The organism is Streptosporangium amethystogenes (assembly GCF_000721075.1).
GTDB lineage: Bacteria > Actinomycetota > Actinomycetes > Streptosporangiales > Streptosporangiaceae > Streptosporangium > Streptosporangium amethystogenes.
This window is the reverse complement of sequence record NZ_JOEQ01000001.1, coordinates 283,197-339,286: the sequence shown is the minus strand read 5'-3', so window position 1 is coordinate 339,286 and position 56,090 is coordinate 283,197. Positions and strand designations below refer to the sequence as shown.

The following is a 56,090-nucleotide window of genomic DNA, read 5'->3' as shown; positions in this document are numbered from 1 at the left end:
TGGTAGTGGTCGCAGGCGATGTCGCCGGTCTGCCCGAGGTGCACCCGGCCGGGGGTCCTGGCGAAGGTGTCCCAGATGGAGGGGGCGCGGCCGTCCTCCGCGGCGGCGCCCTCGATCTGGTAGGCCGCGGTGGCGACCCCCCAGCGGAAACCGGGGGGGAACAGGGCCAGGCCGGTGCCGGTCCGGTCGTCGGTCTGGGTCATCCCTTGAGTGCTCCTTGCGTGGTCACGCGGATGGGTCGCCTGCCGGGCGGCGTCGGGTCGACGATCGGTGGCAGGGGCGCCGTTCCACCCTCCCGCGCTCTGTGGGCGCCCGGGGGGCTCAACTTTGAGGCTTAATTCATAACGAAATTTAAGGGGAAAAACTCCGTCCGCGTCAAGGTGGAGTTACCGAGTCGTGCCGGAACGGCCTACGAGAGCCGGTTCCCGGGAGCCGGCTCTCGTCGTGGACCGTGTGGGACCGTCAGGTGCCGGGGTAGCCGCCCCCGCCGTGGGCGGCGTCGAGGGCGTCGTAGTCGGGGGTGAAGCCCTTCTTGGGGATGGCCGTCACGAAGTCCACGTGCCGTGGCTTCTTGTACGAGGCGAGGCCGTCCCGCGCATGCTCGACGATCTCCTCGGTGGAGGCCGTGGCCCCGTCCCGGAGGACCACGACGGCCTTCACCGCCTGCCGCCACCGCTCGTCGGGGACGCCGATGACCGCGGCGTCGGCGACGGCGGGATGGGTCTTCAGCACCCGCTCGACCTCGGCCGGGTAGATGTTCTCGTTGCCGGACTTGATCATGCGGAGCCGGGGGCCGATGAAGGTGATCGTGCCGTCGGCCTCGCGGCGGCCGAGGTCGCCGGTGTGGTGCCAGCCCCCGCGGGTCTTCGCCTCGTTAAGCTCAGGTCTGTTGAAATATCCGGAAAAAAGGGACTTACCGCGGGCGCAGATCTCGCCCACCTCTCCCGTGGGCACCTCGTCGCCGTCAGGGGCGAGGATGCGCACCTGGACCAGCGGTGACGGCCGTCCGGCGAACCCCGCGGCACCCTGGGCGAGACCCAGGAAGGTCAGCATCCCGGCCACCTCCGTCTGCCCGTAGCCGCCCATCTTCGACCGGCACCAGGGGGAGTCGTCCACGCTCGTCATGGCATCCCACTCGGCCGAGTGGGAGACGAAGCGGAGCGACGTCAGGTCGTACTTGCCGCCCTCGTTGGCCTTCACCACCGCGTCGATCATCTGCCCGAACAGGAACGCCTGGGTGACCTTCTCCGCGTCGACGAGGCGGCAGACCTCCTCGGGGTCGAAAGCCGGCGTGAACACGTTCGTCCCGCCGATCTGCAGCGTGGCCAGGCAGAACATCATCGTGCCCACGTGGAACAGCGGGCCGCTGTTCAGGAAGGTGAAGCCCGGTTCCATCTGCCGCACCACCAGCAGCGAGGTGCTGTGCGCGACCAGGGCGGCGCTGCTGAGCAGCGCCGCGTTGGGGCGGCCGTCGAAGGCGGCGGTGTAGAGCGCGAGCACCGGCGCCGTGTCGTCGGCGTCGCCGGCGAACCCGCCGGGTACGGAGCCGGCGGATCCGCCCGCCAGGAACGCCTCGTAGCCCGCCCCCGCGAGGATCCAGTCCTCGCCGCTCAGCGGGGCGGCGACCTCGGACTCCTCCCAGACGACGACCTTCGGGGCGAGGTCGGAAAGGACGAAGGAGAGCTCTTCGGCCGACTGCCGCCAGTTGGCCGGGCAGAGGATCGCGCCGAGCCTGGACGAGGCGAGCAGCAGTTCGAGCACCGCGTGGTCGTTCCTGCCCAGCCAGAGCACCCGCTCCCCGGCCGTCACGCCCCGCGCGGCCAGCGCGCCCGCCAGGCGGGTGACCCGCGCGTCGAGTTCGGGATAGGTGAGCCGCAGCTCGCCGTCCACCACCGCGGTCACCCCGGGGCGGCTGCGGGCGTGTTCGGCGAGGACGTCGGACAGGGTCAACTGGTGGATCATCGCGCCTCCTGGTGGGGGTGGCGTACGGCCCGCTACCTCCCGTCTCGGCCGGTGCGAGCCGTACGGGGACGGATCATTCGAAAGCCGGCATGACCTCGGCGGCGAAGAACCGCATGACCTTCTTCATCTTCTCCAGCGGCATCGGCCTGGTGCTGCCGAAGTCGCAGAGCAGGTTGGCGAATCCGGCGTCCCGCAGCAGCCGGATCTGGCCGATCACCCGCTCGGGGTCGCCGATGACCTCCAGCTGCTCCCAGCGGAAGTCGTTGGAGACCGAACCGCCCTTGAGGTAGCGGTCCTGGTAGTACTCGAAGCCCTGTGCGGCCTTACCGGTCCTGGAGTCGATCGGGGCGCTCTTCTCGTTGAAGATCCGGCTCCGGTCGAACCCCGCCTCGAAACCGGCCTGGTCCTCGCGGGCCTGCTCCGCCGTGGCGGCGACGTAGACGCTGCGCGCGACCACCAGCTCGTGCCCGGTCACATCGTGCCCGGCCAGTTCCGCGGTCGTCCGCCAGGTCTCCGCCGCCTTGACCACCTTGCGGAACGGCGCCGCCGGGTCGGCCAGGATGGGCAGGCCGCGCTCGGCGTACATGGTCACGGTCTCCGGGGACACGGCGGCCACATGGATCGGCGGGAACGGGGTCTGGAGCGGCCGGGGGACGAGTTCGACCTCGGTGCCGGTCCGGTAGAACTTGCCCTCGTGCCGGAAGGTGGGGCTGCCCCAGAGGCCGAGGATGACCTCCAGCGACTCGTTGAACCGGTCGCGGGCCTCGGCCAGGTCGATGCCGAAGCCCTCGAACTCGAAGCTCTGGTAGCCGCGCCCGATGCCCAGCTCCAGCCGCCCGCCGGAGAGTACGTCCACCATGGCCGCCTCCTCGGCGACGTGGATCGGGTTGTGCAGCGGCAGCACCACGATGCCGGTGCCCAGCCGGAGTCGCTCGGTGCGCGCGGCCATGGCGGCCAGCATGGTGAACAGGTTCGGGACCACTCCGTAGTCGCGGAAGTGGTGCTCGGCCAGCCGCACGCCGTGGAAACCCAGTTCCTCGGCCAGCTCGACCAGTTCGAGATGGTAGTCGTAGACATCCTTGAAGCTCTGGCCGTCGAACCGGTGGAAGAGATGGAAGGTCGAGAACTTCATCGGCTTGTCCCCTGGCGGTCGTCTCCGTCTGTCCCGTTCCGCGGTCTCGGTCGCGGCAGGCCGCATTAAACCAAGCGCTCGCTTGGGAAGCGTACCAGTTCTCCGCCTCCGGGGAAGTGCCGCGCCCGTCAGGAAACGGCGGTCACGGGGTCGGGTAGTTTTCCGGGGTGACTGTCCTTCTGCCCGGTGTGGCGCTCACCGACCACGTGTTCACCGTTCCCCTCGACCACGCCGACCCCGGCGGCGAGACGATCGAGGTCTTCGCCCGGGAGGCGGTGGACCCGGCCAGACAGCGGGAGGACCTGCCCTGGCTGCTCTTCCTGCAGGGCGGTCCCGGCGGCAAGTCGCCGCGTCCGACCGCCGCGGAGGGGTGGCTGGGGCAGGCGCTGAAAACCCATCGCGTCCTCCTGCTCGACCAGCGGGGGACCGGCCGCAGCACCCCCGTCACCGCGAAGACGGTGCGCGGCACGGACGCCGAGCTCGCCGCCCGTCTCGGGCACTTCCGGGCCGACTCGATCGTGGCCGACGCCGAGCTGATCCGGCGTGAGCTCGCCGGTGACCGGCCGTGGGAGACCCTCGGCCAGAGCTACGGCGGCTTCATCACGCTGACCTACCTCTCGCTGGCCCCCGAGGGCCTGGCGACCTGCTACGTGACCGGCGGCCTGGCCGGGCTCGACGCCACCGCCGACGACGTCTACTCCCGCACCTACCCGCGGGTCCTGGACAAGGTGCGCCGCTACTTCGCCCGTTACCCGCAGGACTCGGGCCGCCTGGACGCGATAGCCGCACACCTGCGCCTGCGCGAGGTCTCACTCCCCGACGGTGACGTGCTGACCGTGCGCCGTCTGCAGACCCTCGGCATGTGCCTGGGGATGAGCGACGGCGCCGAATACCTGCACTGGTTGCTGGAGGAGGCCTGGACCGGCGACAGGCTCTCCGACCTCTTCCGGTACGAGGTCATGATGGCCACCGGCTTCGTCGGCAACCCGCTCTACGCGGTCCTGCACGAGTCGATCTACGCTCAGGGCGCCGCCACGGACTGGGCCGCGCACCGGCTGCTGCCCGAGGAGTTCCGCGAGGACGCGGGACCGACGCTCCCCACCGGGGAGATGATCTACCCCTGGATGTTCGACGAGATCGCCGCGCTCCGCCCCTTCAGGGGCGCCGCCGAGATCCTCGCCACCGTCTCCGGCTGGCCCGCCCTCTACGACCCGGCCCGGCTGGCCGCCAACCGGGTCCCGGTGGTCGCCGCCGTCTACTACGACGACATGTATGTCGACGAGGGGCTGTCCCTGCGCACCGCGCGCGCAGTGGGCAACGTGCGGACCTGGGTGACCAACGAGTGGGAGCACGACGGCGTCCGGGTCTCCGGCGGGAAGGTCCTCGCCCGCCTGATGGACATCGCGGGCGGCGCCCACGGCTCCTGAACGCCTCGGGGAGGGCCGGAGCCTGTCCTGAGCCGTGCCGTCCAAGGGGGTCCGGACGGCACGGGCTCAGGCGGGAGCGGACGACTCGGTGACCGGGAGACGTACCTGGAAGCGGGTGTCGCCGGGCTTCGACTCCACGCGCAGGTCGCCGCCGTGGCGGCCGGCGACGATGCGGAAGGAGATGTCCAGACCGAGCCCGGTGCCCTCACCCACCGACTTCGTGGTGAAGAACGGCTCGAAGATCCGCTCGCGCAGGGCCTCGGGGACGCCGGGGCCGGTGTCGCAGATCTCGATCAGCGCGATCGTGTCGTGTTCGAGGCGAGTGCGGACGGTCAGGACGCCGCTGCCGGTCATCGCGTCCAGCGCGTTGTGGATCAGATTGGTCCACACCTGGTTGAGTTCCCCCGCGTAGGCGGGGATGGGCGGCAGCCCGGGGTCGTAGTCGGTGGCGATGGTGATCCCCGGCGAGATCTTGCCGCGGAACATGGTGAGGGTGCTGTCGAGCAGCTCCCGCACGTCCACCGTCTGGTACGGCGCCCGGTCCATCTGGGAGTACTGCTTGGCGGAGGCGATCAGCGAGGAGATCCGCTCGGTCGCGTCCGTCACCTCGTTCAGCATCTGGGAGATCTCGGTGGCCTCCGACAGCCAGTGCATCGCCGCGTCCAGGTGCCGGTCGCCGATCGCCTCGCGGACGGCGTCGAGCCTGCCGACCTCGAACCCGGCCGCCACCAGCGCCGGCGCGATCTCCCAGGCGTCCGAGACCCCGGCCTCCTCCAGGGCCTCGGACAGCTCGTCCTCGGCGTCGGAGGTCTCCAGCGGCGAGCGGGGCGGCGCCTTCGAGGTGCTGTCGGCGCACGCCTCCTGCAGGTCGACCAACTCGCGCAGCCGCTCGGGCTCGATGCCCTCCTCCGCCAGCGCGGCCAGCCGCCTGCGCGAACTCCGTACCTTCACCCGCAGGTCGTCCACGGCCCGTACCGCCGCCGCGGCCGGGTTGTTGAGCTCGTGGGTGAGGCCGGCGGTGATCGTGCCGAGCGCGGTCAGCCGCTGCCGCCGGTCGATGAGCTCCCGCTGTGCCAACCCGCCCAGGCGGGCTCCGTCCAGCAGGTGCACCGCCATCGGGAACCACTCGGCCATGATCATGCCGTACTTCCTGGCCGGGAGCATGAACATGCGGGTCGGTTTGGTGGCGCGCAGCGAGTGGGCGTAGGTGGCCGGGGCACGATCGCCCAGATAGGCCAGGACCGCGCCGCCGTAGACGCCGGGCTGCGAGGTCGGGGTCATCGTGACCGGTCCGGCGGGGGTCTCGGTGCTCATCACCACCTCACCGTCGATGAGCACGGCGAAGCAGTCGGCCGGATCACCCTGCTTGATGATCGGCTCGCCCGCCCCGTACTCCTCCTCGGCCCCGTGTTCGGCGAGCCAGCGGAGCTTGTCCTCGTCGAGCCTCTCGAAGAGGAACAGTCCGCGGAGCACGTCCGTGTCGATCATGTGACCTCCTTGCCGAGCACTGAGGGGGAACTGGTCAGGTCTTCTCCAGGTAGCGGTGGACGAGGGCCACGGCCATCGCGCCCTCGCCGACCGCGGAGGCGACCCGCTTGATCGAGTCGGCCCGGACGTCGCCGGCGGCGAACACCCCGGGAACGTTCGTCTCCAGGTGGTACGGCTCGCGCCGGAGCGGCCAGTTGCGCGGCCTGTTCTCGTCGGCGGTCAGGTCGGGGCCGGTCAGGACGAAGCCCTTGGCGTCGCGCTCGACGGTCTCGCCGAGCCAGTCGGTGAACGGCTCGGCGCCGATGAAGACGAACAGCCACTCGGCCCCGACCGTGCGCTCGCCGTCCGGGCCCTTCAGCGTGATCCGCTCCAGGTGCCCCTCGCCCTCGGCGCCGACCACCTCGGTCTCGGTGAGCACCTCGATGTTCGGGATCTGCGAGATCTGCTCGATCAGGTAGTGCGACATGGTCCGCTCCAGTCCGTCGCCCCTGACGACCAGATGGACCTTGCTGGCGTACCCCGACAGGTAGACCGCGCCCTGCCCGGCGGAGTTGGCGGCGCCGACGATGTAGACCTCGCGGTCGGCGCACTCGGGCGCCTCGGTCACGGCCGCGCCGTAGTAGCAGCCGGAGCCGATGAAGTCGTCGAGGCCGGGGGCGTTGAGCCGCCGGTAGGAGACGCCGGTGGCCAGGATGACGGTGTGCGCCGCGATCGTGCCGCCGTCGGCGAAGCCGACCACCCGGGCCTGACCCTTGACCTCAAGGCTGGTGACCGTGCGGGCGGTGAGCAGCTCGGCGCCGAATTTCAGGGCCTGACGCCTGGCCCGGTCGGCGAGCTGGGCGCCGGAGACGCCGTCGGGAAAGCCCAGGTAGTTCTCGATCCTGGAGCTCTGGCCCGCCTGCCCGCCCGAGGCGTGCTGCTCGACCATCACCGTACGCAGTCCCTCGGAGGCGCCGTAGACCGCGGCGCCCAGCCCGCCGGGGCCGCCCCCGATCACGATCAGGTCGTAGAAGTCGGTGGCCGGGGCGGTGGACAGCCCGACGGCCTGGGCCAGCTCGGCCAGGTTCGGCGCGGTGAGTTTCGCACCGTCGCCGGTGACGACCAGCGGCACCCTGGCCGGACCCGCGCCGGTCTTCTCCCCGGCCGCCGCGAGCAGCTCGGCGCCCTCGGGGGAGTCGTCCAGCATCCAGCGATAGGGCACCTGGTTGCGCGACAGGAAGTCCCTGACCTCGTACGAGGGAGCCGACCAGCGCGCGCCCACCACCCGCAGCTCGTCGGACTCGCGCCGGTCGGTGCGCTGCCAGGCGTCGAGCTGGGCGTCCAGCACCGGGTAGAACTTCTCCTCCGGCGGGTCCCACGGTTTGAGCAGGTAGTGGTCGAGGTCGACCACGTTGATCGCCTGGATCGCGGCCTCGGTGTCGGCGTAGGCGGTCAGCAGCACGCGGCGGGCGTACGGATACAGGTCCATGGCCTGTTCCAGGAACTCCACGCCGTTCATCTGGGGCATCCGGTAGTCGGCGAGAATCGCCGCGACGTCGTCGCCGCGGAGCCGAAGTTCGCGGACGCTCTCGATGCCCTGGGTGGCGGTGTCGGCCCGGATGATCCGGTAGGAATGGCCATAGCGGCGCCGCAGGTCGCGCGCGACGGAGCGTGATACACCTGGATCGTCGTCGACCGTCATGATGACCGGTTTATCCATGCGCTGTCTTCCCCCAAGATAGAGGCCCTGGATATGGGGATAATCCCCCCAAAGGATGTCACATTCGTGTTAAAGCGACCGTCCATCGGGAGCGCCGGGCATCCCGGCGGCGTGTAGCAGGGCGGTCGCGCAGCCGTGGCCGGTGAGGAAACGCCTGAGTTCGGGGTCGCCGGCACAGAGTTCGCGCATGTTCTGGTGGCCGATCCGGTCGGCGATGATCTGCAGGGCGATGTCCTGCCTGACATACTGGACGGCCATCGCGACGACGGCCGGGTCCTCGGTGTAGACGCCCCACGCGGTGCCGCCGGAGAAGCCGCCGACCAGGGTCTCCCGCCGGTCGCCCGTGACGACCAGCAGCCGGTGGTCCGGGCCTGCCTGCCCCTCCTGCTCCTCGGTGGTCGCGCACGGGGAGGGGAAGCGGTGCTCGTAGAAGTCGCCGACCGGTTTCCGCGCCGATCCGAAGTGCACCACCGCGGTCTCGATCCCGCGCGCGACGGCCCGCCCGACCAGCGGGGAGAGCCGCTCCATCTCCTCGGGCCAGATCGACAGGAACAGGTCGGTGTGCGCCTCGGCCACCACGTCCTCGGCCCGCGCGAGCAGTGCCTCAGCGTCCTTGAGGCTGTGGATCAGGTGGGCCCTGGGGGACGCCACGATCACGGGAAGCGAGACCTCCAGTGACTCGATCGAGTCGTCGAACTCCCGGCGCATACGTTCCAGCAGGGAGCGCGGTGGCAACGGCAGGTAGTCGACGGTGTCGTCGGCGCCGCGCAGCTCGTAGGCCGCGCTCTTGGCCACCAGCTTGCCCAGGGTCGCGTAGACCATGCTGCGTGGCACGCCTGAGCGCTTGGCGACCTCATAGCCGTTGAGGGGCTGGCCGGCACCGACCAAGGTGATGTACGCCTTGGCCTCGTAGCCCGACATCCCCAAACGCTGTAATTGCTCCACTACGTCCTGCATCGCAGTTATGGTACGGCGCAAGCTACCCCTTTAGCGCTGTCCTAAAGCAGCTGTTTCGTGGGATTTTCGTCACGCACCCAGGTCGGTGACTGTCATGTCCGGCGAGAGAACCGCTGAGATCGCTTCCCCGCCCATGGTTCCGGTGTCTGAAACGGTCGGACCAGGCCGTCGCCCGCCAAGGCCGAGGGAAGCGAGAGGCCGCACACCCTGGGGAACGGGGAAGTCGCGAAACCGGACGGCGGAACGGCCTGGCGGGTCTGTATCGAACGGGCCGATACCAAACATTTTACTTTTATTTGAACTGCGGTATTTCGGTCCGGTCGGCACTTCCGGCCGCCTGGCCCGTACGCCGGGCACCGCGCGGCGGTTCCTCGGGAAAGCGGAAGGCCGCGGACGCCCCCGGCAGGACGTTCGCGGCCTTCGCGTTCTTCGGTCGGGATCAGACCTGTTCGGCCTTCTCCAGAGCGGAGCAGCAGGTGTTCACGATGAGGCGGGTCACCAGGTAGGGGTCGACGTTGGCGTTCGGGCGCCGGTCCTCGATGTAGCCCTTCTTCTCCACCTCGACCTGCCAGGGGATGCGGACCGAGGCGCCGCGGTCGGAGACGCCGTAGGTGAACTCGTTCCAGGGGGCGGTCTCGTGGAGGCCGGTGAGACGGTCCTCGATGCCGGCGCCGTAGTACTTGACGTGCTCCGGGGCGTTCGCCGCGAGGGCCTCGCAGGCGGTGATGATCGGGTCGTAGCCCTCGCGCATCGCCTTGGTGGAGAAGTTGGTGTGCGCGCCCGCGCCGTTCCAGTCACCCTTCACCGGCTTGGCGTCCAGGGTGGCGGCGATGTCGAAGTCCTCGGCGGTGCGGTAGAGCAGCCAGCGGGCGATCCACATGTGGTCGGAGGCCTCCAGGGGGCCGGCCGGGCCGATCTGGAACTCCCACTGTCCCGGCATGACCTCGGCGTTGATGCCGGAGATGGCCAGGCCCGCCTCGATGCAGTAGTCGAGGTGCTTCTCGACGACCTCGCGGCCGAAGACCTCGTCGGCGCCGACGCCACAGTAGTAGCCACCCTGCGGGGCGGGGAAGCCGCCGAGCGGGAAGCCGAGCGGACGGCCCTCCTTGAAGAAGGTGTACTCCTGCTCGATGCCGAACCACGACTCCTGGGCGGCGTACCTCTCGGCGACCTCGACGAGGGCCGCGCGGGTGTTGCTGACGTGCGGGGTCATGTCGGGGTTGAGCACCTCGCACAGCACCAGCACGTTGCTGCCGCCGCGGATCGGGTCCGGGCAGGTGAACACCGGCTTGAGCACGCGGTCGGAGGAGGAACCGTCGGCCTGGTTGGTGCTGGACCCGTCGAAGCCCCAGAACGGGAGTTCGGCACCGTCCGCCATGACCCTGGTCTTTGAGCGGAGCTTGGCGGTCGGCTCGGTACCGTCGATCCAGATGTATTCGGCCTTGAAGGTCATCGGCGGAGTCCTTGAGGGTGGAGGTGTTTGCTGCCACCAAAGATTTGCAAGTCGCGATTTCGCAACTGTTGCCCGTATGTGAACAGAGTGTTACCCAGCCTCATCCGGGCAGGCAGCGACCGCGCCGAAAACCGCACATGCCAGTCTCCGCTCCTGTGAGCTGCCCTTTCGCCGGGCGATCGGTGCGATGCGGCCGTCTCTCCTGGAGGAAGTGGCGTGCCGCGGAACGGCGGGCGGAGGCCGGGGGGAACACCTGTCATCCAGCTAACCGAGCAAGCGCTTGCCTAAGACGGAGGGTCGCGTTACCGTGACGGGCGATGGCCGAGATCCGCCCGCGTCCACGACGTTCCGGCGGCCCACGGACGTCGTCCGCCGGGACGGATCGCGCCCCGTCCCGGCGGGCGACCCGATCTGTCAGGAGTCGGATGCGAGGTAGGGCGGCCGTCGCGGGCCTCGGGATGACGGCCCTGACGCGGGCCTCGGGCAGGACCGAGCTGGAACTCGCCGTCGAGGCGTCCCGCGCCGCGCTGGCCGACGCCGGTATGGCGGCCGGGCAGGTCGACGCGGTCCTCAGCTACCACATGAACGACTCGGTCCCCGTGGTCGGTGTCGCGAGGGCGCTGGGGATCGAAAGGCTGGGCTGGCACAACGACATCTCCGGTGGCGGCACCCAGGCGGCGTCCATCCTCGGCGACGCGGCGATGCTCATCGCCTGCGGTGTCGCGAGCAGCGTGCTGGTCTACCGGGCGCTGAACGGCCGCTCGGGCAGGCGCATGAACACCGTCTCCACCGGCCCGCAGGAGCGCTTCACGATCCCGTACGGCATGGCGGGACCGATCCCGATGTTCGCCCTGGCGGCGCAGCGCTACCTGCACGAGACCGGTCTGGGAGAGGAGCACCTGCACGCGGTCGTCGCCCAGTCACGCGACAACGCCGCGGCCAACCCGCGCGCCCTGCGGCGTGATCCGCTCTCCCTGGAGGAGTACCTGGCCAGGCCGTATGTCTGCGCACCGCTGCGGACCGTCGACTGCTGCCAGGAGACGGACGGCGCCTGCGCGCTGGTGATCCGCGACGCGCGGCTCGCCCCGGAGGCTCCCCGGATCCACGCCGTGGTCAGGGGAGGGGGGCCGGGCTGCTCGTCCATGGACCGTTCGCCCGACGTCACCGCGGTCTTCTCCGCCCATGTCGCGGCTCCCCTGTGGGAGGCGTCGGGCATGCGGCCCCGGGACGTGGACGTCGCCCTGCTCTACGACGCCTATTCCTGGCTGGTGCCCCGGCAACTGGAGGACTTCGGCCTGGCCCGCCGGGCCGAACTGGGCGAGTTCCTCCTCGCCCGCCGCCACGCCCGGGTCAATCCGCACGGCGGCCTGCTGTCGGAGGGGTACGTGCACGGGCTGAACAACGTGGCCCAGGCGGTCAGGGAACTCAGAGCGGATCGCGAGACCGCGCTGGTGACCGGATTCGGCGGCAGCTACGGCAGCGCGGCCCTGCTGGTCCGTCCCGGCTGAGGCGCGGCGGGCGCGGGGCCGGACGGGCTCAGCTGGACTCGTCCCAGTCGTCCTCCCGAGACCCGGCGAGCTCGGCCTCCATCTCCTCCAGATCCCGCATGAACCCCTGGAACCCCCTCGGGCCCAGGCGGCGCCAGACGAGCAGCTGCAGGGAGCGCGTCTCCTCGTCCAGCGTCTGCTCCTCGCGGCGTGGCGCCCGCATCTCCTGGGCCTGCCGGTCCGCGGCCCGGAGCTCCTCGACCGTGAAGTGGACTCCGTGCTCGCGTTCGAGCAGCCGGATGTGCGGGTCGTTGCGCAGTCTCTGGTCCCGGGCGCGCCGGGCGCGCCGGGCGGCCAGCTCGTCGTGGACGTGCGCACCGGAAACCTGGTGTGGCGTGTCGGCCGGACGTCGAGTCATCGTGGGGTTCGCCTCCGTCGGGCGGCTCCTTTTCTGGAACCTCTGTCATGAACGACGCTCGAAAGGCGGCGGAGGTTGTCGGAACCTCTCCACGGGCTCCGCAGCCACCTGCGTCACGCCCTCCACTATGCCCCCGATGGTCTTGACGTGGCCCCGAGTTGAGAATAATTTTCACCCAGATGATTATTGATGAAAGGAATGCTTGTGGCCGCAGGTGCGCTCGGACGCATCCAGACCGAGACGCCCGCGCTGCCGGAGGCGCTGCGCCGGGTGGGTGAGGCGATTCTGGCCGACCCCGCGGAGGCGGCACGATCCACGATCATCACGCTGGCCGAGCGGAGCGGCAGTTCGCCCGCCACGGTCACCCGTTTCTGCAGGGTGTTCGGTTTCGCGGGATACGCCGGGCTACGGGTCGCGCTGGCCACCGAGACCGGCCGCGCGGCGCAGGCCAACTGGGACATGGGGGTGGGCCACGAGATCGGCCCCACCGACCCGCTCGACGCGGCGATCGGCGTGATGGCCGCCGCCGACTCGCGGCTCATCCAGGAGACCGCGGCCCAGCTCGACGCGGGCACCGTCGCCAAGGTCGCCGAGGCCATCGTCGAGGCCCGCCGCGTCCTCATCTTCGGGGTCTCCACCAGCGGGGCGGTGGCCGGGATGATGGGCGGGCGGTTGCGCCGCATCCGGGTCCCCTGCTGGAGCCACGCCGACGCGCACGAGGCGCTCGCCGACGCGGCGCTGCTCGGCGAGGGCGACGTCGCCATCGGCATCTCCCACCAGGGCCGCACCCGCGAGGTGCTGGAGTCCCTCGGCGAGGCCGGGGACCGGGGCGCGCTGACCGTCGCGGTCACCTCCTTCGCCCGTTCCCCGCTGGCGGAGTTGTCGGAGCTGGTGCTGACCACCGCCAGCCGCGAGACCACCTTCCGGCTGGGTGGCCTGGCCGCCGTGCACTCCCAGCTCTTCGTCCTCGACACCGTCTACGTCGCGGTCGCGCAGCGCACCTACGAGCAGACCAACGAGGCGTTCGAGCTGACGATCCGGGCTCTGGAGAGCCACCGCGTGGAGAGGAACTGAGTGTGGACATCGATATCGGAGCCGCCGATTACGTCCATGAGGTGAAGGCCCTGGTGGACGAGGTCTCCCGGACCCAGCAGACCGCGGTACGGGACGCGGCCGCGTTGATGGTCACCTCCCTGCTCGACGGCGGAGTGATCCAGGTCTTCGGCTCCGGGCACTCCGAGGCGATCGCCATGGAGATCGCCGGGCGCGCGGGCGGCCTGGTGCCCAGCAACCGTCTGGCCCTGCGTGACGTCGTCCTGTACGGGGACGCCCCGGTCGGCACCCTCCTCGGCGCCCCCGGTGAGCTGGAGCGAGACCCGTCGGTCGCCCGGCGGATCTACGACCTGGCACCCGTCCGGCCGCAGGACGTGTTCGTGCTGATCTCCAGCTCCGGGGTGAACGGCTCGGTGGTCGAGCTGGCCTCGATCGTCAAGGAGCGGGGGCACGGCCTGATCGCCCTGACCTCCGTGCGGCACAGCACCGCGATGACCTCGCGCCATCCCTCGGGCCGCAAGCTGCTCGACCTCGCCGACGTGGTGCTCGATAACCGCGCCCCGTACGGCGACGCGGTACTCCCGCTCCCGGACGGCGGCACGTTCGGGGCGGTCTCCACGATCACCTCGGCGCTGCTGGCCCAGATGGTCGTCGCCGAGGTGGTGCGCACGCTGATCGAGGCGGGTCACACTCCGCCGATCTACCGCTCCGCCAACGTGACCGGCGGAGACGAGCACAACCGTGTTCTTGAGAACCGCTACGCCGGAAGGATCCGGCGAGGTGCCTGACCACTGCCTGCCACTTCCAGGCCACCCCCAGGAGGAAGCATGACCCAGCTATCCAGGCGCGAGCTCCTGCGCAGCGCGGCCCTGGCCGGTCTCGCCCTGCCCGCCCTGTCCGCGTGCGCCACCCCGGCGGGCAACGGTGGCGCCGCGTCCTCGGCACCGGCCGCCGGGGCCACCAGCGCGGCCAACCCGCTCGGCTTCGCCGAGGACAAACCCCTGGAGATCTGGATCTTCGACGGCGGTTTCGGCGACGGCTACGCCAAGGACGTCCACGAGAGGCTGCTCCAGGCCAAGCACCCCAAGCTGGAGATCAAGCACAACGCGACCAAGGAGATCGCCAAGACCCTCCAGCCGCGTTTCGCCGGCGGCAACCCGCCGGAGTTCATCAACAACTCCGGCGCCAACGCGATGGACTTCGGCGCACTGGTCCAGGACGGTCAGCTCGCCGACCTCACACCGCTGTACGACGCGCCCAGCTGGGACGACCCCGCGGTCAAGGTGCGCGACACGATCGACCCGAACGCGATCGAGCTGGGCAGCTACGACGGCAAGCCCTACGTCCTCAACTACGCCAACACCGTCTGGGGCATCTGGTACTCGCAGAAGCTCTTCGAGGCCGAGGGCTGGCAGGTCCCCAAGACCTGGACCGACTTCCTGGCCCTGTGCGAGACCATCAAGAAGGCGGGCAAGATCGCGCCCTTCACCTACGCCGGCAAGCACCCCTTCTACATCTACGAGACCATCCTCACGCTCGCCGCGAAGATCGGCGGCAAGGACGTGCTGAAGAACATCGACAACCTCCAGGACGGCGCCTGGAAGGCCGAGCCGGTCAAGCAGGCCGCGGCGGCCTTCGCCGAGCTCGGGTCGAAGTACCTGCTCCAGGGCACCGCGGGACTCGACCACGTGCAGACCCAGACGGCGCACAACAAGGGCCAGGTCGCCATGTTGCCCTGCGGCTCCTGGCTGGAGAACGAGCAGAAGGACTCCACCCCGGCCGACTTCGGCTACGCGATGTTCCCGCTGCCCGACTTCGGCTCCTCGGACGCCCTGCCGTACGGCACCCTGCACGCCCAGCCCGGCGAGGAGTACGTCGTCTCGGCGAAGTCGGCCAACCCCAACGCGGGTCTGGAGTACATGCGCGCCATGCTCTCCAAGGAGGGCGCGGGCACGTTCATGGAGCTGGTCTCCACGCTCACCGTCGTCAAGGGCGCGGGGGAGGGCAACACGCTCAAGCCCGGTCTCAAGAGCGCCGCGGCGGCGCTGAACGCGGCCGGCGACAACGCCGTCTGGTTCCTGTTCCGCAAGTGGTACGTCGAGCTGCACGACGAGGTGGCCGCCGCGACCGGGCAGCTCATGGCCGGCAAGCTGACCGTCGACGCGTGGGCGGACCGGGCGCAGCGGAAGGCTGACGCGATCAAGAAGGACACCTCGGTCAAGAAGTTCAGCCGCTGACGTCCGCCCCCGTCCGACAGCGGGGGACGCCAGTACCGACCACCCCCCAGGCAGGAGATCGCGTTGAGGTCCACGGTTCACCGGCCCGCCCGGCGACGGGCCGATCACCGGACGGCGAGTCGCTCATGAACCACGGCCGGACACGGTTCGTCGCGGGATTCCTGGTGATCCCGGTGGCCCTCTACGTGATCTACGTGATCGCGCCCTACGCGCAGGCCTTCTACATCGCGTTCACCGACTGGCGCGGGGTGAACGCGAGCCCGCGACTGGTGGGCCTGGAGAACTTCCAGCGCCTCGCAGCCGACAACGTGTTCTGGAAGGCCATCGGTCACAACCTCATCCTGCTGGTCCTGATGCCGATCCTGACCCTGGGGATCGCGCTCTTCTTCGCCTTCCTGCTCAACGCGGGCGGGCGGGGCGGCACCGGGGGCATCTGGGGGTCGAAGTTCTACCGGGTGGTGTTCTTCTTCCCCCAGGTGCTGGCCGTCGCCGTGGTCGCCGCACTGTTCCAGCAGGTCTTCAGGCCCGACCGAAGCGGGATGCTCAACGGGCCGCTCATCGCCCTGGGGTTCGAGCCGATCGGCTTCCTCTCCAGCACCGGGGTCGCGTTCTGGTCGATCCTCGCCGTGCTGGTCTGGCAGGCCGTCGGCTTCTACGTCGTGCTCTTCTCCGCCGGCATCTCCTCCATCCCCCGCGACCTGTTCGAGGCGGCGGCGATCGACGGCGCGGGAGGGATACAGCTGTTTTGGCGGGTCACGCTGCCGCTGCTCTGGGACACCATCCAGGTCGGCTGGGTCTATCTCGGCATCGCCGCGCTGGACGTCTTCGCCGTCGTGTGGGTGATGACGGCGGAGCACGGCGGTCCTGACCACTCCACGACCGTGATGGCGGCGGAGATCTACCGCACCGCCTTCCAGTACTTCAAGTTCGGCTACGCCTCGGCGATGGGCGTGGTGCTGTTCTTCTTCACCATCGGGTTCGCGACACTGGCCCTGCGCCTGTCGCGACGTGAACGGATCGAGTTCTAGTGGCGGACGCCGTGATTCCCCGGAGCCGGGCCTGGGCCCGCGAGGAGCGCAGGAGGCGGCTCGGCCCCCTGTCGGCCCTGACGCACGTCGCGCTGCTGGTCTGGACGGTCCTGGTCGTCGTGCCGATCGTGTGGACCTTCCTCGCCTCGGTGAAGAGCGAGGACGAGATCTTCGGCGACGCCTGGTCGCTGCCGGCCTCCCTCCGCTTCGACAACTGGGCTCGTGCCTGGGAGCAGGCGCACATCGGTCAGTACATGATCAACAGCATCGTGGTGGTGGCCTTCGGCACCTTCGGCACGATGCTGTTCGGCTCGATGGCCGCGTACGTGCTGGCCCGCTACCGCTTTCGCGGCAACCGGGCGATCTATCTGCTGTTCGTCTCCGGTCTGGCCTTCCCGGTCTACCTGGCGCTGACCCCGCTGTTCTTCGTCGTGCAGAACATGGGGACGGTCCCGGTGATCGGCCGGTTCATCGGCCTGAACACGCACGGCGGGCTGGTGCTGGTCTACATCGCCTACTCGCTGCCCTTCACGGTCTTCTTCCTCGCCGCGTTCTTCAGGACGCTGCCGGGCGCGGTGGCCGAGGCGGCCTTCGTGGACGGGGCCTCGCACGCCCGGGTCTTCTTCCGGATCATGCTCCCGATGGCCAAGCCGGGCATCATCAGCGTGACCATCTTCAACGTGCTCGGCCAGTGGAACCAGTACCAGCTGCCCCTGGTGCTGCTCACCTCGGACAGGGACAAATGGGTGCTCACCCAGGGCATCGCCGACATCTCCACGGCGGCCGGCTACGACGCCGACTGGTCGGCGCTGTTCGCCGCGCTGAGCATGGCCATCCTGCCGATGATGATCGTCTACACGCTCTTCCAGAGCCAGATCCAGAAGGGCCTCACCGCGGGCGCGCTCAAGTAGGCCGCTTGAGCCTCTCATAAGGCCGCCTTGAGGTCCGATTCATCCGAACGGGTTGACTGGCGGGGCCTGTTGGCGGTTAGGTTCGTTAGGAAAGTTTCCTAACGAGCTAGGTGCTCCTCGCCCTCGTCCCGTCATCGGAGAGATCGTTCCTCCACCACCCCCTTGGAGAGACACGTGTCCATCTCATCGAACTCCCGCCTCGGCCGCCGCACCCCGCGCTTCCTGCTGGCCTCGGCCGCGATCGCGGTCCCGGTCCTGATCGTCCCCGCCGGCGTCGGGCACGCGGCCACGCTCTCGCCCGCCGCCGCGCCCGCCGGGCTGGTCGCCGACTCCGCGGCGGTCGACCTCAACGACCCGCGCAAGAAGGACATCGCCATGCAGTTGGTGTCCAGTGCCGAGAACTCCTCGCTGGACTGGAAGGCGCAGTACAAGTACATCGAGGACATCGGCGACGGCCGCGGCTACACCGCCGGGATCATCGGCTTCTGCTCTGGCACCGGCGACATGCTCGACCTCGTGGAGCTCTACACCCAGCGCAAGCCGGGGAACGTGCTCGCCAAGTATCTCCCCGCCCTGCGCAAGGTCGACGGCACCGCCTCCCACAAGGGCCTCGACCCGAACTACACCAAGGACTGGAAGACCGCCGCCAAGGACGCGGCCTTCCAGCAGGCACAGCACGACGAGCGTGACCGGGTCTACTTCAACCCCGCGGTCAGTCAGGCGAAAAAGGATGGCCTGCGCGCCCTCGGCCAGTTCGTCTACTACGACGCCATCGTCATGCACGGCGACGGCACCGACCCGCAGAGCTTCAGCGCGATCCGCAAGAACGCCCTGAAGAAGGCGAAGCCCCCCGCGCAGGGCGGCGACGAGACGAAGTATTTGCACGCCTTCCTCGACGCCCGCAAGGCCGCCATGAAGGCAGAGGAGGCTCACGAGGACACCAGCCGCGTCGACACCGCCCAGCGCGTCTTCCTCAACAAGGGCAACCTCGACCTCGACACCCCGCTGTCCTGGAAGGTCTACGGCGACTCCTTCAAGATCAGCTGACCACTCCAAGCCCCGGCGGCCCCCACCCCGCCGGGGCACTCCGCCTCGACGTTCCCGGTCGGCGTCGTTGACGCTCTCGAATAACGAGAGACATCGTCGGCTATTCGCGACAGTGGGCGTCCTGGAGGGAGATTCGGGGCGCGATCACCCGGAACGCCGTGCCGGGAGGTTCTTCAGGGCCTCGCGGCGGCTCAGGCCGCTGATGCCGGTGTGGTCGACGTAGCGGACGACCTCGTCGGGGTTGGTCTTGGCGTACTCGCGCAAGGCCCAGCCGATCGCCTTGCGGGCGAAGAAGTCGTTGTCCGACAGGCTCGGCTCGATGCAGGCGTACAGCAGGCCGGTGTCGGTGGCGGCCTTGAAGCGGTTCTGGGAGAGGATGGCCGTCCGGCGTTTCCACAGGTCGGTGCCCCGGGCCCAGCGGAGCATGAGGGGGCGCATGGTGTCGGGGAAGGCCGCGAGCAGGCCGCCGACGCGGTGGACGGCGAGGTCGTCGACGTAGTCCCACCAGGCTCCGGTGACGATCATCTCCTCGTACATCGGCAGCGCGTCGAGCGTCTGGAAGCCCCGGTAGAGCCGGAAGCCGGTCAGCTCGATCGCCGCGTAGCGCTCCTCGCGGTACTCGGCCCCGTGCCACAGGGCCAGCGTCGCCTCCCGCCAGGCGGGTGCCGTCTCCACGTAGTACTCGGTGAACACCCGCTTCAGCGCCGCGCGGCGAGGTGCGGCCTGCACCCCAAGGAAGGGCATCTCCGACTTCATGTAGGCCCGCATGACCGGGGCCTTGGCGGAGTCGGCCACCTCGGTGAGTGCCATGCGCACGGCCTTCTGCAGTATCTCCACGCTCGCCCACCACTTCCCGTTCGCTTCGCGGACGGCTTGATTCTCACAGGCCGTGTCGCTCTTCGCGCGAGGTTCCGCTCACGGGCGTCATGACCGGGGCCGGTCAATGTGGAGCCGGCGGTGCGCGGTGCGGCACCTCAGGCTCCAGCCTTCTGGCTGCTCCGCTCGCCGGTCGCCAGGCCGTCGAACAGGACGGTGATGTAGTGCTCGGCGAGACCCGTGGTGTTGAGGCGTCCTCCCGGGCGGAACCAGCGCACCGCCACCCAGATGGTGTCGCGGATCATGCGGTAGGTGAGCTTGGGATCGACGTCGGCGCGGAACAGGCCGGCGGCCTGGCCGAGCTTGATCTGCCCGACCCACATCCGCTCGACCTCGTCCTCGGCCTTGACCAGGTAGTCGAAGCGGTCGCCGGGGAGCGACTGCAGGTAGTTCCAGTCGTTCTGCATGACGGTGATCGCCGCGCGGTGGGGCTCCAGAGTGCTGAACCCGATGCGCACCATCTCTGAGAGGATCGTGCGGGCGTCGCCGTCCTGTTCCAGGGCGGCGCGGTAGCGGCCGACGAGGTCGTCGAGGAAGGTGGTCAGCACCTCGTCGACGATCGTCTCCTTGGAGTCGAAGTGGTGGTAGAGGCTTCCGGAGAGGATGCCGGCCTCCTCGGCGATCTCCCGGACGGTGGTCGCCTGGAAGCCCTTGCGGGCGAAGAGCTCGGCGGCGAGTTTGACGAGATGGTCGCGGCGCTCTGACGCGGAGCCGGATGCGGCCGCGCGCTTGGTCCCGCCCTGGCGCTTGACCGGGGTCGTGGTCGCGCCGCCGGAGTTCTTTCGCGTGTTCACCCCTCCATTATGAGCCCTTGCGCAATCGCTTGTTCACCGAAACGCGCCAGCTCATCCCGGCCCCTGTTTACAACCAAGCGCTTGCTACCCTTGTTGTCAGGTGAAGACCGAAGGGATCAGGTAATGACCGAGGCATACATCGTCGGCGCGGTCCGTACCCCGGTGGGCCGCAGGAACGGCGGTCTCGCCGACGCGCACCCCGCCGACCTGGGCGCCCACGCCATCCGCGAGCTCGTCGGGCGCACCGGCGTGGACCCCGAGGCCGTGGACGACGTCGTGTTCGGGTGCGTCGACACCGTCGGCCCGCAGGCCGGCGACATCGCCCGCACCTGCTGGCTGGCGGCCGGACTGCCCGAGGGGGTGCCCGGCGTCACCGTCGACCGCCAGTGCGGCTCCTCCCAGCAGGCGCTCCACTTCGCCGCCCAGGCGGTGCTGTCGGGCACCGCCGACCTGATCGTCGCCGGCGGCGTGCAGAACATGAGCCGGGTCCCGATCGGCTATGCCATGACCGCCGGGCAGGCGCTCGGTTTCGACAGCCCGTTCGCGGGCTCCAAGGGCTGGCAGGCCCGGTACGGCGGACAGGAGGTGTCGCAGTTCCGAGGCGCCGAAATGATCGCCGAAAAATGGGATATATCGCGACTTGAGATGGAGGAGTTCGCGTACGAGTCCCACCGGCGGGCGCTCGGCGCGATCGACGAGGGTCGCTTCGCCGCCGAGATCGTCCCCTACGAGGGCGTCTCCACCGACGAGGGGCCGCGCCGTGACACCAGTCTGGAGCGGATGGCCGGGCTCAAGCCCCTGGTCGAGGGGGGCAGGCTCACCGCCGCGCTCTCCTCGCAGATCTCCGACGGCGCGGCCGCGCTTCTCGTCGCCTCCGAGCGGGCGGTCAAGGCCCACGGCCTGACCCCGCGCGCCCGGATCCACCACATCTCCGCCCGTGGCGACGACCCCGTCATGATGCTCTCCGCGCCGATCCCCGCCACCGCGTACGCCCTGCGCAGGGCGGGTATGACGATCGGCGACATCGACGCCGTCGAGATCAACGAGGCGTTCGCCCCCGTCGTGCTGGCCTGGTTGAAGGAGACCGGCGCCGACCCCGGCCGGGTCAATCCCAACGGCGGCGCCATCGCCCTCGGCCACCCGCTCGGCGCGACCGGCGCCCGGCTGATGACCTCGCTCCTGCACGAGCTGGAGCGGACCGGCGGCCGGTACGGGTTGCAGACGATGTGCGAGGGCGGTGGCCAGGCCAATGTGACGATCATCGAACGGCTCTGACCGCCTCCGGAGAGGCCGCCCCACCCGGCGTCCCGCGGGCCACCGGGCGGCCGGAGCCGGGGGCCCGCGCCGCGGACTACCCGGCTGGGTTCGGGAGTTTCGCCACCTGGCGGCGCGCGGCCGGGGCCGGGGCCGCCAGGTAGGCCGTGCGGGGGGGGCGAGATCGGGCTCCTGCCGCCGGACGGCGCGCGGCCGGAGCCGGGAGCCCGCCGGCGCGGAGCGTGCGCGGCCGGGATCGCCGGTGAATCCGCCCTCTCCCACGGGAGATCTCCCTGGTGCCGGGCTTCGCGCCGGCCGCTCATCGACCCACCCTCGTCGAGCCCCGTAGACCTTTACCCGAAGGCCAATGGTCAGCCCACTAGCAATTAGGAAACTTTCCTATTAGATTTGCGGCAAGCCGTCGTGGGAGCGCTTTCCCCGGAGGTTCTGGACAACATGGGGTCTGCGCGCCTTCGGCATGGGACGCCGACCGGTCGTCGGGCGAGGAGTGGTGAATGAAGCGCGGCCCAGAGCTGCTCCGTCTGGCGGAGACCGTCGTCCTTCCGGGTTTCGAGGGCAAGGCCCCGCCCGACTGGGTGCGGCGCAGACTCGGTGAGGGGCTGGCCGGGGTGGTGCTCTTCTCCAGGAACATCGCCACCCCCTCCCAGGTCGCCGACCTCACCGCCGCGCTCCGCGAGGAGAACCCCCGGGTCCTCGTCGGCATCGACGAGGAGTCGGGCGAGGTCACCCGCCTGGAGGCGGTCGGCGGGAGCACCCGGCCGGGCAACTTCGCCCTCGGCGTGGTCGACGACACCGGTCTCACCGAGGAGATCGCCGCCGACCTCGGCCGTGACCTGGCCCTGGCGGGCGTCAACCTCAACTTCGCCCCCTCGGCGGATGTGAACTCCAACCCCGACAACCCGGTCATCGGCCTGCGCTCCTTCGGCGCGGACCCCGACCTCGTCGCCAGGCACACCGAGGCCTGGATCCGGGGCATGCAGTCGGCGGGCGTGGCGGCCTGCGCCAAGCACTTCCCCGGCCACGGCGACACCTCGGTCGACTCCCACCACGGCGTGCCGCTGGTCGCCGCCACCGCGGGGGAGCTGCGCGACGTGGCGCTGCGGCCCTTCCGCGCGGCCGTCGAGCAGGGGGTGCGCACGGTCATGACCGGCCACCTGCTCGTCTCCGCCCTGGACCCGGTGATGGCCGCCACGCTCAGCCGCCGGGTCCTGCACGACCTGCTCAGGGTCGAGCTGGGTTTCGAAGGCGTCATCGTCACCGACGGCATCGAGATGACCGCGGTCTCCGGCCCGTACGGCATCGGCGGTGCCTCGGCCCTCGCCGTCGCCGCGGGCGCCGACGCGATCTGCGTGGGCGGCGAGCACGCCGGAGAGGAGACCGCGCTCGCGGTCCGGGACGCGATCGCGGACGCCGTGATCGAGGGCAGGCTCTCCGAGGAACGGCTGGCCGACGCCGCCCGCCGGGTGCGTGAACTCGCCCTCTGGACCGCGACCGCCCACCGGGGCACGCCCGCGCGCGCCGCCTCCGGCGGTTCCGGCGACGCGTCGATCGGCCTGGCCGCGGCCCGGCGCGCGCTGCGGGTCACCCGCCGCTCGGCGACCGCGGCCTTCCCGCTGTCCGCCCCGCCGCACGTCGCCGAACTCGCCCCCGAGATGAACCTCGCCATCGAGAAGGACACTCCCTGGGGCGTCGGCGAGCCGCTCGGCAAGCTCCTCCCCGGCACCACGGTCACCCGGCTGGACGCCTCCACCGCCACCGGGAGCGCCATCGAGGCCGTACTCGCCACCGCGGCCGGACGCCCCCTGGTCATCGTCGTCCGCGACGCGCACCGCCACCCCTGGCAGACCGACGCGCTCCGGCACCTGCTGGCCGCCCGCTCCGACGCCGTCGTGGTCGAGATGGGCCTGCCCGGCCGCTCCGACCTCGGCGCCGTGCACATCGCCACCCATGGATCCGCCCGGGTCTGCGGTCAGGCGGCCGCCGAACTCCTCGCCGGGGACGAGAGCGCGACCTGACCGGCGGCGCGTCCCCGGCGTCGACGTACGGCGCGGGCGTCGCCCGGTTCCTCCCCGCGGAGGTGTACGGCGCGGTGATTCTGTCGGGGCGGGCTGCTTGAATCACCGGATGGATGTGGCACGGTTGCTGGCGGACCAGCGGGAGATCAACGGGGTCGATCTGGCGAGGTGCTCGCTCGGCGATCATCTGACCGGCGAGGGACCCTACGTCTTCAAGGAGTGCGACCTCACCGGCGCCGACTTCAGTGGAGCGTCGCTGGTGGGGGCCTCGTTCGAAGGATGCGTGCTGGAGCGGGCCGACTTCCGCCGTACGGATCTGGACGGGGCGCGTTTCTCCGGCGGCGGGGGAGCGGGGCTCAGGTTCGCGAACGCCGAGCTCGTCGACGCGGCCTTCACCGACGTCGACCTGTCGGGCGCGAACTTCGGGCGGGCACTGCTCACCGACGCCGTCTTCACCGGCTGCCGCATGATCGGCGCGGTGCTGACCGGCTGCCGGGGCATCGGCTACCGGTTCGACGGTTCCAACCTGATGCTGGCCGACCTGATCGGCTGCTCGTTCCGAGGCGCCCACCTGCGGGGCGTCCGTCTCGACGAGGCCAACCTGTCGAGCTGCGACTTCACCAATGCCGTGTTCGAGGACTGCCGCATGATCGGCGCCCGCACCGTCGACACGGTCTTCACCATGGCCGACCTGCGCGGTCTGGACCTCGGTGAGGTCGACGACACCCGGCTCCGGTCGCTGCGCGGAGCAATCATCAGCCCGTCCCAGGCCGCCCTGATCCTCGCCTCCCGAGGTCTCACCGTGAACTGACCCGATGACCGGGGCGCCGCGGAGGCACGCGGAACCCGGTCCGCCGATCCTGCTCGACCTGTCACGCCCACTCCGCCACATCGGCTCCGGCCCGGCCGGTTCACCGGGCCCGGCGCCGTCAGGACCGGGGCAGCCGGTCCAGGCGGTCCAGCACGGCGTGCGCCTCCCACATGATCCGGCCGATCAGCTCCGCGCAGGACGGCAGGTCGTCGATCAGCCCGACGACCTGCCCGGAGGCCATCACCCCGAGGTCCGCGCGGCCGTCCACCATGGCGGCCCGCAGCAGCATGGGGGTGTTGGCCGCCTGGAGCACCTGGGCCCAGGTCAGATCCCGGCCGTGCCGCATCCGGCGGCCCTCACGGATCATCGCCGCCCACGACATGCCGGACAGCCGCTTGAACCCGGCCCCGTTGGCGACCGCGCGGAGCAGCCGCAGGCGCGAGCGTTCCAGCGAGTCGACGAACGGGGTGCGCAGCACGCGGTGCGGCACGCCGTCCACCCGCGTGGTGACCACCGTCTCGGCGGTGCCGAGGTAGACCTTCTTCACCTCGTCGCCGACCGTGGAGTCCGAGGTCAGCAGGAAGCGGGTGCCCATCGCGACCCCGCAGGCGCCGTACGACAGAGCGGCGACCAGCCCGCGCCCGTCGCAGAATCCGCCTGCCGCGATCACCGGGATGTCCACCGCGTCCACGACCTGGGGGAGCAGCACGGTGGTGGGGACGGCCCCGGTGTGCCCGCCGCCCTCACCGCCCTGCACGATCACCGCGTCCACGCCCCAGGCGGCGACCTTCTCGGCGTGCCGGCGCGCGCCGACCGAGGGGATCGTCAGCACCCCGGCGTCCTTCAGCCGGGCGATCAGCTCGCGCTTGGGGGCCAGCGCGAACGACGCGACCCGTACGCCTTCGCGGATCATGACGTCGATCCGCTCGCGGGCATCGTCGGCGTCGGAGCGGATGTTCACCCCGAAGGGCGCGTCGGTGCGCTCCTTGACCGACCGGATCGCGGCGGTCATCTGCTCGACGGGCATGGTGGCCGCCGCGATGATCCCCAGACCTCCGGCGGCGGAGGTGGCGGCGGCCAGCCGGGCCCCGGCCACGTAGCCCATGCCGGTCTGCACGACGGGGTGGCGGCAGCCGACCATCTCGGTGAGCCGCGTCACCAGCCCCGGCGGCTCCTCCTCCGGTGCGGACGTGCCGGTCACGGCTTCTGGCGGGTCCGGGACGGGGCCGGAGTACGAGGTCATGGGAGTTCTCCTGACGGGCGGCCGGCGGTGAGGCGGGAGGCCCGCCCCATGGCGGGAATCCCCGGTTCCGGCGGTGGGGAGGAGGTCAGGCGGGGATCTCGCGGTCGCGGAGTGAGCCGGGGTCGAGGATCTCGCGCAGGACGCGGAGTTCCTCACCGGTCGGCTGCCGGGTCTCGGGGACGTCGCCGGTGACGGCCAGCGGGAAGCCGGTCGCCGACACGACCTCGTCCACGGTGACGCCCGGGTGGACCGAGGCCAGGCGCATCGAGTGGTCGGGGCTCTGGAAGTCCAGCACCGCCAGGTCGGTGACCACCCGGCGCAGGTCGTGGTGGCGGTGGGCGCTCGGCCCCGCCTCGGCCGCGCGGTCGTGGCCGATGCCGCTGACCATGTCCACCCGCGGTACGAACACCCGGGTCGAGTGCCGGGGGATCCAGTAGCTGGTCGGGCAGCACACCGTGTTGCCCGGCACCCCGCGCACGCCCAGGAGCTGGGACTTGGGCCGGGACCAGTCGCCGATGCAGGAGATGTTGCTGTTGCCGTACCGGTCGATCTGGCCGGCTCCCAGCATGACGTGCCGCCTGCCGTTGAGCACCAGCCACAGGTGGTCCCGGAACGGGAGCCACCCCTCGACGACCTCCGGGCTCTCTCCCAGGGCCGGTACGTCGCCGGTCAGCAGGCACACCCCGTCGTGCGTGATGAGGTCGGGCTCGAAGGTGAGCCGGGCCAGCCGGGCGGCCAGCACGGTGATCGCGCCGCCGATGCCCGCGGCCAGGATCTCCCCGTCCCCCCTGAACGCCTCGGCACAGGCGACGACGCACACCTCGGCTCGCGTGGCGACGGTCACGCTCATGACTCCTCCCGGAACTGGCGTACGGCTTCCTGGTAGGCGGCCTCGTCCCCGGACAGGTAGCGGCCGGTGAAGGCCCGCCACGTCTCGGGGCCGGTGGCGGCGCTCGCGTACGCCTTCTGGAACGCCTCGTCGCGACCGTAGTCGGGCTCGCAGGTGGTGAAGTGGGCGCCGCCGGGGGTCTCCACCACGCCGGTCACCATGGACCGGCTGATCAGCAGCGACTGGACCGGCCCCTCCTTGAGCAGATCGGCGGTGTCCACCACGCGCTCGCAGGAGACGTAGCAGCGCTCGGCCGCCTTGGCGTAGAGGTCGTCGAAGTAGGGGTCGGGACCGAGATACTGGGCGTTGCCGCGCTGGTCGGCCCGGTTGAGGTGGACGAGCGCGACGTCCAGGGTCAGCGCGGGGACGGCGACGAGCTCCTCGCCTCCGGCATAGGGCGACCGTACGGTCCGCAGTTCGGGGTTGACCCGCATCACGTCCGAGCCGAGCCCGGCGCGGGTCGGCAGGAACGGCAGCCGGTGCGCCGCCGCGAGCAGGCCGAACATGAACATGCTCTCGTCGTACTCGGTGAACTCCACGGTCCCGGTCTGCCTGGCGGTCCGGAAGTGCGGTTCGAGGGGGATCGAGTCGAGCGACACGAACGGGGCGACCACCCGGGCGACCTTGCCGTACGCGCAGAGCAGGCCGACGTCGGCACCGCCGTACGAGACGACCGTCAGGTCCTCCAGGGAGGACCGGCAGATCGCCCGGACCAGCGCCATCGGCTTGCGGCGCGAGCCCCAGCCGCCGATCCCGATCGTCATGCCGCTGTGCAACGACCCGACGACCTCCTCGACCGACATCACTTTGCTCACCGGTCGCCCACCACCCCTTCTCTCGTTGCGCGGATCGTTCCGTCTCTCGACCACCTGCCGGGCCCGTCACCTCTGCTTCGCTCCCCGCTCATCGACCGCCCACCTCCTTGTCCGCCGAGGAGGTCGGGGAGGCGCCCGGTTCCCGATCCGCCGAGCCGTTGTTCCTCGCGATGAACGCGTCGCGGTGCCTGTCGCCGGAGCCCATCAGGTTGAGCTCGAAGGTGAACCCCTGCTCGAACCGGTAGCTGCGCCTGACGTCGACCGGGTCGATGCCGTTCAGCGACTCCTTGGCCCGGCGGATGACGTACGGGTCCTTTCCGGCGATCTGGGCGGCGACCTCGAAGGCGGTCTCGCGCAGCCGGTCGCGGGGCACGACCTCCAGCACCGAGCCGAAGGCGTGCAGTTCGGCGGCGGTGACGGTGCGGCACGTGTAGACCATGGCCCGCATCAGATGCTGGGGGACCAGCCTGGCCAGGTGGGTGGCCGCGCCGAGCGCGCCCCGGTCCACCTCGGGCAGGCCGAAGTAGGCGTCGTCGGAGGCCACCACGATGTCGGCGTTGCCCGCCAGCCCGACCCCGCCACCGAGGCAGAACCCGTGCACGGCGGCGATCACCGGGACCTCGCACTCGTAGATCGCCGCGAACGCCGCGAAGCACCCGCGGTTGGCGCCGACCAGCGCGGCGTGCCCGGTGGTGGCCTGCATCTCCTTGACGTCCACCCCGGCGTTGAACCCTCGCCCCTCCGCGCGCAGCACCACGACGCGGGTCTCGGGCGCGTGCCCGGCCTCCTGGACGGCCTCGGCCAGCTCGAACCAGCCGGAGACGGGTAACGCGTTGACCGGTGGCACGTCCACTACGACCTCGGCGACCGCTCCGCCGCCGTGAAGGGTGATTCTCATCGCGCCTCACTGTTCGCACCTAACGCTTGCTTGGTACGGTAGCACGCGACGGTCGGCCGCAGGAGTGCGCCCGGTGGCATCCCGGTGGCCGGTTCGAGGCTCGGCCGGCCCACCTGGGACGGCGGCCGGTCTTCCGGGGACTCCCCGGGTGACCGCTTCGAGGACGAGGGCGAGGAGGCGAGCGCCGTGAACGCCAAGGGCGATGCGGATCGCACGGCCGGTGTGGACGGCGAGGCTCGTGGAACTGGCGGAGCCTCCGGCCGGGTCCGCTACGACCACACCGGATCGGTCGTGCTGGTGACCGGTGGCACCAGGGGGCTCGGCGCAGGCATAGCCGGTGCCTTCCTCGCCGCCGGGGCCGAGGTGGTGGTGTGCGCCCGGAGGAAACCCGAACCCTTGCCCGAGGGCCTGACGTTCGTCACGGCCGACGTGCGCGACGCGGCGGACGTGGACCGGCTGGTCGCCGAGGTCGAGGAGCGGTACGGAAGGCTCGACACGGTGGTCAACAACGCCGGCGGCTCACCGCAGGCGCTCCTGGCCGGAACCTCCCCGCGGCTGCACGCCCGGATCGTGGAACTCAACCTGATCGCCCCGCTACTGGTCGCCCAGCGCGCCCACCCCCTGCTCGCCACCTCCGGCGGCTCGGTCATCATGATCGGCAGCTCCAGCGGTACCCGCCCCTCCCCGGGCACCTCCGCGTACGGCGCGGCCAAGGCGGGCCTGCACCACCTGGCCGCCTGCCTGGCCGCCGAGTGGGCGCCGCGGGTGCGGGTCAACACGGTGGTCGTCGGCCTCGCCGAGACGGAGGACTCGGCGGACCACTACGGCGGTCCCGCGGGGGTCGCGCGGATGGGCGCCGCCGTTCCCGCGGGCCGGATGGCCCGTCCCGCCGACGTGGCCGAGGTGTGCCTGTGGCTGGCCGTCCCCGGCTACGTGACCGGCGCGGAGATCCTCGTACACGGCGGCGGGGAGATCCCCGCCTGGCGCCGGATCGCGTCTGGACACGACGGGTGAACAACCGGGAAACTCTGCATGATCACTCTGCATGATCACGACGAAAGGGGCCCAGGCATGGGCGGGATCTGTGACGGGCGCGTGGTGATCGTGACCGGTGCCGGGCGCGGCATCGGCAGGGAGCACGCCCTGGAGTTCGCCCGGCAGGGGGCCAGGGTCGTGGTCAACGACCTCGGCACCGGCCGCGAGGGGGACGGGCACTCTGGCGACCCGGCCCTGCGGGTGGTCGAGGAGATCCGCGCCCTGGGCGGCCGGGCCATCGCCAACAGCGACGACGTCACCGACTGGGACGGCGCCGACCGGCTGGTCAAGACGGCGATGAGCGCCTTCGGGCGGCTGGACACACTGGTGAACAACGCCGGTTTCGTCCGTGACCGGATGCTGGTCTCGATGACCGAGCAGGAGTGGGACGACGTGATCCGGGTCCACCTCAAGGGCCACTTCCTGCCGCTCCGGCACGCGGGCGCGCACTGGCGGGAACGCTCGAAGGCGGGTGACCCGGTGGACGCCCGAGTGATCAACACCTCCTCGGGGGCCGGACTGCTCGGCAGCGTCGCCCAGGGCAACTACTCCGCGGCCAAGGCCGGCATCGTCGCGCTCACCCAGGTCGCCGCCGCCGAACTCGGCCGCTACGGCGTCACGGTGAACGCGATCGCCCCGGCCGCCCGTACCCGGATGACCGAGGAGGTCTTCGCCACCATGATGGCCAGACCCGAGGACGGCTTCGACGCCATGGACCCGGCCAACATCGCCCCCCTGGTGACCTGGCTCGGATCGGCCGCCTCCGGGCACGTCACCGGCCGGGTCTTCGAGGTGGAGGGCGGTGTCATCTCGCTGGCCGACGGCTGGCGCCACGGCCCCCGTGTCGACCGGGGCGCCCGCTGGAACCCGGCCGACATCGGCGACGCGGTCGCCGAACTGCTCACCGAGACCCCCGACCCCGAGCCGGTCTACGGGGCATAGCCACCGATGATCACCTGAGGGTCGAGGACGGTCGCTTAGCCGTGGGTACGGTGCTCGGGGAGGCGCCTTCCCCGGGAGATCCGGGACGACGCTCCGCATCACAAGAGAAGGAGGACTCGGAGGCGGACTTCGCGCAGGCGTTGGAGATGCCGATCATCGGCCTGGAGGCGGCATCCAGAGGTGATGAACGTTCGGTGGCAGCGGAGACCGGATTCACACCCCCGGGTGGCCAGGGTTGAGCGGCCGTTTCTCACGTCCTGGCTCGAACGGCTGCACGACCTCGTCGAGTGCCCCGGTGAACTCGTGCGCGAGCCGGTCGAACGCCTCCCGGTCATACGTCCCAGGTGACCGGGAGGCTCTTGACCCCGTAGATGTCCGCGCTCTCCGGGCGCAGGGCGACCTCTTCAGCCGGTACGGCCAGGCGCAGGGTGGGGAAGCGGTTGAGCAGCGCGGGGAGCGCGACCCGCATCTCGACGCGGGCCAACTGCTGCCCCAGGCACAGGTGGATGCCGTGGCCGAAGGCCAGGTGCCCGCCGTCCTGCCTGCGCAGGTCGAGCACCTGGGGGTCGGTGAAGCGCTCGGGGTCGCGGTTGGCGGTGTTGTACGACAGGATGACCATCGAGCCGGCCCTGATGGTCCGGCCGCCCAGCTCGACGTCCTCCAGCGCCGTCCTCATGAACTGCTTGGCGACGCTCAGATACCGCAGCAGCTCCTCCATGGCCCCGTCGATGAGCGCGGGCTCGGTGCGCAGCGCGGCGAGTTGCTCCGGATTCCGCAGCAGGGCGAAGGTGCCCAGCGCGAGCATGTTCGCGGTGGTGTCGAACCCGGCCGAGAGCAGGATCAGGGCCATGCCCTTCAGCTCCTCGTCGGTCAGGTCGCTGTCGAGCAGGTCGCTGAGCACGTCGTCGGTGGGGTTGGCGCGCTTGGCGGCCACCAGCTCGGCGAGGTATTTCTGGGTCGCGATGTAGGCCGCGATCAGTTCCTCGTCGCCGACCTCCCCGCCGAGGAACGTGTCGATGTTCTCCTGGAAGGAGCCCCGGTCCTCGTACGGCACTCCCAGCAGCTCACAGATGATGATGGAGGGGATGGGCTTGGCGAACGCGGTCACCAGGTCCGCCGACGGCCCGGCCTGCTCCATCGCGTCCAGGTGCTCGGTGGTGACCTGCTCGACGCGCTCGGTGAGCTGGCGCATCCGCCGTACGGTGAACTTGCCCACCAGCGGTTTCCGATAGCGCCCGTGCTGCGGCTCGTCCATCAGCAGGAACTCGCCGGGCGGCGCCGGAGGCACCTCGATCTCGCCGAGGTCGACCAGCGGATGGTGGCGCATGAGCTCCCTGCGTGAGCTGAACCGCGGATCGGCCAGGACCGACCTGACCAGGTCGTAACCGGTGACCAGCCAGCCCTGGTGTCCGTCGGGGAAGGTGTAGCGGCTGATCGGGCCGTGCTCGCGGGCCTCGATCAGCTCCTTGGGCGGGTCGAAGGGACAGCCGGGCTGACGTGCGGTCGGCATCGTGGTGATGGTGTGTTCCATGGTCATTCCTCTCATCGGCCTGGGGCGAAGTCGCGATATTATGTGTTTGGTGTGACTTGAAAGCCGTGTCGCAGTATCGACACGGCTCTAGGCGGTCTTGCGGCGGTAGGTGTTCATGGCGAAGACGTAGGCGACGATGAGGATGCCGACACACCAGGCCAGGGCGATCCAGATGTCGGTGCCGACCGGCTGCTGTGCGAACAGGTGGCGGATGGCGTTGACGATGGAGGTCACCGGCTGGTGCTCGGCGAAGGCGCGCAGCGGGCCGGGCATGGTGTCGGTGGGCACGAAGGCCGAACTGAGGAACGGCAGGAAGATGAGCGGGTAGGAGAACGCGCTCGCGCCTTCCACGGTCTTGGCGGACAGGCCGGGGATGACGGCGATCCACGTCAGCGCCAGGGTGAACAGGATCAGGATGCCGGCGACCGCGAGCCACGCCGGCACTCCCGCCCCCGAGCGAAAACCCATGAGCAGGGCGACGAGCACGACGACCACGAGCGAGATCACATTGGCGATCAGCGAGGTCAGCACGTGCGCCCACAGCACCGACGAGCGTGCGGTCGGCATGGACTGGAAGCGCTCGAAGATGCCGCCCTTCATGTCCATGAACAGCCGGTACGCGGTGTAGGCGATGCCCGAGGCGACCGTGATGAGCAGGATGCCGGGCAGCTGGTAGTTCACATACGAATCCGATCCGGTGTTGATCGCGCCGCCGAACACGTAGACGAACATCAGCATCATGGCGATCGGCATGATCGCGGTGGTGATGATGGTGTCCGGGCTGCGCATGATGTGGCGCAGGGACCGTCCCAGCAGGACGGCGGTGTCGCCGAGGAAATGCTTGGTCATCGTTGTTCCTTACGCGTTCGTGCCGACATTGCGGTTCTTGCCGTTGTCACCGACGAGCGCGAGGAAGACTTCCTCAAGGGTCGGCTGCTTCTCGACGTACTCGACCTTGGCGGGCGGGAGCAGTCGCTTGAGCTCGGCCAGGGTGCCGTTCACGATGATCCGGCCCTCGTGCAGGATCGCGATCCGGTCGGCGAGGTGTTCGGCCTCGTCCAGATACTGCGTGGTGAGCAGCACCGTCGTACCCCGGGCGGCGAGTTCCTTGACGGCCTGCCACACCTCGATGCGTGCCTGGGGGTCGAGCCCGGTCGTCGGCTCGTCGAGGAAGATGACCGGCGGATCGCCGATGAGGCTCATCGCGATGTCCAGGCGGCGGCGCATGCCCCCCGAATACGTCGACGCCTTCCGCGCGCCCGCGTCGGTCAGTGAGAAACGGGCGAGCAGGTCATCGGCGATCCTGCCCGGGTTCTTGAGGTGCCGCAGCCGGGCGACCAGCACGAGGTTCTCCCGGCCGGTGAGGATCTCGTCGACGGCGGCGAACTGTCCGGTGAGGCTGATGGACTCCCGCACGTCCGCGGCCCGCGTGGCGACGTCGAAGCCGTTGACGCCGGCCGTGCCCGCGTCGGCCTTGAGCAGCGTGGACAGGATCTTCACGACCGTGGTCTTGCCCGCCCCGTTGGAGCCGAGCAGGGCGAAGATGCTGCCGCGCGCCACGTCGAAGTCCACGCCGCGCAGCACCCGCAGCTCCTTGTACGACTTCTCCAGGCCCTGCACGTGGATCGCGGGGCCCTGGACCTGATCGGCTGTCATCCGGATATCCGTTCTCTGTTTCGTCATGGCTTGTCACCCGTGGCGCGATCGATGGTGTTGCTCAGCCGGTTCCGCTCGCGGCTGATCCACGAACCCTTCGGGTAGTTCCGAAGGAACGCCTCGGCGAACTCCACCGGGTCTTCGCCGACGACTTCGCGGAGCGGGGTTCCGTTCGCCGCGCTCTGCTCGAAGAGATCGACGAGATCGTCCAGCATCGCCAGCAGGCTGTCCGAGTCCCCCGGCCCGAAGTAATGCATGTACCGCTGCAGCGCATCGATCGCCGTGTGATAGCTCGCCGGAAGCTGCTCCGTGCGTGCCTTGTACTGCCGGTAGCGCCTCTTGTCCTCAAGCGGCCCTATGACCAGCCCCAGGTACTTCTGGTAGCGACTCTTCGGCTCGTTCGACCCTGTGTTCATGGCTACTTGTCTCCTTCGCGGAGCTGTTCGAGCCGTTCTGTGAGGAAGCTCCAGGTCCTCCAGAACTCTTCGAGGTACTCCCGTCCCTGAGCGTTCAGGGAGAACACCTTGCGGGGCGGTCCCTTCTCGGACGGGACCTTCTCCACGTCGACGAGGCCGCGCTGCTCGATCCTGACCAGCAGCGCGTAGATGGTGCCCTCGGCGATGTCGGAGAAGCCCTGATCCCGCAGCCACGCCGTGATCTCGTAGCCGTACGCGGACCGGCCGGACAGGATCGCGAGGACGATGCCCTCCAGCGTTCCCTTGAGCATCTCCGTCATCTGCTTGCCCATGGAAACACCTCCCTTCAGCTACTCGGTGTTGCTGACTACCGGTACAAAGTAACACTGACTACTGGTACATAGCAAGACTGAATAGCCAAGATGCAAGCCGGGCCGTAAGCGTGTGGCCGTGGGAGACCTGATCACTGCTCGTGAGCGGGCCCGCCACCACTCCTCTGGGAGAAGACGGGCTTGCGTCAGACCACCGAAGACTTCAACCACCGGCTTTGCCGCGGCGTACCCGCAGCTCGATGACCGGCTCGGGCCCGCTGCGCACCGCGCCGGTCAGATTCAGCGTCGCCTCGCACCACGCGGTCCGCGGCGCGCCGTGCCGCTCGTTGATGGTGATCCGTTCGATGGCGGCACGTGGTCGGTGAAGCCGGCGATCGAAAGCTCCGGCGGGCTCACACTGCCCCTCGTCGGAGTGGCCCTCCGCCGCTACCTGTCGATGGGCGGCTGAAGTTCAGGTCGGCAGTTCAGCCGTGCTCTGCTGTTGCGGGCGCGGCCTCGGGGGATGTTCCGGCGCCCTCAGAGGCGGGAGCGTGAATATGCGGACCAGGGAGTTGGGTCAGGCGGTCGGCGCGGAGTGGGCGAAGCTGTGGTCGGTCCGTTCCACCTGGTGGTGCCTGGCCGGCGCGGTGGCGCTCATGGTGATGAGCGCGCTGATGCTGGGCGGGGCGACGGCCACGGACATGCTCCGCGCCGAGGGCGGCGGAACCCGCTTTCCGGCGAGCGAGCCGGTGATCTCGGCGACCTCGTTCGCCCAGTTCGCGCTGGCGATGCTGGTGATCACCTCGGAGTACGCGTCGGGCAGCATCCGGAGCACGTTGCAGGCCACGCCGATCCGCGGCCGGGTGATCGCCGCGAAGGCGCTGGTGGTGGGGCCGGTGATGTTCGCCGCCGGAGTGCTGTCCGGGGCCGTGGCCACCGCGGTCGTCTACGCGGTGCTGTCCGCCGACCTGTTCGGCGGCTATGTCGCGCTGCCGCCCGCCGAGGTCGCGCTCGACCTGCTGGGGGTCGGTGTCTTCTTCGCCCTGGTGTCGGTGATGACGCTCGGCGTGGGCACCGCGGTGCGCAGCGCGGCGGGCACCCTGACCGTGGTGTTCATGCTGCTGATGGGCCTGCCGCTGATGCTGATGATGACGGGCGTTTCGGCGGCGGTGGAGGTGTCCCTGCGCATGCCGTTGTTCGCCGACCTGGCCTTCATGGGCAGCACCGACAACCTGACCGGCGGCCCGATGCCCTACGGGGCGGGAGAAGGTCTGGCCTGGTTGCTGGCATGGACGGTGGCGGCGATGGCGGCAGGCCACGTCGTGCTGCGCCGGCGTGACGCCTAGACTTCGGGCCGTGTCAGGCAGCCGCATCGCGCGCACCCTGGTGGGGGTGCTCGCGGGCATGGTCCTCGGGGTCGTCGAGCTGGCCTTCCTCTGCCTGGCCTGGCCGGCCTCCCTGATCGCGGCCACCCGGCCCGCCGCCGACCGGGGCCTGGCCCGGCTGACGGCACTCGAACGGGCCCGGCTGGCCAGGTGGCTGGGCCACGACACGACGCGGACGGCCGGTGGCTACGGCTTTCTCGCCGCCCGCGCCGCCCTGGGTGTTCTGGGCGGGTACGGCTGCGCGGCGGGTCTGTTTCTTGGTGGCCTGCTCCTGTTCGGCGGACTGTGGGACCTGCTCTGGGGCGAGTCCGAGGCGGTACCGGTGAACCTGCCCGGGGTGAAGCTGGTCACCACCAGCGGGATCCTCGGGCTGACCGGCGCGGGGGCACTACTGGCCCTGGTGACACTCGGGGTCCTCGCCGTGGGAGCGGCCGAACGGCGGCTGGCCGACCACTTCCTCGGACCGGGAAGGCAGGAACTGATGCGCAGGCGCATCGCCGAACTGACCGCGACCCGCGCGGGCGTCATCCGGGCCGTCGACGACGAACGGCGCAGAATCGAGCGCGACCTGCACGACGGCGTGCAGCAGCGGGGGGTGGCGCTGGCCATGCTGCTCGGCCGCGCCCGGCACAGCCCCGACCAGGCCAGGACCGCCGAGCTGGTGGGCCAGGCCTACACCGAGTCGCGCCGGCTCCTCGACGAGCTACGCAGCGTGGCCTGGCGGATCTATCCGACCGCACTCGACGAACTGGGCCTGTGCGCCGCGCTCGCGGGCATCGCCGAACGGTCGAGCATGCCGGTGACCGTGCACTACGGGCTGGCCGACCGGCCCGTCTCCGAGGTCGAGACCGCCCTGTACTTCACCGCCCGCGAGGCGATCACCAACGCGATCAAGCACGCGGGAGCCCGTGACATCCTGGTCATGCTGACAGAGGACGAGCGGACGGTGAGCGTGGCGATCTCGGACGACGGCAGGGGCGGCGCGGACCCCTCGGGGGGAGGGCTCTCCGGGCTGGCCAGGCGAGTCCTGGCGCTCGACGGGGTGTTCACCGTCGACAGCCCGGAAGGCGGCCCCACCAGGATCGTCGCGACGCTGCCGAAGGACACGCCGTGCGACTGATCCTGGCCGACGACTCCGTGCTGCTCCGCGAGGGCCTGATCCGGCTGCTCACCGACGCCGGGCACGAGATCCTCGCCGCCGTCGGCGACGCGCGGGCGCTGCTCGACGCGATCCGGCGGCACCCACCGGACGTGGCCGTGATCGACGTGCGCATGCCTCCCACGCACACCGACGAGGGGCTGCGGGCGGCACTGGAGATCCGCGAGCACCGGCCGGACGTCGGGGTCCTCGTGCTGTCCCAGTACGTGGAGAAGACGTACGCGGCCACGCTCCTGGCGGGAAACACCGAAGGGCTGGGCTACCTGCTCAAGGACCGGGTCTCGGAGGTCGCCGACTTCCTGGACTCGCTGGAGCGGGTACGCGCCGGCGGCACGGTCTTCGACCCGGAGGTGGTCCGCCAGCTGCTCGCCCGCACCACCCACGCCGACCCGCTGAGCAGGCTGAGCCGGCGCGAGACGGAGGTGCTGCGACACCTCGCGCAGGGCTACGTCAACGCGGCGATCGCCGAACGCCTGCACGTGTCGCTCAGCACCGTCGAAAAGCACATCAACGCCATCATGGACAAGCTCGACCTACCCCGCGACCCCGGCTACAGCCGCAGGGTGCTGGCCATCCTGCGCTACCTCGACGACTGAAGGCTCCGCCGCTCCTTACGGCATCGACCCCGCAGACACGCGCTCCCTACGGGAGCAGCCGGAATACCGGAGAAAAGACACTGCCTCTACGCCGTCCGCGCCCACCTCCAGGAACTGGCGGGCGAGTACGCCGCCACGCGAGAGAACTACCGGCTGGCGGCCCGGCGCACCACGGGCCTCCCCGAACAGCGCCACCTGCGAGACAGGGCAGGCAGGCTTGCCCCTTTCCGCACGTCGTAGTGGTTGAAGATCGTGTCTGGTTGTGTTGATCTCGGCCGCTTGTCCCGGTATGACCTTGGGCTCGTTAGACAGCGTGCGCGGTGGAGCGGGCTTGGCCGGAGTAGTTGTTGGGCTCGTCGCCCTTTTCGCGAGTCTCCCGGCAGGCCCCCGGGGCCGCCGTGGGCTTAGCACCGACCCGGACGGGCACCGCCTCACCTGAGAAGGAGCACTCCGGGTTCGGCGGACGGGCCGGGGAAACGGGCTGAGCGCAAGGTCAGCGCCGCGCCCCGGCCCGCCCGGCAAGCGGCAAGGTCGCCGGTGCCAGGTGCAGGTGGTTTACAGTCCCTGCCGTCCGCGCCGGACGTCACCTGCCTGCGAGCACCGTCCCACCTCAGCGTTCGGGGGTCAGCGGGGGAGGCTTCCAGCCGGCGTCGATGGCGTCCAGATCGGGTGCGTACAGGCGCATGGTCAGCGTGAACGGGTCGGTGCCGACGGGCAGCCAGTTACTCGCCGGAATGTCAGAGCCGGGATTGTCGGGCTGAATGAAGATATCGGCGGAATCATCGGGGTTGAGGGTGATGGCCTCCTGGTGGCCGACGGCGTACTTCTCGGCGTCGTTGGGGATGAAGTAACCGTCGGTGTCGTAGGCGGTGATCGACCAGAAGGCGCCGACCGGCGGGAGCCCGCCGGGCTCGAAATGCAGCCGGAAGCGGGTGTCGGTGGCGGGGCTGGCCGTGCTGGGGTAGAGGGAATCCTCTGGCAGGTTGGCGCCCAGTCCACGCAGCGCGGTGGAGGCGCGCAGATCGTAGTCGGTGCCGTAGCTGCCGAGGTTGGGAGACGACAACCAGCCGTTGAGATTCACATCCGCGGGGTTGGTGTAGGCGTTGACGCGGGCCTCGCCGTCTTTCTTGGCCTGCTCCAGCAGATCGCTGTTCAGGTCCCCGACGGTGCCCCCGGGGGCGATACCGATAGAGGCCAGGCGCTCCATCATGTCCGGATCCTCAGGTGAGGCCGGGTTGGTGACCATCAGGGCACACAGCCGGTTGTAGAACGTCACCGCGTCCATGGCCGTCACCTGGGCGGGGGGCGGGGTTTCCAGGTCGATGTCGGGATCGAAGGTGCCTGGGGGCGGGACGTAGGTGCCGGGTGAGGACCAGGCACTGAGCGGGATCAGCCGCATGTCGTCCTGCAGCGCGTGCACGTTGTCCAGTTCAGCTTCGTCGCCGAGGGCCTTCAGTTCGGTGCGGCCCACGATCCAGACGGTGTTGGTCGGCATCGACAGCGGTGTGGTATCGGCCGGGGCGTCGCCGTTCCAGCCGGGGCCGGACAGCAGGAAGGCGGCGGGGGTGTCGGTGATGGTCTGGCCGGGGTTGTGCAGGGTGTTGGACCAGGCGTCCATGATCTGCATCAGCCAGTACCTCGGACGCTCCGTGTCGTCGTCCCGCTCCTTGGCTTGCATGTCAGGCAGGGACAGCACGATCGGCTCGGTGGTCAGGTCGAGCCAGGCGAAGGAGTAAAGGGTGTCCTGGTTGGTGCGCACCACTGTGCGGTCTTCCGGGGCGGGCAGATCGCGGACGTGGACGAACTGGTTAATGGGGGCGTGTTCGTCTTTGTGGTCGGGATCAATGTTGGTATCGATGGCCTTGGTGATGTCCATCAAGACCAGCGGATAACCGAAGACGTAGGCGTCGGTGGCAATCGCAAGAACCTGATCGTCGGGCAGGGGCATGCCGAGCTGTCCTTTCCGTCCGGCTCCGCCCTCTGGTCGTCAAGGCCCGCATCACCTTCGGCCCGGCAGCACTCCGCCGGCAGGGCACATGTCTTCCAGAGCGGAGCAGAAGCGAATGATCGCTTCAATCTTTCATCGTCACCACACCGGCGGCCATGACCCTGGCGTGACCGGATGCGGCCACCCCTACCGAGGCGGCCGGAGTACGCGAGAAAAGACACCGCGGCCGGGTGTTCCCGCTGGTCGGTGGCGTCAGTGGGGTGCGGCGAGGTGTTCAATGACGGCGGCGATTACCTCGCTGCCGGGCCCGGTGTTCGGAGCGGGCGGGAAATTCTCGCGGTCCGGTACCGCAAGAACGCGGCACCCGCTCCGACTCCATGGTGAACGGCGCCTTCGAGGGCGCCACCAGACCATTGAAGGAGACGACGTTGAAGTTCATGTTGATCATGCACAACAACCCGCAGATCTGGGACGCGCTGACCGAGGAGGAGCGCAACGAGGTGATGAGCGGCCACGGCCCGTTCATGGAGACCATCAAGAAGTCCGGGGAGATGATCGGCACCACCGCGCTGGCCGACCCGTCGCAGAGCGCCGTGGTCAGGGTCCGGGGCGGCGTCCCGGCGGTGACCGACGGGCCCTACCTTGAGGCCAAGGAGTACCTCGGCGGCTACTACCTGGTGGAATGCGACAGCCGGGAGCGCGCCCTGGAGCTGGCCGCGCTCATCCCGGACGCCGGCATCGAGGGCCTGGGCATCGAGGTGCGGCCGGTGCTCTTCGCGGGCACGGCCGACGACTGAGCACGCGGTGAAGTTCCTGCTGAGTCTCTACCTGAGCGCCGCGGCCCTACCCTGGGGAGGGCTCGACCATGAGGAGTTCCTGGCCACGGCCGGGCAGGCAGGGGAACTGATCAGTGCTCACGTGTTCGCCGATCCGTCCCTCGGCGCCGTCGTACGGGCTCGGGACGGCGTGGTGACCGTGACCGAGGGGCCGTACCCGCAGACCCCGGATCATGTCGTCGGCCAGTACGTGGTCGACTGCGAAAGCCGGGAACGCGCCGTGGAACTGGCCGCCCTGATACCGAGTGGTCAGGTCGGCGGCGTGGAGGTGCGGCCGCTGATGGACTCGGCCGGGATGGAGATGTGAGCACGACCGAACGCCTCGGGGACCTGCTGCGCGAACTCGCGCCGCAGGTCCTCGGCGTGCTCCTGCGCCGCTACGGCGGATTCGAGGAGTGTGAGGACGCGGTCCAGGAGGCGATGCTCGCCGCGGCGACGCGGTGGCCCGCCGACGGCGTTCCGGACAGCCCGCGTGCCTGGCTGGTCACCGTCGCCTCCCGCCGCCTGGTCGACCAGGTACGCAGCGAGCAGGCGCGCCGCCGCCGGGAGGTCAGCGCGGCGGTGCGGGAGGCACCGGACGCCGCCGTCGCGCCGGCGCCCGGCGAGGAAGGCCCGGGCGGCCGGGACGACACGCTCGCGCTGCTGTTCCTGTGCTGTCACCCGGCGCTGACGCCCGCCTCCCAGGTGGCGCTCACCCTGCGTGCCGTCGGCGGGCTCACCACCGCCGAGGTGGCGCGGGCGTTCCTCGTGCCGGAGGCCACCATGGCGCCGCGGATCAGCCGTGCCAAGCAGCGGATCAAAGCCGTCGGCGCCTCGTTCGAGATGCCGGGCGACCAGGAGCGGGCCGAACGGCTGGACGCCCTCCTGCACGTGCTCTACCTGGTCTTCAACGAGGGCTACATCGCCAGCTCCGGGCCCGACCTGCACCGCGGCGAGCTCACCGCAGAGGCGATCCGGCTCACCCGGACGGTGCACCGGTCCCTGCCGGATGACGGTGAGGTCGCCGGGCTGCTGGCACTGATGCTGCTGACCGACGCCCGTCGCGCGGCCCGCACCGGCCCGGACGGCGCCCTGGTGCCACTGGCCGAGCAGGACCGGAACCGATGGGACGCCGCCCTGATCGAAGAGGGCACCGCGCTGGTCACCGGCGCCATGTCCTCCTCACCCCTCGGCCCCTACCATCTCCAGGCGGCGATCGCCGCGTTGCACGTCCAGGCGCCGCGAGCCGAGGACACCGACTGGGAACAGATCCGCATCCTGTACGCGATCCTCGGCCGGATCGCGCCGAACCCGATGGTCACCCTCAATCACGCCGTCGCGGTCGCGATGACCCGAGGGCCCCAGGCCGGACTCGACATGCTGGAAAGCCTGGACGGCGACCCCCGGATCGCCCGCCACCACCGCCTCCACGCCGTCCGCGCCCACCTCCAGGAACTGGCCGGCGAGCACGCCGCCGCACGGGAGAACTACCGGCTGGCGGCCCGGCGCACCACGAGCCTCCCCGAACAGCGCTACCTGCGGGACAGGGCAGAAAAGCTGGAGCGATAGCAACCGGCGAGAACGCGCCTGGTGGCACCCAGTGACCGCCCCCGCTGTGCGGAAGATCACCGCACTACGTGTCAGGCCCGTCCCCTGGTCGCCGCCGACGCCTCTACGCCGTCCGCGCCAAAAACGCAGCCCGCCGAGGCCGACGTTGCCGGTTGCCGTATCCGAACGCGGCACTCCACTGACGGTGACGAATGCTTCCCACCGAGGTCTGAATCACGGGGAAGAAAGGGGATCGCGTCCTGACGGCTGACCGATCGCGAGCTGAAACCAGACGGCCCCGCCCACTTCGTCGTCGTGATCGGCGCCCCAGGCGCGGGCCAGGCGGTCCACCCAGCTCAGGCCGCGCCCGCTGAGGCTGTCGTCGTCGGTCGTCCGGATCGCCGGAACACTGGTCGCCGAGCCGCCGTCGATCACCTCAACGTGGATCAGGCCGCCACCCAGGCCCACCCGGACCGTCACCAGCCCGCCGGGCCTGGCCGAGTCGCTGTGCAGGACGGCGTTGGTGACGACCTCGCTGACCAGCAGTTCGAGCGTTTCCAGCGTCTCGGCGGTCGCGTGGCCGTCCAGGACCTCCAGCACCCACCTGCGAGCGGCCCCCGCCGACTGCGCGATGCCCGGAAAGTCCCGCCGACCCACGATCCGAAGCCCGTCCCAGCGCTTGATCACCGCCTCCGTCGCGCTGGAGCCGTCCTGTCCCCGCGCGCTCACGCGGCCACCGCCGACGCGATCATGTCGGCCGCGTTGTTCGCCTCGGCCCAGATCCAGTCCCGTCGCCAGGTCACCGACCACCAGGGCCGCCAGACGAAGACCCAGCCACAGGCCCGGCGGGCGACCTGGATCCGGACCCGAACCCCGGTCGAAGACATGATCTCCAACACCGGCGCTCCGCTGACGGGAACGACCACTGAGGTGGCCACCCCAAGAACCCGCAGGTCCCAGCCGAGCCGTACGAGGTGGATGTACTGCACTTGCTGCGGATCACGCACTCGCCCCGGTATCTCCATCACCCCACCGATTATGTAGTCGTTCGATTACACTCCGATAAGCTACCTCGGGTCGTATGTTCTTGGTAGTTACCTAAGGAAGTTTCCAAAGATAGTTTTCAGACGTAAGACCTCCAGGAAGGTGCGGCCATGGCTGCCGACACAAGTCCCACCGTCCGCAGGCGTCGCCTGGCGTCAGAGCTGCGCCGGTTGCGCATCGAGCGCGGCCTGTCCATGCAGGAGGTGGCCGAACGCATGGATCTGGCGGCGGCCTCGGTCAGCCGGATCGAGACGGGCCGCCGGGGCATCCGACCGCGCGACCTCCGCGCGTTTCTCGACATGTACGAGGTCCCCGAGGCCGACAGAGAGTCGCTGATGGCCCTGTCCAGGGAGGCGCGGCAACGAGGCTGGTGGCAGAACTACGGGGACGTGCTACCCGGCGAGTACGCGACGCTCATCGGCCTCGAAGCCGAGGCGACATCCGTCAGGACCTACCAGCAGACGCTGGTCCCCGGTCTGTTGCAGACAGCGGACTACGCGCGGGCGGTTGTCGCGGCCACTCGCCCCGGAGACACGCCAGAGGAGATCGAACGCAGGGTCTCCGTGCGGATGGAGCGTCAGAAGCGGCTCGCGGACGACAACCCGCTGGAACTATCCGTAGTTCTCGGGGAGGGAGTGGTGCGTCAGCACGTGGGAACAGCCGAGATCATTGCCAGTCAGCTCAAGCACCTCGCCGAAGTCGGCCAGCGGCCCAACATCATGATTCAGATTCTCCCCTACCGAGCCGGAGCGCATCAGGCGATGACCGGATCGTTTAACATCGTGGGTTTTCCTGCTCCGAGCGACCTGGACGTCATCTATCTGGAGAACATGTCCAGCGGGCTGTACCTGGAGGACAGCGCCGACGTTCGACGCTACGTCGCGGTGTTCGACTACCTCAGAGCAGCGGCACTCAGCCCGGGGGACACAACGGTTATGCTGATGAACGCGTCAAACAACCTGGTGTGAGTGTCCAGCGGAAGGGCCGTGCGATGTCCAACCCGGTAGACCTGACCAAAGCCGCGTGGCGGAAGAGTTCGCTCAGCGGAGGCAATGGAGACTGCGTAGAAGTCGCAGACCTGGGCGATGCAGTAGCAGTCCGGGACTCCAAGGACCCCGAAGGCCCCAAGCTCGTCTTCGCCCGTAACACCTGGGCGGCATTCGTGGCAGACCTGAAAAACGGCGCGTAGACCGCGGCGCAACCAGCATTTCACAGTGGGATGGGGGAGCCGGTCTCGGTGACTTCACCATTCTGTCGGTTAGCGCTAGTGCTGTGTCACGATCCGTTGCCATCTATGACCGAGACACGCTCGCCGCTTTTCTCGTCGAGGATCGATCGTCCTGCTAGAGGGGCCTTCAGGGGCAGGTCCACCTTCAACGGGTAGCCCACCAAGGTGGTGACTTCCTGTTCCCAAGGAAAGACGGGCGCGCAGTTATTGCGCATCTGAATACCGATGATCACTTGAGAGGTGAATTCCTCTACCTTTTTCTCCACCACCTCGTAACAGGAAGTGCCGTCGGCCTTGGGAGGCCCTATGGTCATCTCTGCGGTGATTGTCAGCTCATCGGCTGAGACTGTCGCGACAGCGATCTGATCCCAGTAGGCTTGCCTGCCACATGCCCCTAGAGCCAGCGTCTGACATGCTAAGACGAAGACGAGGCCGGCTTTTCTCAGAGCAGAGGCGGGCGTGCAAGGCATGTCCATTAACTGATTTTCCGTTTCTTGATGTCACCGCCAAACACCCCGATGACGTCGTGGATGTCGGTGAATCCATGTCTGCATGGGAAGACAAAGGGGCTCTTCGATGTTGAGGGGGATGTTCCTCCTTCAACATCGAAGAGCCGAGAAAGCAAGCCGTAGCCGAACGCCCCATTTGGCCACATGAAGACAACGGAAGCCCGAGGTTGGGGTATGTGCCGGCCGATATCTATTTTCCGATGTTCCAAGCGCTCCCGTTGCACAGCAGCGGGCCGTATGTATAGGTCTTCCCGCTTTCGATACCGGTAGCGACCAGCCGGCCACCTTCTTTCGGCTCGAAATCTCGGCACATATCCTCAGGAAGACCCATGCTCCTGCTCTCTCCTGGCGCGATGGTGATAGAAGAAAGAGCATTGGATTTGCTTTTTATCGTAACGGTCTCCGCAGTGTGGTTGGAGATGTGGAATTGTTCACCGTCACGAGGGATGCACGCACCGAGTAGAACTGTGGAGCTCATCGCCAAAACCGCCGAACGCAGAAGGGCCAGCATCGGGAATGCGCTGCGGCGTGTGTTCATGACGGCCTCTCTGGCCTTGTTTCCAATATTCACTGATGGTGTCCGCTGGTCCGTTCCGCTTAAAGGCGACTGTGCCCACCCGGAAGGAGTGTAGAATATAACGATTCTGCTATCGCCGGACAGGGCTTTCGGGTGGACTCTCGCCCCGTATACGCATGATTGTCACCGAACTGGCCACACGACACCCTCAGGTAACCGGCGTACGACAGCTCGCCACAGCCATAGGGCGTCACCGATAACCCCATCCGACGTGGAAGGCTAACCACGAACCTGCTGGGCTTCATGGCTGTCCGTGGCCATGTAAAAACACGCACGTGGCCGTTGACAGCGTTTCTCGTACTCCGCCGATCCCTACGGCATCGACCCTGCGCTGTGTCGGAGAGACACGCGTCAGCTACGGTGACCAGCCCTGAGCGGTCTCGTCGCGAGAGCTTCAGCATCGGATAGTTCACTGAGCGGCCGGAGAGTGAGCGACTACGGCACGCACGCGGTACGGCGGGGCGGAAGGCGCGGAGGTGGGTGGGTGCTCCGGCCGGCGTATAAAAGTCCGCAACCACCGCGCCCGAGCAGGCCGGAGGCCTGAAACACCAGGGAGCGACTGAGACGGCCGGCCGGAGCACCCACCCACCGGAGCGCGCACGCCCGATCCCCCATGACGACGTGGGAACACCCGATCAAGCGACAGCAGGCTTGAGAACGCGACACCACAGGTGCCGCCCCAAGTCGAACAGATGACTTTAGGTAAGGTGCCTTATGTCTAATTGGTGATGACATAAAGGGATACCTCATGGGCGTTTCTGCGGCGTACGTGACCTTCGCGGACCCGGACAGGCTCGACGACGAGCAGGAACTCGCCGTCGCGGCCTGGGCCGAGGCGGGGATCACCGGCCACATCGTGCGCTGGGACGATCCCGGTGTCGACTGGGCCGGGTTCGACGCCGTCGTGGTCCGTACCGCCTGGGACTATGTGACGAGGCGGGCGGAGTTCCTCGACTGGGCCCGGCACGTCGAGTCCGTCACCCGGCTGTTCAACCCGGCCGCCGTGCTGGAACGCAACACCGACAAGGTCTACCTGCGTGACCTGAAGGCGCCGATCATCCCCACCTCCTGGGTCGCGCCGGGCGAGACCGTGAACCTCCCGGTCCTCGACGAGTACGTGGTCAAGCCGTCGATCTCGGCCGGAGCCCGCGACACGATCAGGACCGTGGATCGCGAACAGGCCGAGGAACACGCCGCCAAGCTGGCCGCCAACGGCCGGACCGCGATGATCCAGCCGTACCTGGACATGGTCGAGGGCGAGGGGGAGACCTCGATGCTCTACTTCGGCGGCAGGTTCAGCCACGCCATCCGGCGCAACCCGATGCTGACCGAGAGCGCCACCAAGCCGGGACAGGGTAACGACCACGGGGAACTCCGCACCCCCGAGCCCGACCAGTTCGCGCTGGCCGAGCAGGTGCTCGGTGAGTTTCCCGAACTGCTCTACGCCCGGGTGGACCTGGTCCGGCTGGCCGACGGCAGCCCGGCCCTCATCGAGATCGAGCTCACCGAGCCCTACCTGTTCCTGGGCTACGCACCCGACGCCGCCGCCAACCTGGCGACCGCGCTGGCCAGGGCGATCTGACGCCCCACGGAGAACAGGCTCGCAAAGAACAAGCTTGCAGAAAACAAGCCCGCAGAGAAACGGAGAGCAGGCCCACAGAGACGCACCGGAAACGGCGCGCGCCCCGCGAAGGGACGCGCGCCGTACCGGATTACTGCGGCAGTACCACCGCGAGCGGAGAGACCCCCGCGGCACGCAGCGCGTCGGGGACCTTCCGCGCCCAGGGGTGCTCGTGCGTGTCGAGACCCTCGGGGTTGGCCACGACGAACCGGACCGCGCCGCCGGGAGCGGCCTGCTCGGTCCAGGTGGCGCCGAAGCCGTTCAGCGCCGCGGCGGCCTTGTCACGGTCGGAGGCGGGAACCGTGACCCGGATCGGCGACTCGTGCTCCGGGATGGCCGCGGCGGTCTTCGAGGCGTCCGGGGCCGGGGCGAGCGTCCGCGCCCGCGCCGAGGCGGACGGCAGGTCGGCGGTGATCGCGTTGGCGACGATCTTCGCCGTGCCGTCGCTGAAGGCACGGAAGTTCGGCTCGGCGGCGAACAGCACCGCGTGGCCACGTCCCACCGGCTCGTCGACCGCCGCCGCCGTTCCGGCGAGCTCCTCGGCGCCCAGCGCGAAACCGGACAGGAACCAGTCGGGCGAGTCGGCGGCCGGGTAGGAGGTCACCACGTGCGAGGGGTTCGAGGCCCGCATGACCAGGTCGTACGCGTAGAACTGCATGACGCTCGACCCGACGTCCCTGCTCAGCGGCCCCTGGGCCACGTTCGTCCGGAGCAGCGAGCCGGGGATGTCCGAGGTCGGCTCGGTCAGCGTCACGCTGGAGACGCCGGCCAGGGCGGCCAGCCGGGCGCCGCCCGCCCAGCCGACGTAGCGCCCGCCGCCGCCGACCCAGTCGCGCAGCGCCGCGCGCCCGGCCTCGCCGAGGGCGTTGTTCGCCGAGTTGGACGAGCCGTCCGGCACGAGCAGCACGTCCAGCCCGCCCAGCCTGCCCGCGGCGACGTCGGCCGGCGTGAGCACCTGGTAGGACAGCTTCCAGTCGCGGTCCAGGCGGTGGCGGAGCCAGCCGGAGGACTCGGCCGCGTTCTGCGCGGTGCCACCGGACAGCTGCAGGACTCCGATCTTCCGGGAGGTGGTGACCTTGACCGAGGGGGCGTCCACCGCCCGCACCGGCGTCGCGATGGGCAGCAGCACCTGGCCCGAGGAGCCGCCGGAGACGTTGCCGAGCAGCGGCAGGCTCCATGCGGTCACGTCGTAGAAGTAGGGGAACGGGGTGTAGGTGTCCTCGTTCAGCATGGCCTGGACCCAGTGCTTCTGCGCCTGGGCCAGCGGGATCCAGTAGGTGCCCTTGGGCAGCGTGGTCTTCGCCTCGGGCCTGCCGTACGCCTTGAAGTCCTTGACGGTCAGCGGCGTGGCCAGCTTGTACACCTGGACGTCCATCCGCTGGAGCCGCCGTACGACGAGGTCGGTCTCCGCCTTCTTGGCCGGGTCGTCGGCGCGCAGGAAGTAGTGGCGCACCTTCCGGTCGGGCACCTGGGTGATGACCTCGTGGCCCGGGTTGTAGACCTGGTTCGGCTCCAGGTGGCCGTTGAGCCCCTGCTTGAGGGCGTCGGCGTACATGCCGTGCCAGGTGGTGAGGATCTCGGTCTTCTTGGCCGCCGCCGCCGAGAGCGAGACCCACTGGGTGAGCCACTGCTCGAAGGTCCGGGTGGCGATCGGGGAGGCGTTGCCCTTCTCGAAGGTCATGCCCGCCGCGTTGAACCCGCCTGCCGGGACCGTGTCGCCGTAGCCCATGTAGAACAGGTCGTAGACGCTGCGATTGAAGAACGGGATCCCGCGCCTGGTGAACTCGCCGATCATCGCGGCGCCGTAGGTGTTGTTGATCCAGTCGACCGTCGGCTCGGCGATGTCGTGGTAGATCGGGTCGGCGTTCGGCGGGAAGAAGTACTCGGTGCCGCCCATCTCGTGGGCGTCGATGAAGAGCTGCGGCGGATACTTCCGCATCAGCTCGATCTTGCCGTCGGTCTCCGGCTGGGTCCGTGCGAACCAGTCGCGGTTCATGTCGAAGGCGTAGGCGTTCCGCCTGGTGTCGGCCTCGCGGCCGTCGGGGTTCTGCGTCGGCAGGATCACCGTGACGGCGTTGTCCAGGATTCGCCTGGCCGCGCAGTCGTCCCGCCCGGCCAGGTCGTAGAGCGTCTTCAGCGCCGCGTCGGTGCCGCTCTCCTCGCCGCCGTGCACGTTTCCGGCGATCCACAGGATCGCGGGCGTGTTCCTGGCGAGGAGCTTCGCCGCGGGAGCGGGGGTGAGGGGGTTGCGCAGCAGCTTGATGGAGTTCTCGATCGCGCGCAGGTTCCGGATGTTCTGCGAGGTGCCGACGATCGCGTACTTCAGCGGGCGTCCCTGGGCGGTGGTGGCCAGGGTGCCGGAGACGACCCGGTCGCTGGCCGCGTCGATCGCGGTCAGCAGCGTGTCGGACTCGGCCGAGGTAACCTCCCGCTCGCCAAGGTCGAAGCCGAGGACACTCTTCGGCGTCGGCACCTTGCCGTGGTAGACGGCGGGAGTCTGGGTGGCGTCACAGGTGGTCACGGGTGGTGCGGCCGGAGTGGGGTCCGCCTGGGCGGCACCGGCTGGAAGGGCGATGGCGACGGCCAGAACGGCCGGCGCCACCACCTTGAAGCGCTTCAGCATGAAGCAAAGCTGTCATCTGGAAGAAATGACAGCAAGAGGTAAAATTTTACACTTGCGTTACGAATGGGGTTTTTGGGGACAAAAATGATCTGAGGTACGGATATGGGGGAAGAGTCCGGGAACTACGTGTGGCCGGAGATGCCGCCGTCCACCGGGATCACCGTCCCGGTGAGATAGGCGCCGGCCCGCGAGGACAGGAAGATCGCGGTGCCCGCCATGTCGTCCGGGCGGCCGATCCTACCCAGCGGGACGTGGGAGGCGACCGCCGCGCGCATCGTCTCGTCCTGGAGCGCGAAGGCCATCATCTTCGACTCGAACGGCCCCGGGGCGATCGCGTTGACCGTGATCGACTCCTTGGCGAGCCGCTGGGACAGGTGCCGGGTGAGCATGTGCACCGCAGCCTTGGCCGCGGAGTAGGCGTAGTTCTCCATCGAGGGCACCCGGATGCCGTCCACCGAGCCGATGTTGATCACTCTGGCCGGGGACTCGGGGCTCGCGGCGGCGCGCAGCAGCGGCAGGAACCGCTGGGTCAGGTAGAACACGCCCTTGACGTTGATCCCCCAGAGCTTGTCGAACGCCTGCTCGGGGTACTCCTCCAGCGGCGCGCCCCAGGTCGCCCCGGCATTGTTGACCAGCACGTCCAGCCGGGACTCCCGCTCCGCGACCGCCTCGAACAGGGTGGACACCCCGTCCTCGGTGGACAGGTCGGCCGGTACGGCCGTGCATCCCAGCTCCGCGGCGGTCTTCTCGACCTCGGCCGCCTTGCGGGAGGAGATGTAGACCGTGGCTCCCGCGTCGACGAACCCGGCCGCGATCATCCGGCCGATTCCCCTGGAGCCGCCGGTGACGACGACGATCTTGCCTTCCACCGAGAACAGAGTCATGTTCTGTAGCATGCCGCACTCCCGGCCGCCCCGTCCATACCGGACGGTCGGTCCAGCAATCCGTGGAATATCCCTTTTTGTACCTATAAGCCCTTTTGTATCGACTTGTAGCGGAGAGCCTGAAAAATAATGTCGACAAACAAAACGAGAATGAAACAATTTTCCACCACGCGTTGACACGCGCCGTTTGTATGGTGTGCCTTCGTTGTCAATAGATCACCGATCCGAAGGTGGGGCACACCATGGTCAGAACGGGGACGCGCCTGGCGGCGCTGAGCCTGGCGCTGTCGATGGCGACACTTCTCGTGGCGCACGCATCACCATCTGCCGCGAGGACGTCCCAGACGTCCCAGACCGCCCAGGGGGCACCCCAGGCGGAGAAGAGGATCGTCCGGCTGGGCGCGACGCAGAGCATGGACTCGATGAACCCGTTCCTGGCGGTCCGGGTGGTCTCCACGTCGATCCACCGCTGGATGTACGGCTTCCTCACGGTGCCCGATTCCAAGACCCTGAAGCCCGGCCCCGACCTCGCCGAGTCGTGGGAGACCTCACCGGACAAGCTGACCTGGACCTTCACCATGCGTGCCGGAGCCACCTGGTCGGACGGCAAGCCCGTCACCGCCCAGGACGCCGCGTGGACCTTCAACAAGATCATGACGGATGACGGAGCCAAGACGGCCAACGGCCCCGCCGTCGAGAACTTCGACACCGTGACCGCGTCCGACGACCGGACCCTGGTCATCAAGACCAAGAAGCCCCAGGCCTCGATGCTGGAGCTGCCGATCCCGATCATGCCCAAGCACGTCTGGGAGAGCGTCCCCGACATCGGCACCTACGAGAACGAGGTCTACCCCGCCGTCGGCAGCGGCCCCTACATCGCCGTCGAGCACAAGAAGAACGCCTATGTGAGGCTCAAGGCCAACCCGTCGTACTGGCGCGGTGCCCCCGCCATCGACGAGCTGCACGTCATCTTCTACGAGAACCCCGAGGCGGCGATCGCCGGTCTGAAGAAGGGCGACATCGACTGGATCGGCCGCCTGCAGGGCCCGCAGTTCGAGGCCCTCGCGGGCGATGCGAACATCACGCAGTGGAACACCCAGGGCCGCCGGGCCGCCTACCTGCAGTTCAACCCGGGCGCCGCGACGGCCGACGGCGAGCCGATCGGCGACGGGCACCCCGCGCTGAAGGACGTCAGGGTGCGCCAGGCCATCCACCATGCGATCGACAAGAAGACCCTCGTCGAGCAGGCGCAGAACGGTCTCGCCGTACCGGCGGACGGCTCGATCATCCCGCCGATGTACCAGGAGTTCTTCTGGAAGGCCGAGGGCGAGGCGGCCGTCACCTTCGACCTGGCGGAGGCCAACCGCATCCTCGACGAGGCCGGCTACGCCAAGGGCGCGGACGGCATCCGCACCATGCCCGAGGGCGGGCGCAAGCTGGAGATGCGCTTCAGCATCCACACCGACGAACCCGTCGAGGACAAGATCGCCCAGTACCTCACCGGCTGGCTGAAGGACATCGGCATCCAGCTCACCACCCGCAGGCTCGACTCCAACAAGTTCACCGAGGAGACGGGCAGCACGGCGCTCTACGACATCGCGATCAGCGGCTGGTCGGTCAACCCGGATCCGGAGGAGATCCTGGCCACCCACCTGTGCAGCCGCAGGCCCACCGCGAGCGGGGAGGGCGGCGGCACCGAGTCGTTCTTCTGTGACAAGGAGTTCGAGAGGCTCTACCAGGAGCAGCTGGTCGAACTCGACCGGCCCGCCCGGGTCAAGCTGATCAAGCAGATGCAGGAGCGGCTCTACACCGAGGCCCCCGTCGTCGCGATCTACTACCCCAACAACCTGGAGGGCTACCGCAAGGACCGGATCGCCTCCATCACCCCGATCCCCGAGGACAACGGCATCCTGTACGGCGGGAGCAGCTACTGGCCGGTCTACACGCTGCGCGCCGTCGAGCGCGCCGCCGCCCCGGCCGGGAGCGGTTCGGGAATCGGCACCGCGGTGGTCGTCGGGGTGGTCGTCGTACTGGTCCTCGGCGCCGGGGGCTTCCTTCTCATGCGGCGCCGCCGCGTCTCCGCCGACGACCGCGAGTAGCGGCCGATGCTCACATCGCCGCAACAGGTGAGGGACGGCGCCGAGGAGGGCGGTGCCCGCCGGGCCGTGGCGCGCTACGCGCTGGTCAAGCTCGGCGGGGCACTGCTCAGCATCGGGCTGGTGATCGTCGCCACGTTCTTCCTGTTCCGTCTGATCCCCGGCGACCCCGCCATCGCCTACACCCGCGACGTGCCGGTGACCCCGGAACAGCTCGCCCTGCTCAGGCGGCAGCTGGGCCTGGATCGGCCGCTGGGCGCGCAGTTCCTGGACTTCGTGGGCCGGACCCTGCGGCTGGACCTGGGCACCTCGTACGAGTACCGCAGACCGGTCGCCGAGCTCATCGGCGACCGGGTGGGACCGACGTTGCTGCTGGTGGGCACCGGGCTGGCCGTCGCGGTCGGCCTGGGCATGTGGCAGGGCACCAGGGCCGCCTGGCACCACGGCGGCCGCTTCGACCGCCTCTCCACCGGGACCGCGCTGACCCTGTGGTCGGTGCCGACCTTCTGGCTGGGACTGCTGCTGCTCATGGTGCTCGCCGCCGGGATCGGCCCGATACCCGGCCTGTTCCCCACCCGGGGTATGGAGGACGTCGACGCCCCCGGCGGACCGCTCTACCTGCTGCACGTCGCCCACCACCTGGTGCTGCCCTGCCTCACCCTGGTCGCCGTCGTCTACGCGCAGTACCTGCTGGTCATGCGCTCCTCGCTGCTGGAGGAGATCGGCCAGGACTACGTGACCACCGCCCGCGCCAAGGGGCTGCGCGACGACGACGTCCGGCGCCGCCACGCGGTGCCGAACGCGCTGCTGCCGACGGTGACCCTGGTCTTCATGCAGATCGGGTTCGTGGTCGGCGGCGCGGTCTCGGTGGAGTTCGTCTACTCCTGGCCCGGTCTCGGGCTGCTGTTCGTCGAGGCGATCAGGGGACCCGACTACGCCGTCATGCAGGGCACCTTCATGCTCGTCTGCGTCGCGGTGATCGTCATGAACACGCTGGCCGACGTGGTCTACCACGTCCTGGACCCGAGGGTGAGGTCGGCTTGAGCACGACGGCCCGTACCCGCCGCCGCGCCGCTCTGACGCGGTTCCGCCGTCAGTACGCCAGGCAGCGAGCAGGGCTGTACGGGGTGGCGATCCTGCTGGTCGCCGTCCTGGCGGCCCTGCTCGCGCCGTTGCTCACCGACCCGTCGGGGATGGACGTGACGAGGGCGACGGGCGCCAGGATGGCACCGCCGAGCATGGACTTCCCGCTCGGCACCGACGAGTCCGGCCGCTCGGTGGCGCTCATGCTGCTGTGGGGCGCGCGGGTCTCGCTGCTCATCGGGTTCATGTCGGCGCTGCTCAGCATGGTGATCGGCACGGTGTTCGGCATCGCGGCCGGGCACTTCCGGGGCTGGGTGGCCGCCGTGCTGATGCGCGTCACCGACTGGTTCCTGGTGCTGCCCGCGCTGGTCCTGGCCATGGTGCTCGCGGCCATCCTCGGCGGCAGCCCGTTCACGATCATCCTGGCGATCGGGGTGACCTCCTGGGCGTCCACAGCGAGGCTGATCCGGGCGCAGACGCTGGCGGTCGAGGCCAGGCCGTACATCGAGAGGTCCAGGGCACTGGGCGCCGGGCACTGGCACGTCATGACCCGGCACGTGCTGCCGAACGTCGCCCCGCTGGTCCTGGCCAACACCACGCTCATGGTGGCCAGCGCCATCGTCACCGAGTCCACCCTCGCCTTCCTCGGCGCGGGCTCCGGCCAGGTCTCGTGGGGCACCATGCTGCGCGGCTCCTACGACTGGGGCGCGGCCACCTCGGGAGCCTGGTGGTACGTGCTGCCGCCCGGCCTGTGCATCATCGCGGTGGTCCTGGCGTTCACCCTCTGCGGGCGCGCCCTGGAGACCGTGCTCAACCCGCGGCTGAGAGGAGCCTCGTGACCCTGCTCGAACTGCGTGACCTGGCGGTGACCTACCGGGGCGAGACCGGGGACGTGCCCGCCGTGCGGGGCGTCTCACTCGGCCTGGAGGCCGGTGAGGCGCTCGGCGTGGCGGGGGAGTCGGGGTCGGGCAAGTCGACGCTGGCCATGTCCCTGCTGCGGCTGCTGCCCAGGAACGCATCGGTGTCCGGGGAGATCCTGCTGGACGGCGAGGACGTCCTGACGATGAGCTGGGGGCGGTTGCGCGCGGTCCGGTGGGCCTCGGCCTCGCTGGTCTTCCAGGGAGCCCAGCACGCTCTGAACCCGGTGCGCCGGATCGGCGACCAGATCGCCGAGCCGCTGCGGGTGCACGGCATGGCCACCGGGGCCGAGGCGCGACGCAGGGTGACGGAGCTGCTGGAGCAGGTCGGCCTGCCGGCCTGGCGGGCGCGCGGCTACCCGCACGAGCTCTCAGGTGGCCAGCGCCAGCGGGTGATGATCGCCATGGCGCTGGCCTGCTCACCCCGCCTGATCGTCGCCGACGAGCCGACCACCGCGCTGGACGTGATGATCCAGGCGCAGGTGCTCTCGCTGATCCGCTCGCTCATCGCCGAGCACGGGATCGGCCTGATCATGATCTCCCACGACCTGTCGGTCCTGGCCTCGACGTGCGACCGGCTGGCGGTCATGTACGCGGGCCGGGTGGTCGAGTCCGGCCCCTCGCGCGAGGTCTTCACCGGCGGGCGGCACCCCTACAGCAGGGCGCTGGCCGAGGCGTTTCCCACCGTCGGGGACCCCGCCTCCAGAATGGCGCCCAAAGGGCTGGGCGGTGATCCGCCCGACCCCGCGCACCTGCCCACGGGGTGCTCCTTCCACCCTCGCTGCCCGGTCTCGCTCGTCTCGTGCGCGTCGGAGCCGGTCGAGTTGCGGGTCGCGGGTGACGGTACCGGGGCGCCGCACACCGCCGCGTGCGTCCACGTCAGCGAGGAGAGCCGATGACCCTGCTCGAAGCACGGGATGTGCGGGTGGAGTTCGCCTCGCGCGGGCGTCGCGCCCGCGCGGTGGACGGGGTGAACCTCGCCGTGGGCGAGGGGGAGATCGTCGCGCTGGTCGGCGAGTCCGGCTGCGGCAAGACGACGCTGGCCAGGACCCTGCTCGGCCTGGAGCGGCCCACCTCGGGGTCGGTCCACTACGGCGGCGTCCCGCTGGCCTACTCGTCGCGCGCTCTGCGGGCCCACCGCCGCGAGGTGCAGCTCGTGCTCCAGGACCCCACCGGATCGCTCAACCCCCGGCACACCGTCTACGAGGCGGTGGCCGAGGGGCCGCGCATCCATCGCCTGCCCGGCGAGGGCGACCTGGTCGCCTCGGCCCTGTCGAGGGCCGGGCTGCGTCCTCCCGAACGGTTCTTCGACCGGCACCCGCACGAGCTGTCCGGCGGCCAGCGCCAGCGCGTCGTCATCGCCGGAGCCCTCGCGCTGGAGCCCCGGGTGCTGGTCGCCGACGAGCCGGTGGCCTCGCTGGACGCGTCGGTACGCGGCGAGATCCTCGCCCTGCTGCTCCGCCTCCGCGCCGAGCTGGGCCTGTCGGCCCTGGTCGTCACCCATGACCTCGGGCTGGCCTGGAACATCGCCGACCGGGTCGCGGTGATGTATCTCGGCAGGATCGTCGAGTCGGGGCCGGTGGAGCGGATCCTCACCTCGCCCTCGCACCCGTACACCCAGGCGCTGCTGTCGGTCCTGCCGGAGTCGCGGTCGCCCGTGGTGCTGGGCGGCGAGCCGCCGGACCCCACCCGGATCCCGGCCGGTTGCCGCTTCCACCCGCGCTGCCAGGTGCTGGCCTCGGGCGCGGCGGCCGAGGCGGGGGTCGACGGGCTGTGCGCGTCCGGGGAGCTGCCGGTCCTGCCATCCTCGGCCGGGTCCCAGGTCGCCTGCCACCACGCCGAGGCCCGCTCCGCCCGGCACGAGGCGGAGCCGGAAACGGAGCGGCTGTGAGGTGAGGCGGGGAAGGGCCGGCCTCGGGCGTGGCCCCTCCCCGAAGGACGTCCACGGAGAACGGTTCCGGAGCCCGGCTTCCGAGGTCGGTTTCCGGGGCCGATCGCAGAGACCGCTCTCGGAAACCGGGCTCAGAGGCCGGGGAGGAGGCCGTTCCTGAACAGGTCGACGAAGAGTCCGTGGTCGGCCCTGGCCCGCGCTCCGTAGGCGTGCGCGAAGTCGACCAGGGTGCGGGTGAAGCCCTCGGCGTCGCCGTCGATCACGGCCACGATCGCGTCCTCGGTGGAGAAGTCGACCAGGTCGTGGCTGGACTCGTCGTCGGCCACCGAGTGCATCCTGGCCACCGCCCGGCCCAGGTCG

General features: G+C 69.6%; 56 protein-coding genes (2 of these 56 cut by a window edge). 28 read left to right on the top strand and 28 right to left on the bottom strand.

Annotated elements, in window-relative coordinates:
• The 3 genes from IG98_RS0101530 to IG98_RS0101520 all read right to left on the bottom strand — a co-directional run.
• On the bottom strand, positions 1-203 hold the beginning of the coding sequence (locus tag IG98_RS0101530; protein ID WP_051751342.1) for a GH1 family beta-glucosidase. 1,183 nt of this gene lie to the left of the window's left edge; 203 of the gene's 1,386 nt are visible here — the first part of the coding sequence; its start codon is at positions 201-203; its stop codon lies off the left edge, out of view.
• 259 nt (positions 204-462) lie between these two features.
• A complete protein-coding gene (locus IG98_RS0101525) occupies positions 463-1,962 on the bottom strand; it encodes an AMP-binding protein (protein WP_030904328.1) in 1,500 nt (499 codons plus the stop codon).
• A gap of 73 nt (positions 1,963-2,035) precedes the next feature.
• Entirely contained in the window at positions 2,036-3,094 is a 1,059-nt protein-coding gene (locus IG98_RS0101520; protein WP_030904327.1) for an LLM class flavin-dependent oxidoreductase, read from the bottom strand.
• 167 nt (positions 3,095-3,261) lie between these two features.
• Between IG98_RS0101520 and IG98_RS0101515 the strand changes: the two genes are divergently transcribed.
• Positions 3,262-4,521, top strand: coding sequence for an alpha/beta fold hydrolase (locus IG98_RS0101515; RefSeq protein ID WP_030904326.1), 1,260 nt, complete (start codon positions 3,262-3,264; stop codon positions 4,519-4,521).
• A gap of 66 nt (positions 4,522-4,587) precedes the next feature.
• On the opposite strand, the gene IG98_RS0101510 is transcribed toward IG98_RS0101515, so the two are convergent.
• The 4 genes from IG98_RS0101510 to glnII all read right to left on the bottom strand — a co-directional run bounded on the left by IG98_RS0101510 (position 4,588) and on the right by glnII (position 10,118).
• Positions 4,588-6,009: an ATP-binding protein gene (locus IG98_RS0101510; protein WP_030904325.1), complete on the bottom strand. Its 1,422-nt coding sequence runs from the start codon at positions 6,007-6,009 to the stop codon at positions 4,588-4,590.
• Positions 6,010-6,043: 34 nt separating this feature from the next.
• Positions 6,044-7,708: an NAD(P)/FAD-dependent oxidoreductase gene (locus IG98_RS0101505; protein WP_030904323.1), complete on the bottom strand. Its 1,665-nt coding sequence runs from the start codon at positions 7,706-7,708 to the stop codon at positions 6,044-6,046.
• Between the two features lie 69 nt (positions 7,709-7,777).
• Entirely contained in the window at positions 7,778-8,665 is an 888-nt protein-coding gene (locus tag IG98_RS0101500) for a TrmB family transcriptional regulator (RefSeq protein WP_037969107.1), read from the bottom strand.
• A 439-nt stretch (positions 8,666-9,104) separates the two neighbouring features.
• The gene (gene glnII, locus IG98_RS0101495; RefSeq protein ID WP_030904318.1) at positions 9,105-10,118 is read right to left on the bottom strand and encodes a glutamine synthetase; all 1,014 of its coding nucleotides are present in this window, start codon (positions 10,116-10,118) and stop codon (positions 9,105-9,107) included.
• Positions 10,119-10,543: 425 nt separating this feature from the next.
• Between glnII and IG98_RS0101490 the strand changes: the two genes are divergently transcribed.
• Positions 10,544-11,626: a thiolase C-terminal domain-containing protein gene (locus IG98_RS0101490; protein ID WP_030904316.1), complete on the top strand. Its 1,083-nt coding sequence runs from the start codon at positions 10,544-10,546 to the stop codon at positions 11,624-11,626.
• A 28-nt stretch (positions 11,627-11,654) separates the two neighbouring features.
• Here the strand turns inward: IG98_RS0101490 and IG98_RS0101485 are convergent, their stop codons facing one another.
• Complete coding sequence (locus IG98_RS0101485) at positions 11,655-12,023, bottom strand: hypothetical protein (protein WP_030904314.1); 369 nt, start codon at positions 12,021-12,023, stop codon at positions 11,655-11,657.
• 189 nt (positions 12,024-12,212) lie between these two features.
• On the opposite strand from IG98_RS0101485, the gene IG98_RS0101480 reads away from it, so the two are divergent.
• The 6 genes from IG98_RS0101480 (at position 12,213) to IG98_RS0101455 (ending at position 18,299) form a co-directional block, all read left to right on the top strand.
• A complete protein-coding gene (locus IG98_RS0101480; protein ID WP_037969105.1) occupies positions 12,213-13,097 on the top strand; it encodes a MurR/RpiR family transcriptional regulator in 885 nt (294 codons plus the stop codon).
• Between the two features lie 2 nt (positions 13,098-13,099).
• Complete coding sequence (locus IG98_RS0101475) at positions 13,100-13,864, top strand: sugar isomerase domain-containing protein (protein WP_245651363.1); 765 nt, start codon at positions 13,100-13,102, stop codon at positions 13,862-13,864.
• Between the two features lie 39 nt (positions 13,865-13,903).
• Positions 13,904-15,313, top strand: coding sequence for an N-acetylglucosamine/diacetylchitobiose ABC transporter substrate-binding protein (ngcE, locus tag IG98_RS0101470; RefSeq protein WP_030904307.1), 1,410 nt, complete (start codon positions 13,904-13,906; stop codon positions 15,311-15,313).
• 125 nt (positions 15,314-15,438) lie between these two features.
• Positions 15,439-16,341 (top strand): carbohydrate ABC transporter permease, encoded by a 903-nt coding sequence (locus tag IG98_RS0101465; protein ID WP_030904305.1) that lies wholly within the window; start codon positions 15,439-15,441, stop codon positions 16,339-16,341.
• Positions 16,342-16,352: 11 nt separating this feature from the next.
• Positions 16,353-17,252, top strand: a complete 900-nt coding sequence (locus IG98_RS0101460; protein WP_245651362.1) for a carbohydrate ABC transporter permease — start codon at positions 16,353-16,355, stop codon at positions 17,250-17,252.
• A 174-nt stretch (positions 17,253-17,426) separates the two neighbouring features.
• Positions 17,427-18,299 (top strand): chitosanase, encoded by an 873-nt coding sequence (locus IG98_RS0101455; RefSeq protein WP_030904301.1) that lies wholly within the window; start codon positions 17,427-17,429, stop codon positions 18,297-18,299.
• Between the two features lie 144 nt (positions 18,300-18,443).
• On the opposite strand, the gene IG98_RS0101450 is transcribed toward IG98_RS0101455, so the two are convergent.
• A complete protein-coding gene (locus IG98_RS0101450) occupies positions 18,444-19,136 on the bottom strand; it encodes a DNA alkylation repair protein (protein ID WP_245651361.1) in 693 nt (230 codons plus the stop codon).
• 137 nt (positions 19,137-19,273) lie between these two features.
• The gene (locus tag IG98_RS0101445; RefSeq protein WP_030904297.1) at positions 19,274-19,969 is read right to left on the bottom strand and encodes a TetR/AcrR family transcriptional regulator; all 696 of its coding nucleotides are present in this window, start codon (positions 19,967-19,969) and stop codon (positions 19,274-19,276) included.
• Positions 19,970-20,092: 123 nt separating this feature from the next.
• Here IG98_RS0101445 and IG98_RS0101440 point away from each other — a divergent pair, with 123 nt between their 5' ends.
• The 3 genes from IG98_RS0101440 to IG98_RS0101430 all read left to right on the top strand — a co-directional run bounded on the left by IG98_RS0101440 (position 20,093) and on the right by IG98_RS0101430 (position 24,070).
• Positions 20,093-21,244 carry an acetyl-CoA C-acetyltransferase gene (locus IG98_RS0101440; protein ID WP_030904295.1) on the top strand — a complete coding sequence of 384 codons (1,152 nt, stop codon included), beginning with the start codon at positions 20,093-20,095 and terminating at the stop codon, positions 21,242-21,244.
• 494 nt (positions 21,245-21,738) lie between these two features.
• On the top strand, positions 21,739-23,259 hold the full coding sequence (locus IG98_RS0101435; RefSeq protein WP_030904293.1) for a glycoside hydrolase family 3 protein: 1,521 nt from the start codon (positions 21,739-21,741) through the stop codon (positions 23,257-23,259).
• Positions 23,260-23,368: 109 nt separating this feature from the next.
• Complete coding sequence (locus tag IG98_RS0101430; RefSeq protein WP_051751338.1) at positions 23,369-24,070, top strand: pentapeptide repeat-containing protein; 702 nt, start codon at positions 23,369-23,371, stop codon at positions 24,068-24,070.
• 118 nt (positions 24,071-24,188) lie between these two features.
• Here the strand turns inward: IG98_RS0101430 and IG98_RS0101425 are convergent, their stop codons facing one another.
• The 4 genes from IG98_RS0101425 to IG98_RS0101410 form a co-directional block, all read right to left on the bottom strand.
• Complete coding sequence (locus tag IG98_RS0101425) at positions 24,189-25,313, bottom strand: NAD(P)H-dependent flavin oxidoreductase (RefSeq protein ID WP_084195063.1); 1,125 nt, start codon at positions 25,311-25,313, stop codon at positions 24,189-24,191.
• 85 nt (positions 25,314-25,398) lie between these two features.
• The gene (locus IG98_RS0101420) at positions 25,399-26,163 is read right to left on the bottom strand and encodes a CoA-transferase subunit beta (RefSeq protein ID WP_030904288.1); all 765 of its coding nucleotides are present in this window, start codon (positions 26,161-26,163) and stop codon (positions 25,399-25,401) included.
• Positions 26,160-27,005 (bottom strand): CoA transferase subunit A, encoded by an 846-nt coding sequence (locus tag IG98_RS0101415; RefSeq protein WP_030904284.1) that lies wholly within the window; start codon positions 27,003-27,005, stop codon positions 26,160-26,162. The genes IG98_RS0101420 and IG98_RS0101415 overlap by 4 nt, the downstream gene beginning before the upstream one ends.
• A 100-nt stretch (positions 27,006-27,105) precedes the next feature.
• Entirely contained in the window at positions 27,106-27,915 is an 810-nt protein-coding gene (locus tag IG98_RS0101410; protein WP_084195062.1) for an enoyl-CoA hydratase family protein, read from the bottom strand.
• An 84-nt stretch (positions 27,916-27,999) separates the two neighbouring features.
• Here IG98_RS0101410 and IG98_RS0101405 point away from each other — a divergent pair, with 84 nt between their 5' ends.
• The gene (locus IG98_RS0101405; RefSeq protein WP_281178409.1) at positions 28,000-28,929 is read left to right on the top strand and encodes an SDR family oxidoreductase; all 930 of its coding nucleotides are present in this window, start codon (positions 28,000-28,002) and stop codon (positions 28,927-28,929) included.
• Between the two features lie 57 nt (positions 28,930-28,986).
• On the top strand, positions 28,987-29,892 hold the full coding sequence (locus tag IG98_RS0101400; RefSeq protein ID WP_030904278.1) for an SDR family oxidoreductase: 906 nt from the start codon (positions 28,987-28,989) through the stop codon (positions 29,890-29,892).
• Between the two features lie 331 nt (positions 29,893-30,223).
• On the opposite strand, the gene IG98_RS0101395 is transcribed toward IG98_RS0101400, so the two are convergent.
• The 5 genes from IG98_RS0101395 to IG98_RS0101375 all read right to left on the bottom strand — a co-directional run bounded on the left by IG98_RS0101395 (position 30,224) and on the right by IG98_RS0101375 (position 33,827).
• Complete coding sequence (locus IG98_RS0101395) at positions 30,224-31,423, bottom strand: cytochrome P450 (protein WP_245651360.1); 1,200 nt, start codon at positions 31,421-31,423, stop codon at positions 30,224-30,226.
• Between the two features lie 87 nt (positions 31,424-31,510).
• Positions 31,511-32,272: an ABC transporter permease gene (locus IG98_RS0101390; RefSeq protein WP_030904275.1), complete on the bottom strand. Its 762-nt coding sequence runs from the start codon at positions 32,270-32,272 to the stop codon at positions 31,511-31,513.
• A gap of 9 nt (positions 32,273-32,281) precedes the next feature.
• On the bottom strand, positions 32,282-33,079 hold the full coding sequence (locus IG98_RS0101385) for an ABC transporter ATP-binding protein (RefSeq protein WP_030904273.1): 798 nt from the start codon (positions 33,077-33,079) through the stop codon (positions 32,282-32,284).
• Between the two features lie 23 nt (positions 33,080-33,102).
• Positions 33,103-33,495, bottom strand: a complete 393-nt coding sequence (locus IG98_RS0101380; protein ID WP_030904271.1) for a DUF1048 domain-containing protein — start codon at positions 33,493-33,495, stop codon at positions 33,103-33,105.
• A 2-nt stretch (positions 33,496-33,497) separates the two neighbouring features.
• Positions 33,498-33,827 carry a PadR family transcriptional regulator gene (locus IG98_RS0101375; protein ID WP_030904269.1) on the bottom strand — a complete coding sequence of 110 codons (330 nt, stop codon included), beginning with the start codon at positions 33,825-33,827 and terminating at the stop codon, positions 33,498-33,500.
• Between the two features lie 118 nt (positions 33,828-33,945).
• Here IG98_RS0101375 and IG98_RS50050 point away from each other — a divergent pair, with 118 nt between their 5' ends.
• From IG98_RS50050 to IG98_RS0101355, 4 genes are all read left to right on the top strand, one after another.
• Positions 33,946-34,275, top strand: coding sequence for a hypothetical protein (locus IG98_RS50050; protein ID WP_157594100.1), 330 nt, complete (start codon positions 33,946-33,948; stop codon positions 34,273-34,275).
• Positions 34,276-34,357: 82 nt separating this feature from the next.
• Positions 34,358-35,152 (top strand): ABC transporter permease, encoded by a 795-nt coding sequence (locus IG98_RS0101365; RefSeq protein ID WP_157594098.1) that lies wholly within the window; start codon positions 34,358-34,360, stop codon positions 35,150-35,152.
• 10 nt (positions 35,153-35,162) lie between these two features.
• On the top strand, positions 35,163-36,311 hold the full coding sequence (locus IG98_RS0101360) for a sensor histidine kinase (RefSeq protein WP_030904265.1): 1,149 nt from the start codon (positions 35,163-35,165) through the stop codon (positions 36,309-36,311).
• Entirely contained in the window at positions 36,302-36,946 is a 645-nt protein-coding gene (locus IG98_RS0101355; RefSeq protein ID WP_030904263.1) for a response regulator, read from the top strand. The genes IG98_RS0101360 and IG98_RS0101355 overlap by 10 nt, the downstream gene beginning before the upstream one ends.
• A 610-nt stretch (positions 36,947-37,556) precedes the next feature.
• Here IG98_RS0101355 and IG98_RS0101350 read toward each other — a convergent pair.
• Positions 37,557-38,894 (bottom strand): DUF1254 domain-containing protein, encoded by a 1,338-nt coding sequence (locus IG98_RS0101350; protein ID WP_030904261.1) that lies wholly within the window; start codon positions 38,892-38,894, stop codon positions 37,557-37,559.
• A 437-nt stretch (positions 38,895-39,331) separates the two neighbouring features.
• Here IG98_RS0101350 and IG98_RS0101345 point away from each other — a divergent pair, with 437 nt between their 5' ends.
• Genes IG98_RS0101345 through IG98_RS0101335 form a run of 3 tightly spaced genes read left to right on the top strand, consistent with a single transcriptional unit; the run spans position 39,332 to position 41,278 of the window.
• Positions 39,332-39,691: a YciI family protein gene (locus IG98_RS0101345; protein WP_245651367.1), complete on the top strand. Its 360-nt coding sequence runs from the start codon at positions 39,332-39,334 to the stop codon at positions 39,689-39,691.
• Between the two features lie 7 nt (positions 39,692-39,698).
• Positions 39,699-40,037, top strand: coding sequence for a YciI family protein (locus tag IG98_RS0101340; protein ID WP_030904257.1), 339 nt, complete (start codon positions 39,699-39,701; stop codon positions 40,035-40,037).
• The gene (locus IG98_RS0101335) at positions 40,034-41,278 is read left to right on the top strand and encodes an RNA polymerase sigma factor (RefSeq protein WP_030904255.1); all 1,245 of its coding nucleotides are present in this window, start codon (positions 40,034-40,036) and stop codon (positions 41,276-41,278) included. Before IG98_RS0101340 ends, IG98_RS0101335 begins: the two co-directional genes overlap by 4 nt.
• A 213-nt stretch (positions 41,279-41,491) precedes the next feature.
• Here IG98_RS0101335 and IG98_RS0101330 read toward each other — a convergent pair whose 3' ends face one another.
• A complete protein-coding gene (locus IG98_RS0101330) occupies positions 41,492-41,986 on the bottom strand; it encodes an ATP-binding protein (protein WP_051751333.1) in 495 nt (164 codons plus the stop codon).
• Complete coding sequence (locus IG98_RS50045) at positions 41,983-42,264, bottom strand: hypothetical protein (RefSeq protein WP_245651359.1); 282 nt, start codon at positions 42,262-42,264, stop codon at positions 41,983-41,985. The genes IG98_RS0101330 and IG98_RS50045 overlap by 4 nt, the downstream gene beginning before the upstream one ends.
• A gap of 147 nt (positions 42,265-42,411) precedes the next feature.
• Here IG98_RS50045 and IG98_RS0101320 point away from each other — a divergent pair, with 147 nt between their 5' ends.
• Together IG98_RS0101320 and IG98_RS48295 are read left to right on the top strand one after the other, a co-directional pair.
• Positions 42,412-43,269 (top strand): helix-turn-helix domain-containing protein, encoded by an 858-nt coding sequence (locus IG98_RS0101320; RefSeq protein ID WP_030904250.1) that lies wholly within the window; start codon positions 42,412-42,414, stop codon positions 43,267-43,269.
• A gap of 23 nt (positions 43,270-43,292) precedes the next feature.
• Positions 43,293-43,490 (top strand): DUF397 domain-containing protein, encoded by a 198-nt coding sequence (locus tag IG98_RS48295; protein WP_084195071.1) that lies wholly within the window; start codon positions 43,293-43,295, stop codon positions 43,488-43,490.
• A gap of 86 nt (positions 43,491-43,576) precedes the next feature.
• Here the strand turns inward: IG98_RS48295 and IG98_RS0101315 are convergent, their stop codons facing one another.
• Both IG98_RS0101315 and IG98_RS50040 read right to left on the bottom strand, forming a co-directional pair.
• Entirely contained in the window at positions 43,577-44,005 is a 429-nt protein-coding gene (locus IG98_RS0101315) for a hypothetical protein (protein ID WP_030904248.1), read from the bottom strand.
• 223 nt (positions 44,006-44,228) lie between these two features.
• Positions 44,229-44,576 (bottom strand): hypothetical protein, encoded by a 348-nt coding sequence (locus tag IG98_RS50040; RefSeq protein WP_157594097.1) that lies wholly within the window; start codon positions 44,574-44,576, stop codon positions 44,229-44,231.
• 787 nt (positions 44,577-45,363) lie between these two features.
• Between IG98_RS50040 and IG98_RS0101310 the strand changes: the two genes are divergently transcribed.
• On the top strand, positions 45,364-46,197 hold the full coding sequence (locus tag IG98_RS0101310) for an ATP-grasp domain-containing protein (protein WP_030904246.1): 834 nt from the start codon (positions 45,364-45,366) through the stop codon (positions 46,195-46,197).
• Positions 46,198-46,327: 130 nt separating this feature from the next.
• Here IG98_RS0101310 and IG98_RS0101305 read toward each other — a convergent pair whose 3' ends face one another.
• From IG98_RS0101305 to IG98_RS53055, 3 genes are all read right to left on the bottom strand, one after another.
• Entirely contained in the window at positions 46,328-48,859 is a 2,532-nt protein-coding gene (locus IG98_RS0101305; RefSeq protein ID WP_051751331.1) for a M14 family zinc carboxypeptidase, read from the bottom strand.
• A gap of 122 nt (positions 48,860-48,981) precedes the next feature.
• On the bottom strand, positions 48,982-49,743 hold the full coding sequence (locus IG98_RS0101300; protein WP_030904242.1) for an SDR family oxidoreductase: 762 nt from the start codon (positions 49,741-49,743) through the stop codon (positions 48,982-48,984).
• 208 nt (positions 49,744-49,951) lie between these two features.
• The gene (locus tag IG98_RS53055) at positions 49,952-50,200 is read right to left on the bottom strand and encodes a hypothetical protein (RefSeq protein WP_245651358.1); all 249 of its coding nucleotides are present in this window, start codon (positions 50,198-50,200) and stop codon (positions 49,952-49,954) included.
• Here IG98_RS53055 and IG98_RS0101295 point away from each other — a divergent pair.
• From IG98_RS0101295 to IG98_RS0101275, 5 genes are read left to right on the top strand one after another with little or no spacing between them, the layout of a single operon-like run.
• The gene (locus tag IG98_RS0101295) at positions 50,166-51,842 is read left to right on the top strand and encodes an ABC transporter substrate-binding protein (protein ID WP_245651357.1); all 1,677 of its coding nucleotides are present in this window, start codon (positions 50,166-50,168) and stop codon (positions 51,840-51,842) included. The genes IG98_RS53055 and IG98_RS0101295 overlap by 35 nt on opposite strands.
• A gap of 6 nt (positions 51,843-51,848) precedes the next feature.
• Complete coding sequence (locus tag IG98_RS0101290; RefSeq protein WP_051751329.1) at positions 51,849-52,883, top strand: ABC transporter permease; 1,035 nt, start codon at positions 51,849-51,851, stop codon at positions 52,881-52,883.
• On the top strand, positions 52,880-53,761 hold the full coding sequence (locus IG98_RS0101285; RefSeq protein WP_030904236.1) for an ABC transporter permease: 882 nt from the start codon (positions 52,880-52,882) through the stop codon (positions 53,759-53,761). Before IG98_RS0101290 ends, IG98_RS0101285 begins: the two co-directional genes overlap by 4 nt.
• A complete protein-coding gene (locus tag IG98_RS0101280; protein WP_030904234.1) occupies positions 53,758-54,738 on the top strand; it encodes an ABC transporter ATP-binding protein in 981 nt (326 codons plus the stop codon). Before IG98_RS0101285 ends, IG98_RS0101280 begins: the two co-directional genes overlap by 4 nt.
• Positions 54,735-55,730, top strand: a complete 996-nt coding sequence (locus IG98_RS0101275) for an ABC transporter ATP-binding protein (RefSeq protein WP_051751327.1) — start codon at positions 54,735-54,737, stop codon at positions 55,728-55,730. Before IG98_RS0101280 ends, IG98_RS0101275 begins: the two co-directional genes overlap by 4 nt.
• Before the next feature lie 131 nt (positions 55,731-55,861).
• Here IG98_RS0101275 and IG98_RS0101270 read toward each other — a convergent pair whose 3' ends face one another.
• Positions 55,862-56,090, bottom strand: partial view of a DUF2252 domain-containing protein gene (locus tag IG98_RS0101270; protein ID WP_030904230.1) — the 3' portion only. It continues 1,070 nt past the right edge of the window; the window shows 229 of its 1,299 coding nt (coding positions 1,071-1,299); the start codon falls outside the window, past its right edge; it ends in the stop codon at positions 55,862-55,864.

Bases quoted from the DNA above. Each gene is read 5' to 3' on its own strand.
- IG98_RS0101275 (WP_051751327.1), top strand. From the start codon at position 54,735: ATGACCCTGCTCGAAGCACGGGATGTGCGGGTGGAGTTCGCCTCGCGC.
- IG98_RS0101345 (WP_245651367.1), top strand. From the start codon at position 39,332: ATGTTGATCATGCACAACAACCCGCAGATCTGGGACGCGCTGACCGAG.
- glnII (WP_030904318.1), bottom strand. From the start codon at position 10,118: ATGACCTTCAAGGCCGAATACATCTGGATCGACGGTACCGAGCCGACC.
- IG98_RS0101390 (WP_030904275.1), bottom strand. From the start codon at position 32,272: ATGACCAAGCATTTCCTCGGCGACACCGCCGTCCTGCTGGGACGGTCC.
- IG98_RS0101490 (WP_030904316.1), top strand. From the start codon at position 10,544: ATGCGAGGTAGGGCGGCCGTCGCGGGCCTCGGGATGACGGCCCTGACG.
- IG98_RS0101320 (WP_030904250.1), top strand. From the start codon at position 42,412: ATGGCTGCCGACACAAGTCCCACCGTCCGCAGGCGTCGCCTGGCGTCA.
- IG98_RS0101440 (WP_030904295.1), top strand. From the start codon at position 20,093: ATGACCGAGGCATACATCGTCGGCGCGGTCCGTACCCCGGTGGGCCGC.
- IG98_RS0101310 (WP_030904246.1), top strand. From the start codon at position 45,364: ATGGGCGTTTCTGCGGCGTACGTGACCTTCGCGGACCCGGACAGGCTC.
- IG98_RS0101500 (WP_037969107.1), bottom strand. From the start codon at position 8,665: ATGCAGGACGTAGTGGAGCAATTACAGCGTTTGGGGATGTCGGGCTAC.
- IG98_RS0101305 (WP_051751331.1), bottom strand. From the start codon at position 48,859: ATGCTGAAGCGCTTCAAGGTGGTGGCGCCGGCCGTTCTGGCCGTCGCC.
- IG98_RS0101300 (WP_030904242.1), bottom strand. From the start codon at position 49,743: ATGACTCTGTTCTCGGTGGAAGGCAAGATCGTCGTCGTCACCGGCGGC.
- IG98_RS0101480 (WP_037969105.1), top strand. From the start codon at position 12,213: ATGAAAGGAATGCTTGTGGCCGCAGGTGCGCTCGGACGCATCCAGACC.
- IG98_RS0101420 (WP_030904288.1), bottom strand. From the start codon at position 26,163: ATGAGCGTGACCGTCGCCACGCGAGCCGAGGTGTGCGTCGTCGCCTGT.
- IG98_RS0101435 (WP_030904293.1), top strand. From the start codon at position 21,739: ATGAAGCGCGGCCCAGAGCTGCTCCGTCTGGCGGAGACCGTCGTCCTT.
- IG98_RS0101415 (WP_030904284.1), bottom strand. From the start codon at position 27,005: ATGTCGGTCGAGGAGGTCGTCGGGTCGTTGCACAGCGGCATGACGATC.
- IG98_RS0101395 (WP_245651360.1), bottom strand. From the start codon at position 31,423: ATGGAACACACCATCACCACGATGCCGACCGCACGTCAGCCCGGCTGT.
- IG98_RS0101380 (WP_030904271.1), bottom strand. From the start codon at position 33,495: ATGAACACAGGGTCGAACGAGCCGAAGAGTCGCTACCAGAAGTACCTG.
- IG98_RS0101290 (WP_051751329.1), top strand. From the start codon at position 51,849: ATGCTCACATCGCCGCAACAGGTGAGGGACGGCGCCGAGGAGGGCGGT.
- IG98_RS0101350 (WP_030904261.1), bottom strand. From the start codon at position 38,894: ATGCCCCTGCCCGACGATCAGGTTCTTGCGATTGCCACCGACGCCTAC.
- IG98_RS0101315 (WP_030904248.1), bottom strand. From the start codon at position 44,005: ATGGACATGCCTTGCACGCCCGCCTCTGCTCTGAGAAAAGCCGGCCTC.
- IG98_RS0101385 (WP_030904273.1), bottom strand. From the start codon at position 33,079: ATGACAGCCGATCAGGTCCAGGGCCCCGCGATCCACGTGCAGGGCCTG.
- IG98_RS0101400 (WP_030904278.1), top strand. From the start codon at position 28,987: ATGGGCGGGATCTGTGACGGGCGCGTGGTGATCGTGACCGGTGCCGGG.
- IG98_RS0101485 (WP_030904314.1), bottom strand. From the start codon at position 12,023: ATGACTCGACGTCCGGCCGACACGCCACACCAGGTTTCCGGTGCGCAC.
- IG98_RS0101510 (WP_030904325.1), bottom strand. From the start codon at position 6,009: ATGATCGACACGGACGTGCTCCGCGGACTGTTCCTCTTCGAGAGGCTC.
- IG98_RS0101410 (WP_084195062.1), bottom strand. From the start codon at position 27,915: ATGAGAATCACCCTTCACGGCGGCGGAGCGGTCGCCGAGGTCGTAGTG.
- IG98_RS48295 (WP_084195071.1), top strand. From the start codon at position 43,293: ATGTCCAACCCGGTAGACCTGACCAAAGCCGCGTGGCGGAAGAGTTCG.
- IG98_RS0101430 (WP_051751338.1), top strand. From the start codon at position 23,369: ATGGATGTGGCACGGTTGCTGGCGGACCAGCGGGAGATCAACGGGGTC.
- IG98_RS50040 (WP_157594097.1), bottom strand. From the start codon at position 44,576: ATGAACACACGCCGCAGCGCATTCCCGATGCTGGCCCTTCTGCGTTCG.
- IG98_RS0101425 (WP_084195063.1), bottom strand. From the start codon at position 25,313: ATGACCTCGTACTCCGGCCCCGTCCCGGACCCGCCAGAAGCCGTGACC.
- IG98_RS0101375 (WP_030904269.1), bottom strand. From the start codon at position 33,827: ATGGGCAAGCAGATGACGGAGATGCTCAAGGGAACGCTGGAGGGCATC.
- IG98_RS0101525 (WP_030904328.1), bottom strand. From the start codon at position 1,962: ATGATCCACCAGTTGACCCTGTCCGACGTCCTCGCCGAACACGCCCGC.
- IG98_RS0101295 (WP_245651357.1), top strand. From the start codon at position 50,166: ATGAACCCGTTCCTGGCGGTCCGGGTGGTCTCCACGTCGATCCACCGC.
- IG98_RS0101520 (WP_030904327.1), bottom strand. From the start codon at position 3,094: ATGAAGTTCTCGACCTTCCATCTCTTCCACCGGTTCGACGGCCAGAGC.
- IG98_RS0101465 (WP_030904305.1), top strand. From the start codon at position 15,439: ATGAACCACGGCCGGACACGGTTCGTCGCGGGATTCCTGGTGATCCCG.
- IG98_RS0101505 (WP_030904323.1), bottom strand. From the start codon at position 7,708: ATGGATAAACCGGTCATCATGACGGTCGACGACGATCCAGGTGTATCA.
- ngcE (WP_030904307.1), top strand. From the start codon at position 13,904: ATGACCCAGCTATCCAGGCGCGAGCTCCTGCGCAGCGCGGCCCTGGCC.